Source organism: Acidimicrobiia bacterium (assembly GCA_035651955.1).
GTDB lineage: Bacteria > Actinomycetota > Acidimicrobiia > IMCC26256 > JAMXLJ01 > JAMXLJ01.
Genome location: DASRES010000005.1, coordinates 1 through 54,592 on the forward strand (window position 1 = coordinate 1; position 54,592 = coordinate 54,592).

Annotated in this window: 60 protein-coding genes and 1 tRNA gene; 25 read left to right on the top strand and 36 right to left on the bottom strand. The window is 71.2% G+C overall.

Annotated features, from left to right (window positions below):
- The coding region (locus tag VFC33_01535) for a hypothetical protein (GenBank protein ID HZR11907.1) at window positions 1-737 on the bottom strand (737 nt) is incomplete at its 3' end.
- 362 nt (window positions 738-1,099) lie between these two features.
- Here VFC33_01535 and VFC33_01540 point away from each other — a divergent pair.
- Together VFC33_01540 and VFC33_01545 are read left to right on the top strand one after the other, a co-directional pair.
- Window positions 1,100-1,175: transfer RNA gene (locus VFC33_01540), tRNA-Lys, on the top strand.
- Between the two features lie 283 nt (window positions 1,176-1,458).
- Window positions 1,459-1,665 (top strand): DUF1918 domain-containing protein, encoded by a 207-nt coding sequence (locus VFC33_01545; protein ID HZR11908.1) that lies wholly within the window; start codon window positions 1,459-1,461, stop codon window positions 1,663-1,665.
- A gap of 57 nt (window positions 1,666-1,722) precedes the next feature.
- Here VFC33_01545 and VFC33_01550 read toward each other — a convergent pair whose 3' ends face one another.
- The 3 genes from VFC33_01550 to VFC33_01560 all read right to left on the bottom strand — a co-directional run bounded on the left by VFC33_01550 (window position 1,723) and on the right by VFC33_01560 (window position 4,504).
- Window positions 1,723-3,369 carry a CocE/NonD family hydrolase gene (locus tag VFC33_01550; GenBank protein HZR11909.1) on the bottom strand — a complete coding sequence of 549 codons (1,647 nt, stop codon included), beginning with the start codon at window positions 3,367-3,369 and terminating at the stop codon, window positions 1,723-1,725.
- Window positions 3,370-3,426: 57 nt separating this feature from the next.
- Complete coding sequence (locus VFC33_01555) at window positions 3,427-3,912, bottom strand: hypothetical protein (GenBank protein ID HZR11910.1); 486 nt, start codon at window positions 3,910-3,912, stop codon at window positions 3,427-3,429.
- Between the two features lie 265 nt (window positions 3,913-4,177).
- Window positions 4,178-4,504: a hypothetical protein gene (locus VFC33_01560; protein HZR11911.1), complete on the bottom strand. Its 327-nt coding sequence runs from the start codon at window positions 4,502-4,504 to the stop codon at window positions 4,178-4,180.
- A gap of 13 nt (window positions 4,505-4,517) precedes the next feature.
- On the opposite strand from VFC33_01560, the gene VFC33_01565 reads away from it, so the two are divergent.
- Window positions 4,518-4,790, top strand: coding sequence for a hypothetical protein (locus VFC33_01565; protein HZR11912.1), 273 nt, complete (start codon window positions 4,518-4,520; stop codon window positions 4,788-4,790).
- Window positions 4,791-4,878: 88 nt separating this feature from the next.
- Complete coding sequence (locus VFC33_01570; protein ID HZR11913.1) at window positions 4,879-5,604, top strand: methyltransferase domain-containing protein; 726 nt, start codon at window positions 4,879-4,881, stop codon at window positions 5,602-5,604.
- On the opposite strand, the gene VFC33_01575 is transcribed toward VFC33_01570, so the two are convergent.
- Complete coding sequence (locus VFC33_01575) at window positions 5,567-6,088, bottom strand: DinB family protein (protein ID HZR11914.1); 522 nt, start codon at window positions 6,086-6,088, stop codon at window positions 5,567-5,569. The genes VFC33_01570 and VFC33_01575 overlap by 38 nt on opposite strands.
- A gap of 87 nt (window positions 6,089-6,175) precedes the next feature.
- Here VFC33_01575 and VFC33_01580 point away from each other — a divergent pair, with 87 nt between their 5' ends.
- From VFC33_01580 to VFC33_01605, 6 genes are read left to right on the top strand one after another with little or no spacing between them, the layout of a single operon-like run.
- Window positions 6,176-7,408, top strand: coding sequence for a phytanoyl-CoA dioxygenase family protein (locus VFC33_01580; GenBank protein HZR11915.1), 1,233 nt, complete (start codon window positions 6,176-6,178; stop codon window positions 7,406-7,408).
- On the top strand, window positions 7,405-8,286 hold the full coding sequence (locus VFC33_01585) for a hydroxymethylglutaryl-CoA lyase (GenBank protein ID HZR11916.1): 882 nt from the start codon (window positions 7,405-7,407) through the stop codon (window positions 8,284-8,286). Before VFC33_01580 ends, VFC33_01585 begins: the two co-directional genes overlap by 4 nt.
- A complete protein-coding gene (locus VFC33_01590) occupies window positions 8,283-10,250 on the top strand; it encodes an acetoacetate--CoA ligase (GenBank protein ID HZR11917.1) in 1,968 nt (655 codons plus the stop codon). Before VFC33_01585 ends, VFC33_01590 begins: the two co-directional genes overlap by 4 nt.
- Window positions 10,247-11,023, top strand: a complete 777-nt coding sequence (locus VFC33_01595; protein HZR11918.1) for a class II aldolase/adducin family protein — start codon at window positions 10,247-10,249, stop codon at window positions 11,021-11,023. The genes VFC33_01590 and VFC33_01595 overlap by 4 nt, the downstream gene beginning before the upstream one ends.
- Window positions 11,023-12,282, top strand: coding sequence for an amidohydrolase family protein (locus VFC33_01600; protein HZR11919.1), 1,260 nt, complete (start codon window positions 11,023-11,025; stop codon window positions 12,280-12,282). The genes VFC33_01595 and VFC33_01600 overlap by 1 nt, the downstream gene beginning before the upstream one ends.
- A gap of 7 nt (window positions 12,283-12,289) precedes the next feature.
- Complete coding sequence (locus tag VFC33_01605) at window positions 12,290-13,855, top strand: class I adenylate-forming enzyme family protein (GenBank protein ID HZR11920.1); 1,566 nt, start codon at window positions 12,290-12,292, stop codon at window positions 13,853-13,855.
- Here VFC33_01605 and VFC33_01610 read toward each other — a convergent pair.
- The 12 genes from VFC33_01610 to VFC33_01665 all read right to left on the bottom strand — a co-directional run bounded on the left by VFC33_01610 (window position 13,849) and on the right by VFC33_01665 (window position 23,398).
- Window positions 13,849-14,418 (bottom strand): hypothetical protein, encoded by a 570-nt coding sequence (locus VFC33_01610; GenBank protein ID HZR11921.1) that lies wholly within the window; start codon window positions 14,416-14,418, stop codon window positions 13,849-13,851. The genes VFC33_01605 and VFC33_01610 overlap by 7 nt on opposite strands.
- Window positions 14,419-14,528: 110 nt before the next feature.
- On the bottom strand, window positions 14,529-14,876 hold the full coding sequence (locus VFC33_01615; GenBank protein ID HZR11922.1) for a helix-turn-helix domain-containing protein: 348 nt from the start codon (window positions 14,874-14,876) through the stop codon (window positions 14,529-14,531).
- 82 nt (window positions 14,877-14,958) lie between these two features.
- Entirely contained in the window at window positions 14,959-15,228 is a 270-nt protein-coding gene (locus VFC33_01620) for a hypothetical protein (protein ID HZR11923.1), read from the bottom strand.
- Window positions 15,229-15,469: 241 nt separating this feature from the next.
- Entirely contained in the window at window positions 15,470-15,979 is a 510-nt protein-coding gene (locus VFC33_01625) for a MarR family winged helix-turn-helix transcriptional regulator (protein HZR11924.1), read from the bottom strand.
- Window positions 15,976-16,233, bottom strand: a complete 258-nt coding sequence (locus VFC33_01630; GenBank protein HZR11925.1) for a hypothetical protein — start codon at window positions 16,231-16,233, stop codon at window positions 15,976-15,978. The genes VFC33_01625 and VFC33_01630 overlap by 4 nt, the downstream gene beginning before the upstream one ends.
- On the bottom strand, window positions 16,230-17,288 hold the full coding sequence (locus tag VFC33_01635; protein ID HZR11926.1) for a hypothetical protein: 1,059 nt from the start codon (window positions 17,286-17,288) through the stop codon (window positions 16,230-16,232). Before VFC33_01635 ends, VFC33_01630 begins: the two co-directional genes overlap by 4 nt.
- On the bottom strand, window positions 17,285-17,830 hold the full coding sequence (locus VFC33_01640) for a hypothetical protein (GenBank protein HZR11927.1): 546 nt from the start codon (window positions 17,828-17,830) through the stop codon (window positions 17,285-17,287). The genes VFC33_01635 and VFC33_01640 overlap by 4 nt, the downstream gene beginning before the upstream one ends.
- 81 nt (window positions 17,831-17,911) lie before the next feature.
- On the bottom strand, window positions 17,912-18,532 hold the full coding sequence (locus VFC33_01645; protein HZR11928.1) for a TetR family transcriptional regulator: 621 nt from the start codon (window positions 18,530-18,532) through the stop codon (window positions 17,912-17,914).
- 6 nt (window positions 18,533-18,538) lie between these two features.
- Window positions 18,539-19,741: an LLM class flavin-dependent oxidoreductase gene (locus VFC33_01650; protein HZR11929.1), complete on the bottom strand. Its 1,203-nt coding sequence runs from the start codon at window positions 19,739-19,741 to the stop codon at window positions 18,539-18,541.
- Window positions 19,742-19,912: 171 nt separating this feature from the next.
- The gene (locus VFC33_01655) at window positions 19,913-21,349 is read right to left on the bottom strand and encodes an aldehyde dehydrogenase (GenBank protein ID HZR11930.1); all 1,437 of its coding nucleotides are present in this window, start codon (window positions 21,347-21,349) and stop codon (window positions 19,913-19,915) included.
- A 124-nt stretch (window positions 21,350-21,473) separates the two neighbouring features.
- Window positions 21,474-22,508: a TIGR03617 family F420-dependent LLM class oxidoreductase gene (locus VFC33_01660; protein HZR11931.1), complete on the bottom strand. Its 1,035-nt coding sequence runs from the start codon at window positions 22,506-22,508 to the stop codon at window positions 21,474-21,476.
- Window positions 22,505-23,398 carry an SDR family oxidoreductase gene (locus VFC33_01665; protein ID HZR11932.1) on the bottom strand — a complete coding sequence of 298 codons (894 nt, stop codon included), beginning with the start codon at window positions 23,396-23,398 and terminating at the stop codon, window positions 22,505-22,507. The genes VFC33_01660 and VFC33_01665 overlap by 4 nt, the downstream gene beginning before the upstream one ends.
- A 29-nt stretch (window positions 23,399-23,427) precedes the next feature.
- Here VFC33_01665 and VFC33_01670 point away from each other — a divergent pair, with 29 nt between their 5' ends.
- The 7 genes from VFC33_01670 to VFC33_01700 all read left to right on the top strand — a co-directional run bounded on the left by VFC33_01670 (window position 23,428) and on the right by VFC33_01700 (window position 29,760).
- The gene (locus VFC33_01670) at window positions 23,428-23,880 is read left to right on the top strand and encodes a MarR family transcriptional regulator (protein HZR11933.1); all 453 of its coding nucleotides are present in this window, start codon (window positions 23,428-23,430) and stop codon (window positions 23,878-23,880) included.
- A 20-nt stretch (window positions 23,881-23,900) separates the two neighbouring features.
- Entirely contained in the window at window positions 23,901-25,358 is a 1,458-nt protein-coding gene (locus tag VFC33_01675; protein ID HZR11934.1) for an OB-fold domain-containing protein, read from the top strand.
- Entirely contained in the window at window positions 25,355-26,533 is a 1,179-nt protein-coding gene (locus tag VFC33_01680) for a lipid-transfer protein (protein HZR11935.1), read from the top strand. The genes VFC33_01675 and VFC33_01680 overlap by 4 nt, the downstream gene beginning before the upstream one ends.
- The gene (locus tag VFC33_01685) at window positions 26,530-27,039 is read left to right on the top strand and encodes a nuclear transport factor 2 family protein (protein HZR11936.1); all 510 of its coding nucleotides are present in this window, start codon (window positions 26,530-26,532) and stop codon (window positions 27,037-27,039) included. Before VFC33_01680 ends, VFC33_01685 begins: the two co-directional genes overlap by 4 nt.
- 86 nt (window positions 27,040-27,125) lie before the next feature.
- Window positions 27,126-27,926 carry an SDR family oxidoreductase gene (locus tag VFC33_01690; protein HZR11937.1) on the top strand — a complete coding sequence of 267 codons (801 nt, stop codon included), beginning with the start codon at window positions 27,126-27,128 and terminating at the stop codon, window positions 27,924-27,926.
- A gap of 65 nt (window positions 27,927-27,991) precedes the next feature.
- Window positions 27,992-28,972 (top strand): LLM class flavin-dependent oxidoreductase, encoded by a 981-nt coding sequence (locus VFC33_01695; GenBank protein HZR11938.1) that lies wholly within the window; start codon window positions 27,992-27,994, stop codon window positions 28,970-28,972.
- Complete coding sequence (locus VFC33_01700; GenBank protein ID HZR11939.1) at window positions 28,969-29,760, top strand: SDR family oxidoreductase; 792 nt, start codon at window positions 28,969-28,971, stop codon at window positions 29,758-29,760. The genes VFC33_01695 and VFC33_01700 overlap by 4 nt, the downstream gene beginning before the upstream one ends.
- A gap of 57 nt (window positions 29,761-29,817) precedes the next feature.
- On the opposite strand, the gene VFC33_01705 is transcribed toward VFC33_01700, so the two are convergent.
- A complete protein-coding gene (locus tag VFC33_01705) occupies window positions 29,818-31,170 on the bottom strand; it encodes an ABC transporter substrate-binding protein (protein HZR11940.1) in 1,353 nt (450 codons plus the stop codon).
- Window positions 31,171-31,420: 250 nt separating this feature from the next.
- On the opposite strand from VFC33_01705, the gene VFC33_01710 reads away from it, so the two are divergent.
- The 8 genes from VFC33_01710 to VFC33_01745 all read left to right on the top strand — a co-directional run bounded on the left by VFC33_01710 (window position 31,421) and on the right by VFC33_01745 (window position 38,127).
- A complete protein-coding gene (locus VFC33_01710; protein ID HZR11941.1) occupies window positions 31,421-33,733 on the top strand; it encodes a chemotaxis protein CheA in 2,313 nt (770 codons plus the stop codon).
- Window positions 33,730-34,200, top strand: coding sequence for a chemotaxis protein CheW (locus tag VFC33_01715; protein ID HZR11942.1), 471 nt, complete (start codon window positions 33,730-33,732; stop codon window positions 34,198-34,200). Before VFC33_01710 ends, VFC33_01715 begins: the two co-directional genes overlap by 4 nt.
- A gap of 85 nt (window positions 34,201-34,285) precedes the next feature.
- Window positions 34,286-34,660 carry a response regulator gene (locus VFC33_01720; protein HZR11943.1) on the top strand — a complete coding sequence of 125 codons (375 nt, stop codon included), beginning with the start codon at window positions 34,286-34,288 and terminating at the stop codon, window positions 34,658-34,660.
- A gap of 12 nt (window positions 34,661-34,672) precedes the next feature.
- Window positions 34,673-35,764 carry a chemotaxis response regulator protein-glutamate methylesterase gene (locus VFC33_01725; protein HZR11944.1) on the top strand — a complete coding sequence of 364 codons (1,092 nt, stop codon included), beginning with the start codon at window positions 34,673-34,675 and terminating at the stop codon, window positions 35,762-35,764.
- 2 nt (window positions 35,765-35,766) lie between these two features.
- On the top strand, window positions 35,767-36,588 hold the full coding sequence (locus tag VFC33_01730; GenBank protein ID HZR11945.1) for a protein-glutamate O-methyltransferase: 822 nt from the start codon (window positions 35,767-35,769) through the stop codon (window positions 36,586-36,588).
- 106 nt (window positions 36,589-36,694) lie between these two features.
- Window positions 36,695-37,159, top strand: a complete 465-nt coding sequence (locus VFC33_01735; GenBank protein ID HZR11946.1) for a chemotaxis protein CheX — start codon at window positions 36,695-36,697, stop codon at window positions 37,157-37,159.
- A gap of 49 nt (window positions 37,160-37,208) precedes the next feature.
- On the top strand, window positions 37,209-37,565 hold the full coding sequence (locus VFC33_01740; protein ID HZR11947.1) for a response regulator: 357 nt from the start codon (window positions 37,209-37,211) through the stop codon (window positions 37,563-37,565).
- A gap of 73 nt (window positions 37,566-37,638) precedes the next feature.
- Complete coding sequence (locus tag VFC33_01745) at window positions 37,639-38,127, top strand: hypothetical protein (GenBank protein ID HZR11948.1); 489 nt, start codon at window positions 37,639-37,641, stop codon at window positions 38,125-38,127.
- A 125-nt stretch (window positions 38,128-38,252) separates the two neighbouring features.
- On the opposite strand, the gene VFC33_01750 is transcribed toward VFC33_01745, so the two are convergent.
- The 18 genes from VFC33_01750 to VFC33_01835 form a co-directional block, all read right to left on the bottom strand.
- On the bottom strand, window positions 38,253-38,798 hold the full coding sequence (locus tag VFC33_01750; protein HZR11949.1) for a GNAT family N-acetyltransferase: 546 nt from the start codon (window positions 38,796-38,798) through the stop codon (window positions 38,253-38,255).
- Between the two features lie 76 nt (window positions 38,799-38,874).
- On the bottom strand, window positions 38,875-39,213 hold the full coding sequence (locus tag VFC33_01755; protein HZR11950.1) for a hypothetical protein: 339 nt from the start codon (window positions 39,211-39,213) through the stop codon (window positions 38,875-38,877).
- A 19-nt stretch (window positions 39,214-39,232) separates the two neighbouring features.
- Window positions 39,233-40,456 carry a hypothetical protein gene (locus VFC33_01760; protein HZR11951.1) on the bottom strand — a complete coding sequence of 408 codons (1,224 nt, stop codon included), beginning with the start codon at window positions 40,454-40,456 and terminating at the stop codon, window positions 39,233-39,235.
- Window positions 40,434-42,488, bottom strand: coding sequence for a flagellar biosynthesis protein FlhA (flhA, locus tag VFC33_01765; GenBank protein ID HZR11952.1), 2,055 nt, complete (start codon window positions 42,486-42,488; stop codon window positions 40,434-40,436). Before flhA ends, VFC33_01760 begins: the two co-directional genes overlap by 23 nt.
- Before the next feature lie 180 nt (window positions 42,489-42,668).
- Window positions 42,669-43,763, bottom strand: coding sequence for an EscU/YscU/HrcU family type III secretion system export apparatus switch protein (locus tag VFC33_01770; protein ID HZR11953.1), 1,095 nt, complete (start codon window positions 43,761-43,763; stop codon window positions 42,669-42,671).
- A 6-nt stretch (window positions 43,764-43,769) separates the two neighbouring features.
- Window positions 43,770-44,522 (bottom strand): flagellar biosynthetic protein FliR, encoded by a 753-nt coding sequence (locus VFC33_01775; protein ID HZR11954.1) that lies wholly within the window; start codon window positions 44,520-44,522, stop codon window positions 43,770-43,772.
- A 7-nt stretch (window positions 44,523-44,529) separates the two neighbouring features.
- Entirely contained in the window at window positions 44,530-44,802 is a 273-nt protein-coding gene (locus tag VFC33_01780; GenBank protein ID HZR11955.1) for a flagellar biosynthetic protein FliQ, read from the bottom strand.
- Between the two features lie 30 nt (window positions 44,803-44,832).
- A complete protein-coding gene (gene fliP, locus VFC33_01785; GenBank protein HZR11956.1) occupies window positions 44,833-45,840 on the bottom strand; it encodes a flagellar type III secretion system pore protein FliP in 1,008 nt (335 codons plus the stop codon).
- A 22-nt stretch (window positions 45,841-45,862) separates the two neighbouring features.
- Window positions 45,863-46,264 (bottom strand): flagellar biosynthetic protein FliO, encoded by a 402-nt coding sequence (locus tag VFC33_01790; GenBank protein ID HZR11957.1) that lies wholly within the window; start codon window positions 46,262-46,264, stop codon window positions 45,863-45,865.
- On the bottom strand, window positions 46,264-47,103 hold the full coding sequence (gene fliN / locus VFC33_01795; GenBank protein ID HZR11958.1) for a flagellar motor switch protein FliN: 840 nt from the start codon (window positions 47,101-47,103) through the stop codon (window positions 46,264-46,266). Before fliN ends, VFC33_01790 begins: the two co-directional genes overlap by 1 nt.
- Window positions 47,100-48,041 (bottom strand): flagellar motor switch protein FliM, encoded by a 942-nt coding sequence (gene fliM, locus VFC33_01800; GenBank protein HZR11959.1) that lies wholly within the window; start codon window positions 48,039-48,041, stop codon window positions 47,100-47,102. The genes fliN and fliM overlap by 4 nt, the downstream gene beginning before the upstream one ends.
- Before the next feature lie 119 nt (window positions 48,042-48,160).
- On the bottom strand, window positions 48,161-48,775 hold the full coding sequence (locus VFC33_01805; GenBank protein ID HZR11960.1) for a flagellar basal body-associated FliL family protein: 615 nt from the start codon (window positions 48,773-48,775) through the stop codon (window positions 48,161-48,163).
- 21 nt (window positions 48,776-48,796) lie between these two features.
- Window positions 48,797-49,636: a flagellar motor protein MotB gene (locus VFC33_01810; GenBank protein ID HZR11961.1), complete on the bottom strand. Its 840-nt coding sequence runs from the start codon at window positions 49,634-49,636 to the stop codon at window positions 48,797-48,799.
- 1 nt (window position 49,637) lies between these two features.
- Window positions 49,638-50,417: a flagellar motor protein gene (locus VFC33_01815; protein HZR11962.1), complete on the bottom strand. Its 780-nt coding sequence runs from the start codon at window positions 50,415-50,417 to the stop codon at window positions 49,638-49,640.
- Between the two features lies 1 nt (window position 50,418).
- Window positions 50,419-50,676 (bottom strand): flagellar FlbD family protein, encoded by a 258-nt coding sequence (locus VFC33_01820; GenBank protein ID HZR11963.1) that lies wholly within the window; start codon window positions 50,674-50,676, stop codon window positions 50,419-50,421.
- A gap of 352 nt (window positions 50,677-51,028) precedes the next feature.
- Window positions 51,029-52,522 (bottom strand): flagellar hook-basal body complex protein, encoded by a 1,494-nt coding sequence (locus VFC33_01825; protein HZR11964.1) that lies wholly within the window; start codon window positions 52,520-52,522, stop codon window positions 51,029-51,031.
- Window positions 52,523-52,608: 86 nt separating this feature from the next.
- Window positions 52,609-53,064, bottom strand: a complete 456-nt coding sequence (locus VFC33_01830) for a flagellar hook capping FlgD N-terminal domain-containing protein (protein ID HZR11965.1) — start codon at window positions 53,062-53,064, stop codon at window positions 52,609-52,611.
- Window positions 53,061-54,506 carry a flagellar hook-length control protein FliK gene (locus VFC33_01835; protein HZR11966.1) on the bottom strand — a complete coding sequence of 482 codons (1,446 nt, stop codon included), beginning with the start codon at window positions 54,504-54,506 and terminating at the stop codon, window positions 53,061-53,063. Before VFC33_01835 ends, VFC33_01830 begins: the two co-directional genes overlap by 4 nt.
- Window positions 54,507-54,592 lie beyond the last annotated feature (86 nt).

The window sequence follows — 54,592 nt, forward strand, 5'->3', positions numbered from 1 at the left end:
CGCGCTTCTCGCTCGAGCACGATCTCGCAGTGGGCGGCGAGATCAGGATCGGTGCTCAGTCGGTGGAGACGCTGTGCCCAAGGCTCAGGACGATCCGCGGTCCAGACGGCGAGCGCGCGCCGAAGCTGCGCCGCCGGGACCTCGTCTCCGGGGTCCAGGCCGATGCGGCGGAAGAACGCGTCGAGATGTCGCAGGTCCGCCATCTTGAACAGCGCGTGCTGCACCGCAAGGCCGACGTATCGGTGGTGTCCCGGGTCGCGAACCTCGATGGAACCTCGTCGCCCGTTCAGCTCGACGTTCGCCCATGCAGAAAGGTCCCGCCACAGCCACTCGATGTGGTCTGTGAACGAACCAGGAGGGCCCTCGTCCCGATCGTCATGATCGATGAGGCGCCGGAGGGGGACGTAGTAGTTGTGCGCTGCAAATCTTGCGTGCTCTCCCATGCGGAAGGCAGCGAGCACCGTCAACGCCAGGAATGGGATTGCCGGGTGATCGCCACCACGGTCGTGCTTCCAGCGTCGAACGCGGCTGCTCACGCGCTCGACCGCCCAGGCGGAACCGATGACAGACCGAACGGCAAGCGCAAGCGATGCGACCGCCTCGGTCTCCTCGAAGCCCGATGCCTCGGCGAGCGCAGCGTCGTCGACTGCGAAGAGGATCTCCTCGCCATCGTGTGCCGAGTCGAAGAAGAAGCGCCCGAGTCGCTCGGTCCACTGCTCGTAGGAGAGATCGCTCATGGAAGGCGTCCTCGCCGAAGATCGCCACCCGCCCAGTCGAGTTCGAATCGCGCGCCAACCATCTCCCGAACTCGCTCGTCGCCGCGGCATGCCGAGCGCCAGCGCTCGCCCTCGTCGCCTCGGAGCTCGTCAGCTCCCAGAAAGGTATCGGCGCGGCAGCTGTGACCTGAACCACGAAGCTGAGCGCCAGGTCAGGGCACACGAAGACCGAGGCGGCTGGCGCCGCAGTGCCTCGCGGCGACGTCGTGCGCCAGGTCGATAGCCTCGGCGGCAGATCTCCGCACCGTCCGTGCCGTGCGGGTACCCGCGACTTTCACCGACACTTTCGCGGGACTTTTCACGGACACAATCGCGGAAGTCCCGGGTCGCTAGCTCAACTGGCAGAGCGTCGGGCTTTTAACCCGCAGGTTCAGGGTTCGAGTCCCTGGCGACCCACCACACGCGTGCACACAGAGCCCGCACGCGGCGCTCCGTCGAGGCAAGCGCCTTCGATCCCGGAAGAGCCGCGCGGGCCGGTCGTCGGCTTCGTCCGCGCTGGGTGACGACACCGGTCCTCGACGGTCCGATGATGCGCCTGCGGCCGTGTGTTCAGTGCGCTTCACCGAAGGGCGGCGAGATGGTGACCGAGATCGCCGGGACGTGACCTTTCGAAGGGTCGAAACGTTCCGGGTGGCGTAACAATGGGGCGAGTCCCGATGTCGTCTGCGATGGAGGGAACGCCATGGTCCGAGTAGGTGACCGGATCAGGGTCGAGAGCCGCCACGTGGGGCAGGGAGCGCGCGAGGGCGTCGTGGTCGAGACGCACGACCCGCTGATCAAGGTCCACTGGATGACCGGCGAGGAGACCGAGTTCGTGCCGTCGGCCGGCTCGATGACCGTCGTGTCGTCGCCGAACCCCCCGACCCGCGAGATGCGACGCCCGTCGTAACGCAGACACTGCCTCGGTAGCCACGGACGCGCGCGAGCGTGAGCCCGGGCGCGCTGGTCACGCGCGCTCGACGGGCAGCACGATCACCGACGGGTGCTCCGGATCGTGGTGCACCGCCTGGTGCGCGACGCGCATCCGCGTCGCGGTGGCGAGCGGCTCTCCGGTGCCGAGGTTGCGTGCGAACCGGGGATGCGCGCCGCTCGACACCTGGAGCCGGATCCGGTGACCGGCACGGAACGCGTGCGCGGTCGGCCAGAGGTCGACGCGCACCGCCCACGGGCCGCTTGCCGGTCGCGGCCAGTGCTCCGGCGAGACGCGCGCGATGCCGTCGCAGACGTTGAACGAGCGGCCCTTCTCGTCGACGTCGCACAGCCGCACGAAGACGTCGAAGTGCTCCAGGTCCGACGACACGTGGATCGCCGCCACGATCTCGCCGATCACGGTGACGCCGCGCGTCAACACGTCGCTCGTGTACAGCAGGACGTCGCGCCGGCACTCGGTCGTGCGCTGATCTCGGCGCCCGCCCGAGCGGCGCATCAACGTGCCACCGACGATCGGGGTCGGGTCGGCCGGGTCGTACGTGTACGTGTCGGGCGCGCTGTCGTCGGGCTCCCGCCGGTCGAGACGACCGTGCGCGTGGAGACACCAACGCTCTGGTTCGCACTCCGGTGGCGGCCAGGACACGAAGTCGCGCCAGCGGTTCGCGCCCATCACGTACAGCCGGACGGGCGTTGCGTCGGTCGATCCGCTCCCGGCGTCTCCGTCGCTGCGCACGTGGCGGTCGAGCCACTGCAGCGACTCGCGCAGCTGGACCTTGAACGCACCGGGCGCGATGTGCGTCCACGGACCGACGACGAGACGCGGGCGGTGTCCCGCGTCGACCAGCGTGTGATGGTCGGTGATCGTGTCCGGCAGGAAGATGTCGTACCAGCCACCGGTCTGGAGGACGGGCGCCTCCACATGCGCGACCCGCGACGAGTGGTCGGCGCGATCCCAGAACGGATCGTCACACGACGCGTGGTCGACGACGTCGCGCCAGAACGGCAGGCGTCGCCCGACCACCAACGTGTCGAGCTCCGCGACCGGCAGGTGGTCGATCACCCGGTCGATGCGCCGCACCCGACGCTCCAGGATGACGTCGGCGAACCCGAACCGGGTGTGCTCCTGCTCGCTCACCATCGTCGTCCAGTCGAGCGCGTCGTGGAGCGAGAACGTCCCGCCCCGGTACCAGTGCCGCGCGAGGTTCGAGTACGTGATGTGCGTGCAGAGGGCGCGCAGCGGTGGTTCAGCCGCGTCGCCGACGGCCCACTGAACCGCACCGAGGTAGCTCGGTCCGTTCATCGCGAGGCGGCCGTCGAACCACGGCTGCGCCCCGATCCACCGAATGGTCGCGAGGCCGTCGGCGCGCTCGTTGAAGTTCGGCTCGAACGATCCTCCCGAGCCGTACGTGCCCCGGCAGCTCTGCAGCACGACCCGGTAGCCGCGCTCGGCGAACGCGCGCCCGAGGAACAGGCCGATCGGGCCGGCACGTCCGTACGGGGTGCGCACCAGGACGGTGGGATGCGATCCGGATCCGGCCGGCGTGTAGACGTCCGCGAGGAGCGTGCAGCCGTCGTCCATCGGTATCGGCACGCCGCGCTCGACCGTGACTCGCGTGTCGCTCGCGCGCGGCAGTGACATGACGCGCGCGAGCAATCTGCTCATCACGGCGACGTACCGTACCGACCTGCGTGGCGCGCCGCCCTGTGCACCTCGCGTCGGCTAGCCGCTCGCGAGCATGATCGTTCCGTGCGCGACCAACCGCACGGTGCGGATCGCGGGGTCGAGCGTCTGCGTCGTGGTCGAGCTCACCGTCGACGAGCCCGTCGCACCGGCGAACTCACCGGTTCCGCTCGTGATCGTGTTCTGGACGGTGGACGTGTTCGTCCCGGTGTCGGTGCCCGCGCCCTGCTGGGTCAGCGTCCCGCCCTTGTACACGGTCACGGTGGTGACGGTGAACGAGGTCGGCCCGGTCTGGGTCCCTTCACCGAGGAACGTCCCGCGCCCGAAGAGGTTCGAGTGGACGGTCCCGCCGACGATGAACGTGGACCCGCCGAGCTGCGGGATCCAGTCCGTCCCCGAGCCGACCGCGGTGGTGTTCCGTGCTCCCGTCTGACTCGGGCTCGAGCCGGACGCGACGGGGCTGGCGAAGAACGTGACGAGCGCTGCGACGACGACGACGCAGAGAACCGCGGCGAGCTTGCGCATCTGACGACCTCCCGTTGTCGAGACCTTCGCCACGAATCGCGTCGTGGGATTCGGTCAACCGGTTCGGCGGTCGCCCCGCCGCGTGCGTGCGGCCGAGGAGCCGGGAGATCGAGTGGGTGTGCGGTGTCGGAGTCGGTGGCCTCGGGTGTCCCGCGAGGCGCTCGCGGCAGCGTCGACCCTACGCCTGCTCGCGGTGGCGTCAAGCCGTCGGCTACGCCGACGGCAGGCCGGTCAGGTCAACCGCGCATCGTCACGAGCTGTGCGCCTACCGACCGGCCATCGCGGTGCCGAGCGGCGAGACGACGTGCCAGCCCGGGATGCTGACGCCGTTCGTGTCGCCGGGCGCCGTGTCGCCCGAGAAGTAGTAGAGCAGGTGGCCGTTGTAGGTGACCTGCCCGCTCGACGCCTTGCCCGCCTTCGACGCGTCGAGGCCCGCGGCGACGGTCGGCGTGCCCGACGACGTGAGCGGCGGCCACGCCTTCGCGCATGCACCCGTGCACGCGGACGTCGTGCCCTGGTCCCGGTCGAACACGTACAGGCTGTGACCGTCCGGACCGACGAGCACGAGGCCGCCGTTGTTCGGCAGCTTCACGAACGAGATCGTCGTGGCGAAGTGGCTGCCGGGAGGCGGCGCCGACGCGAGCGGGTTCCCGGACGCGCTCGTCGCGGAGGCCGCCGGGGCCGCGGTCGACGCGGAGGTGCTCGAGGAGCTCGACGTCGACCTCGACTTCGACGACTTCCCGGAGCTCGACCCGCAGGCGGCGAGCACGACGGCGAGGACTGCGGCGGCCAGGACGGTACGCGACGTGGTTCTCATGGACGCGCCTCCTTCGGTGTCGCCGGGGCATACGTACACGACGCTCCTCGGGATTGCGTGATCATGACGCACACGCTCGCTCCGGGGCGCTGAAGGGACGATGAGCGGCGCGTGCGCCACGGTCGCCTGCCGATCCGCGAACATGTCACGTGCCCGAGCCCGACCAGCCGCACGACGGGAGTGAGCACACGCGCGCCGTGTTCAGCGCGATCTACGAGACCGACCATTGGAAGGGCGGCTCGGGCGAGGGGTCGCCGCCCGACGCGACGGCGCCGTACCGCGAGTTCGTCCAGCGGCTGCTCACGGCGCGGGACGTGCGGACGGTCGTCGACGTCGGTTGCGGTGACTGGCAGTCGTCGCGCCTGATCGACTGGCGGGGCGTCCGCTACACGGGTGTCGACGTCGTCCCCGAGGTGGTCGACGCCGACCGTGAGCGCTTCGGTGGGCCGGACGTGGCGTTCGCGTGCGCCGACGTCGCGACCGAGCCTGCGCCGCGCGCGGATCTCCTGCTGTGCAAGGACGTCCTCCAGCACTGGCCGAACGCGGTCATCCGGCGTTTCGTCGCCCGTGAACGACGCCGGCACCGCTACCTCGTGCTGACGAACGACGTGTGGAGCGTCCACTGGCCCGACGACGAACGGAACGCGGACGTGCCGATGGGGCACTGGCGCACGATCGACCTCGAGCAGCCGCCGTTCGCGATCCGTGCGGACGTCCGTCTCGACTTTCTCGTCGGGACCGAGTGGCGGAAGCGCGTCCTCGTCGTGACGAATCCGCTCCATCGCCTCCGTGCGTCGCTGACGCGCGGCTCCGCCCTCGCGATCGCGCGCGAGTCCGTCAGCCCATCGTCTTCGCGCCGTCGAGCGACTCCCTGATGATGTCGGCGTGACCGGCGTGCTGCGCGGTCTCCGCCACGATGTGGACGATCGCGCGCCGAGCCGTCCGGCGCGCGCCCGGTGGGAACCACGGCGCCTCGGGCAGCGGGTGCGACACGTCGAGTGACGGCAGCGTCCGGACCACCTGTTCCGTCTGCCGCCCGACCTCTCGATACGCGTCGACCAGGCCGGCGATCGTCTCGCCGTCCTCCATCCGGAAGCTCGCGGCGTGCGCGGCGAACGCCTCGGGAGTCATGCCACCGATCGCGTCCGGGCCGCGCTCGATGAACTCCACCCACTGCCGCTCCACCTTCGCCACGTGCTTCACGAGCCCGCCGAGCGTCAGCTCGCTGACCGTCGTGCGCGTCCGGGCCTGGTCGTCGTCGATCCCCTCGACCGTCCTCAGGAACAGGTCCCGGTGCGCCGTGAGCGCCTCGATCAGGTCGGCCCGCTCTTGCTCGATCCCGTCGGATTCGCTGGCCATGGTCCTCCTCGGCCGTCGCAGTCGTGCTTGCCTCGCCGCCGGCGGGCTATTACAGCAGTGCTGCAGACACCGCCGAAGGGGAGACGGATGAGATCACTCGACGTCCGGACCCGGACCGCCGCCGACACCCGCGACGTCACGCCCGACGCGTTCTTCGACGACGAGCTGCCCGCGCTCGTCGACGCGCACGCGCACCTCGCCCTTCCCGGTGCACACGAGCTCGGTGTCACGTCGTTCGCGATCGTCACGCCGTCGGGCGCATGGACGCTCGCGCTCGACGAGGCGCACGACACGATCCGCGTCACCCGGGGTGACACCGGCGACGCCGCCACCGAGCTCGACCACGACGAGGTCGCGCGGCTCGTCGACGACCGGCTCACGCCGATGACGCTGGTCGCGTCGGCGCGCGTCCGCATGCGGCGCGGGAGCCTCGAGCAGTTCCTCGACTGGTGGGTCGTGCTCCGTTCGCTGATCGACGGCCGGCCCGCGCACACGCGGGGCTCGGTGGAGCTGCGCGACCGCGACGGATCGCCGCTCGACGTGACCCGGTCGTTCACGCCCGAGGACGACGACGACGCCATCGCGCACTTCCTCACCGAGACGGGCTTCCTGCATCTGGAGGGCTGGTTCGGCCTCGACGAGATGGAGGCGATCAGCCGCGACATGGACGCTGCCTTCGCGCACTACGCACCGGACGACGGCCGGTCGTGGTGGGCCGAGACCGCCGACGGCACGGCGCGCGCCGTGAGGTTGCAGCGCTTCGAGGAGCACAGCCCGACGTTCGCCGCGCTGATCCGCGACGACCGCTTCCTGCGCATCGGGCGTCTCACGGGCGACGCCTACGTGCCGCCTGCCGGCGGCGAGGCGCTCGAGAAGCCGATCGGCGTCGTGAAGGGCATCTCGGATCTGCCGTGGCACAAGGACTGCTCGCTCGGCATGCACTCGTACAACTGCTGCGGCCTGACCGTCGGCGTCTCCGTGACGGGGGCGGACGAGCAGAGCGGCGCGCTCGCTGTCGTGCCGGGGTCGCACCGCGCGCTCGTGCAGCCCTCCTTCTACCGTTCGCTGTGGGGGCTGCCGCCGCGCGACCTGCCGACGCGCACGGGTGACCTCACGGTCCACTGCTCGTGCACGATGCACATGAGCCACCCGCCCGTGACGAAGGAGCGGCGCGTGCTCTACACCGGGTTCTCGCTCGCGCCGCGCGGCGACTCGCTCGCGGAGGACCGCGCCGTCGCGTCGGCCGTCCGCGAGAACGCCTACAAGAAGGTGTCCCAGGCACCCAGCCCCGTCGCGGCGGGGAGGAGTCCCGGAACGTGACGGAGCACGTCGCGATCCGCGACTGCGGCCCCCGTGACGGGCTGCAGCCGCTCGACCCGCTCGCACCGTCCGAACGGGCCGCGCTCGTGCACGACCTCTTCGCCACCGGACTCGCGGACGTCGAGATCGCCGCGTTCGTGTCGCCGAAGGCGGTCCCCGCGATGGCCGGTGCCGCGGAGGTCGTCGCGTTGGTTGACCCGCCGCCGGGCGCGCGCTGCTGGGCGCTGGTGCCGAACGAGCGGGGCGCGCAACTCGCGCTCGACGCGGGCGTCACGCACCTCACGGTGACCGCGTCGGCATCCGAGGAGTACAGCCGGCGCAACGTCCGCATGTCCGTCGACGAGTCGATCGCGCAGGCGGGGAAGATCCGCGCGCTCGCGCGCGACGCGATCGTCGACGCCGTCGTCTCGTACTCGTTCGGCTCACCGTTCGACGACGTCACGCCTCGCGTGGTCGAGGACGTGTGCACGCGCCTGCGCGACCACGGCGTCGACCGGCTCACGCTCGCGGACACGAGCGGGGTCGCGACCCCGCGGCGCATCGAGGAGGTGCTCGGGTTCACGGGCACGGACGTCGGCTTGCACCTGCACGACACGCGCGCGACCGCGTTGACGAACGCGTTCGCGGCGCTGAACCTCGGGATCCGTCGCTTCGACACGTCGCTCGGGGGGCTCGGCGGGTCACCGTTCGCGCCGGCCGCGGGCGGGAACCTCGCGACCGAGGACCTCGTCCTGCTGCTGGACGACCTCGGCGTCTCCACCGGCATCGACCTCGCCGCGCTGCTCGGGGCGAGCGAGCGGCTCGCCCGGCGGCTGGGCCGCGCGCTCCCGAGCCGCGTCGCGGCGGCGGGCGCGCTGCCCGCGTTCGGAGCGCGATGACCACGCGCGGCGAGATCGTCTGGCGGCCTCCGCCCGACGCGCTCGACCGAACTCGCGTCGGCGCGTTCCTGCGCTGGTTGCGCGACGAGCGCGGTCGCGACGTCGCGGACTATGCCGCGCTCTGGCAGTGGTCGGTGGACGACCTCGAAGGCTTCTGGGACGCGTTCACGACGTGGGCCGGCGTCGCGTGGTCGACCCCGCCGGCCGCCGTCCTCGCGGGGGGAAACCGCACCATGCCCGGTGCCCGCTGGTTCACCGGCGCGACGCTCAATTACGGGCAGCTGGCGCTCGCGCACGCCGAGCGCGACCCCGACGGCGTCGCGGTGATCGCGCGCTCGCAGACCCGCGATCGCACGGAGACCACGTGGAACGAGCTCGCCCGCGACGTCGCGCGCTGCCGGGCCGCGCTCGAGCGGCTCGGCGTGCGCGCCGGCGACCGCGTCGTCGCGTACGCGCCGAACATCGCCGAGACCCTCGTCGCGTTCCTCGCGGCCGCGTCACTCGGTGCCACGTGGTCGTCGTGCCCACCCGAGTTCGGGACGCGCTCCGTCGTCGACCGGCTCTCGCAGATCGAGCCCGTCGTACTGTTCGCCGTCGACGGCTACCGCTACGGCGAGCGCGTCGTCGACCGCAGGGCGGAGGTCGACGCCGTCCGTGCCGCGCTCCCGTCGCTGCGGCACACGGTCAGCATCCGGTACCTCGGAACCGGTGACGACGAGTGGACGCCGTTCCTCGCCAGCGGCGACGGCGCGCCGCTCACGTTCGACGCCGTCCCGGCCGAGCACCCGCTCTACGTCCTGTACTCGTCAGGGACGACAGGGCTCCCGAAGGCGATCGTGCACGCGCACGGCGGCATCGCGGTCGAGCACACGAAGACCCTCGCGCTGCACCACGACCTCGGTGCCGGCAGCCGGTTCAGCTGGTTCACGACGACCGGCTGGATGATGTGGAACTACGTCGTGTCCGGGTTGCTCGTCGGCGCGACGATCGTGCTCTTCGACGGTGATCCGAGCGCGCCCGACCTGTCGACGTTGTGGCGGCTCGCGGCAGAGGAGCGGCTCGACGTCCTCGGCGTCAGCGCGCCGTTCCTGATGGCGTGCCGAAAGGCGGGTGTGCGGCCGCGCGACGTCGGCGACCTCAGTGGCATGCGCCAGGTCGGCTCGACCGGCGCGCCGCTGCCGCCCGACGGGTTCCGTTGGGTGCGCGACGCGGTGGGCGAGCACGTGCAGGTCGCGTCGATGAGCGGCGGCACGGACGTGTGCACGGCGTTCGTCGGCATGGTCCCGATCCTCCCCGTCCGCGCGGGCGAGATCTCGTGCCGTCTCCTCGGTTGCGACGTGCGCGCGTTCGACGAGTCGGGGACCGAGTGCCCGCCCGGTGTACAGGGCGAGCTCGTCATCACGTCGCCGATGCCGTCGATGCCGGTCGGGTTCTGGAACGACCCGAGCGGCGAGCGGTACCGCAGCGCGTACTTCGCCGACTACCCGGGCGTGTGGCGCCACGGCGACTGGATCACGTTCCTCGACGACGGCGCGTGCGTCATCAGCGGCCGATCGGACGCGACCCTCAACCGTGGCGGCGTGCGCCTCGGGACGAGCGACTTCTACGCGGTCGTCGAGTCGCTCCCCGACGTCGCCGACAGCCTCGTCGTCCACCTCGACGACGCCGGCGACGGCACCGGCGAGCTCGTGCTGTTCGTCGCGCTCGCGCCCGGCGCGACGCTCGACGACGACCTGCGCGCGCGCATCGCGAAGGCGCTGCGCACCGACCTCTCGCCTCGGCACGTCCCCGATCGCATCGAACAGGCACCGGGCGTGCCGCGCACGCTGTCCGGCAAGAAGCTCGAGGTGCCGGTGAAGCGCATCCTGACCGGAACCCCCATCGCGACCGCGGCGTCGAGCGGCTCGCTCGCCAACCCCGAGGTGCTCGACTACTACGCGTCCCTCGTACGGGTACGGCGATGACGGACACCGCGCCGCGCGCGCGTGGGGGTGCGGCCGCGTGGACGCCTCGTGTGACGCCGCCCGTCGGCGTCGACCTCGACGTCCGCCAGAAGCTCGCGTGCGCGTTCCGCATCCTCGCCCGCACCGGGTTCAGCGAGAACATCGCCGGCCACATCACGTGCGCGGACTCGGAGACGGGCGGCATGTGGGTCAACCCGTGGGGCCTGTGGTGGGACGAGGTGCGCGCGTCGGACGTCTGCCTCGTGAGCACCGAGGGCCGGGTGCTCGAGGGCAAGTGGGACGTCACGCCCGCGATCCACATCCACACCGAGCTGCACCGCCGGCGTGCCGACGCGCGTGTCGTCGTGCACAACCATCCCTACTACGCGACCGTCCTCGCCGCAGTCGGCGTGCTGCCGGACACGCTCCACCAGACGGCGTGCATGCTCGACGGCGACCTGCGCTTCGTGCGCGAGTACACGGGCGAGATCGATTCCGGCGCGCTCGGTGCCGAGCTCGCGGAACGCATCGGCGACGCATCCGTCGTCCTGCTCGCGAACCACGGCGTGATCGTCACGGCACCGACGGTCGAGGAGGCGACGTATCGCGCGGTGAGCTTCGAGCGCGCGTGCCGGCTGATGTACGACACGTTGGCGCTGGAGCGCCCGTACACGACGGTCGACGCCGAGATCCGTCCCGCGATGAAGGCGTCGCTGTTGGAGCGGGGCACGGACGTGTTCTGGGCCGGCGCGGTGCGCATGCTGCTGCGCGAGCAGCCGGAGGTCCTGGAGTGATGGTCGACATCGACGACCTGCAACGCATGGAGTTCACCACCGGCGGCAAGGCCCGCACCGGTGGCGCAACGTTCCTCCCCGAACCGCCGCGTCAGCCGCGGCGGTTCACGGTCGTCTCCGCCGACGACCACATCGTCGAACCGCCCGACACGTTCGCCGGGCGCGTGCCCGCGCGCTTCGCCGAGCGCGCGCCGCACGTCGTCGAGGAGGACGACGGCACCGAGGTGTGGATCTACGACGGGCAGCGGTTCCCGAACGTCGGCTTCAACGCGGTGGTCGGCCGGCCCGTGAGCGAGTACAGCTTCGAACCGGCGCGCTTCGACGAGATGAGGCGCGGCGCGTGGGACATCGACGCGCGCATCGCGGACATGGACGTGAACGGGATCTACGCGTCGGTGAACTTCCCGTCGTTCCTGCCCGGATTCGCGGGGCAACGCCTCCAGCTCTCGACGAACGACCGCGACCTCGCGCTCGCCGCGGTGCGCGCGTGGAACGACTGGCACATCGAGGCGTGGGCGGGCCCCCACCCCGACCGCATCATCCCGTGCCAGATCCCGTTCCTGCTCGATCCGGAGATCGGCGCCGCGGAGATCCGCCGCAACGCCGAGCGCGGCTTCAAGGCCGTCAGCTTCACCGAGTCGCCCGCGACGCTCGGCCTGCCGTCGCTGCACACCGGCCACTGGGACCCGATCATGCGCGCGTGCGCGGAGAGCGGCACGGTCGTGAACCTGCACATCGGCTCGTCGGGCACGTCGCCGTCCACGTCCGACGACGCGCCTCCCGACGTGATCGGCGTGCTCTTCTTCGGCTACGCGATGTTCGCCGCGGTCGACTGGCTCTACTCCCTGATCCCCGTCCGCTACCCGTCGATCCGCATCTGCATGTCGGAAGGCGGCATCGGCTGGGTCGCGGGGCTGCTCGACCGGCTCGACCACATGCTGAGCTACCACGAGATGTACGGGACGTGGACCGGCATCGAGCTCACGCCGGCCGAGGTGTTGCAGCGCAACTTCTGGTTCTGCGCGATCGAGGACCAGTCGTCGTTCGCGCAGCGCGACCGGATCGGCGTCGGCAACATCCTCGTCGAGGCGGACTACCCGCACTGCGACTCGACATGGCCGCACACCCAGCAGAAGCTCGCCGAGCAGCTCGCTGGTCTTCCTGAGGACGACGTGCGCCGCATCACGTGGCAGAACGCGTCCGAGCTCTACCGCCATCCGATCCCGGCCGCGGTGCAGGCCGACCCGGACGCGTTCTGACGAACACATGGACGAGACGCTGACGGATCTCGTCCGCGCGCATGCGCGGGCGCGGCCCGAGGCTGCCGCCTTCGTCACGCCCGACGCCCGGTGCTCGTGGCGCGAGTACCGGGAGCGGGCGGCGGGGTTGGCCGGTGCGTACGTCGCGTGCGGGTTCGAGCGTGGTTCGCGTGTCGCGGTCCTGCTGCCCGACGGCGCGGCCGTGCACGTCGCGTTCCTGGCCGGTGAGCAGGCCGGGATCGTGACGGTCGGCATCGGCGCGCGCGCCGGCGAGCGGGAGATCGCGCATCTCGTCGAACGTACGGGCGCGGTCGCGGTCGTGACGCACGAGACGTATCGCGAGACGCCGGCCGTCGACCTCGTCGACCGACTCCGACGCGTGACCGGCCGCGACCTGCACCACGTCGTCGTGGACGACCGCGGCGTCGCGTCGTGCGCACGGGACACGGAGCCGCTCACCGACGCCGACATCGACGCCCGCCGCGTCCGCCCCGACGACATGTTCCTGCTGAACTCGACGTCCGGGACGACGGGCCTGCCCAAGTGCGTGATCCAGACCCAGCGCAGGTGGCGCTACTTCCACGGGCTCGCGGTCGACGCCGGCGCGCTGACCCCGAACGACGTGTTCCTCTCCGCGATCCCCGCGCCGTTCGGCTTCGGGCTGTGGACCGCGCACTTCACGCCGACGATCCTCGGCGCGCCGGTGGTCCTCATGCCGCGCTTCTCGCCCGATCTCGCGCTGCAACTCGCGGAGCGCGAGCGGGTCACCGTCCTCGCCTGCGTCAGCACCCAGTTCGTCATGATGCTCGAGTCGCCCGCGATCGAGCGCGTGGACCTCTCGTCGCTGCGCGTCCTGTTCACGGGCGGCGAGGCGGTTCCCGAGGCGCGCGCAGCCGCGTTCGAGGACGCGACCGGCGCGCGCGTGCTCCAGTTCTACGGCTCGAACGAGACGGGCGCGCTCAGCCGCACGACGCTCGGCGACGACCGCGTGCACCGGCTCACGACCGCCGGTCGCGTCATCCCGGAGATGCACGTGCGCGTCCTCGACGCGGACGGCCGCGACGTTCCGGCCGGCGAACCGGGCCAGCCGTGCTGTCGCGGTCCGGCGACCAGCCCCGGGTACTACGACGATCCCGCCGGGAACGCCGAGCTGTTCACGCACGACGGGTGGATGCGCATGGGCGACGTCGCCACCGTCGACGCCGACGGGTACCTGCGGGTCGTGGGCCGCACGTCCGACTTCGTGATCCGCGGCGGCAAGAACATCAGCGCGAAGGTCGTGGAGGACGAGGTCTCGTCACATCCGGCCGTCGCGCTCGCCGCCGCCGTCGCGATGCCGGATCCCGTGTTCGGCGAGCGGGTGTGCGCGTTCGTCGAGCTGCGTCCGGGAACGTCGCTCACGCTCGACGAGCTCGTCGCGCACCTCCGCGCGCGCGGCACGTCGCCGGAGAATCTCCCCGAGCGGCTCGAGGTGCTGGACTGGCTTCCGCGCGCGTCGGGCGGGAAGATCGCGAAGGGCGAGCTGCGGGAGCGCGCACGCGCCCTCCCGCAGCCCGGGTCCTCCGATCAGTAGCCGCTGTACCCGCTGCCGCTGCTGTTGCTCGAGCTCGACGAGCTCGCGGTCGTCGGCGTCGTCGCGGCGCCGCTCGCACCCGCCGACACCGGGGCGGACGTCTTCACGACCCGCCAGATGCCGCCGAAGCTGTTGAGGCCGTCGCCGTTCGCGTCGCCGGGCGCCGCGTCACCCGAGAACCGGTACAGCGGGAGACCGTTGTCGGTGACGAGCGTTGCGCCGTTGCCCGACGTGGTCCCGATGCCGGTCACACCGGTGTCCCCGGTCGCGTGCCCGCCGTTCGGCGCGAACAGGGGCGGCCACGCGGCCGCGCACGCACCCGTGCACGGGACGGGCATTCCGCCGTTCGTGAACGTGTAGAGCGTCATCCCCTTCGAGTCGACGAGGATGTTGCCGAACTTCGCGTTCGCCGCGACCTGGACGGTCGGTCCGGTCGCGCTCGCGGCGGGACGGCTCGACGACGGCTGCTTCGTTGCACCCGTCGAGCTTCCCGACGAGCCGCACGCCGCGAATGCGACTGCACCGACGATCGCGACGGCGGCGGGTATCAGTCGTGCCTTCATGGTTTCGCCTCTCGTTGCGCACCCGCGCCGTTGCGGGTGTCGTCGTGGACTACGAGAGACGACGCGCGAAGGATCGTGTGCCGCTCGACACGGCCGGCCGCGTGGCCGAGTCAGGCGGAGGTGAGCTTGTAGTTGGCGAGCGCCTCGACGCGCTCGACGAAGTCGGGGCTGTGGCGCAGACGGGCCCCGATGTCGTCGTAGCCGGCGCCCCGATCGCGCCAACGCAGGACGCGTCGCTCGAGCGGGCGCAGCGAGCCCGCCCGTCCGGCCTGCGCGTCGCGACCGGGAAGGCGGCTCAACGTGATGAAGCGCTCGACCGCGGCAGGGCTGCGGCGGAGGCGCCGGGCGATGTCGTCGGTGCTCATGCCCTCGTCGACCATGCGCAGGATGCGGCGCTCGAGGGGCCGCAGCTTCGAAGTCTCGCTCACGATGCTCTCGCTCACGATGCCCTCGCTCACGATGCCTCCCCGCGCGCCGGCGGCCGTGACGACGTGCAGCCTACCGGCGCGGCGGCCCTGTGGTGACGCCTGTCGCCTTCGTTCAGTCGACCGGCAGCGTCGCCAGGAGTGCCCGCTTCTGCTCGTCGAAGTCGTCGAAGTCGATCGAGCCCTCCTCGAAGCGGCGGTGCAGCTCGTCGACCCGGGCCAGGACGCTCGGCACGTCCACGTCGCGCACCACGTTGGCCGGTGCCGGCTCGGGCGTCTCGTCGGCGTGCGCCGAGGACTGCCGGCGCTCGCGCTTCGCCGCGGCCTTCGCCTGCTTGTCGCGCTCGCGCTGGCGCTTCTCGAACGTGGGCCTCTTCGTCGCCATGGCTGCTCCCCGACGTCGGCGGACAACGGTGGGCACTGCGGCCGGAGCGCGGTCGACCGCCCGGATCCGGTGGGTCGCGCCCAGATCGGTGGCTCGTGCACGGGGCGGCACGCTCACCCCGGAGGCCGGGCGCCTCGGAGGCCGGCGCCGCGCCCGGACGCACCAACCGGGCCGCAGCAGAACCGCCCCCAGCATAGGGGCTGGCGGGTGCTCCGGCGGCGTCGCGACGCGTTCTTCCCGGTCAGACGGGCGGGGACGGCGGCGGTGCGAGGCGGGTCGCGAGGTCCTCGAGGGCGGCCGCGAGCAGCGCCGCCTCGCCGTCGGAGACGTGCCGCGAGAAGTGCTCCGCGACCGCCGCGGCGTAGACGGCATCCGCCCGCCGGTACCGGGCACGGCCCAGCCGGGTGACCACGAGCAGCGTCGCACGGCGGTCGTCGGGGTCGGCGCGCCGTTCGACGAGCCCGTCCGCCTCCATGCGCTGGACCAGGCGGCTGACGCCGGGCTGGCTGTAGCGGACGCGCATGCACCGGTGGAGCTCGCCGAGGCGGAGCCGGCCGGGCGGGTCGGCGCGCTCGAGGTACGCGAGCGCCGAGAAGGTGGCCGAGTCCAGTGGCGTCTCGTCCTCGAGCCGCGCGACGACGTCGCGCAGCACCGTCTGGTACACGGTGACGAGCGCGCTCCAGGTCCGCCGCGCCTCGTCGGCCGACGTGGCCGGGATCGCGGGCGCGTGGTTCTCCGGACGTGCGGTCAAGCGTCGCGTCGAGGGTCGTCGATGACGAGCTCGAACTCGTCGTGCACGCGACGGCGCAGCGAGTCGTCGATCACGTCGCGCAGCATGTCGGGCGGCAGCACGCACTCCTCGCAGCTCGCGCCCTCGAGCACGAGCCGGAGCCGGATGCGAGCCGTCTTCGGATCGGCGTCCAGCAGGAGGAGGTCCGCGCCGTCGGCCCGCAGCAGCGCGCCCACCTCGTCGACCGCGGCCGCGACGTCGCGGTCGTCCATCATGCCCGCACCACCGCGACGCTCTGCATCTCGCTCTCGCCGAAGCTCGGCAACGCGATCGCGTGCAGGCTGCCGAGGCCGCCGCACACGATCGGGACGATCTGGTCGGGCCGTTCGACGAGGTGCACGCGACCGTCGTCGCGCACGCGCTCTTTCTTGCGCAGGATCTCCTGGTTCGGCGCGGGCCACAGCTCGACCGGCTGCCACGCGTGCTCCCACAGGAACGCCTGCATCTCCTCGACGTCGGGGAACGGCGCCGCGAAGCGCTCCGCCCACATGGGGTTGATCGCGAGGACGACCTGACCGTTCTCGGCATGGCCGAGGTACATGTTGCTGAGCGGGAAGGCGATGCTCTTCGCGAGCAGGTACAGCAGGTCGCGCGGATCGTCGTTGTTGATGTCGGCGAGCGGGAACGTGCCCTTCCCGCCGTGGACTGTCATGACGTCGTCCGTCTCGTCGAACCCGCGCCGCCGCGCGAGCGACGGCCACGGCGACCGCTCCTCCCACTCGCCGAAGCACATCCCGAAGCGCGCCGGCTGCCCGAAGACGCTGCGCGAGGTGTCACCCGCGCGCTGGCCGCCGATGTTCCGGAGGCACAGCGACACCGCGCGCCCGATCGTCATCGATCCCCGTCCGGCCGCACCTCCCATGCATCCGGCGCGGTAGTCGATGCCGACGTCGTCACGCGACGGGCCGTTGACGATCAGCATCGGGAACACGCTCGACGTCGTCGTCGTCAGGCCGAACGCGTTCCACTCGGGGACCGTGATCGCATCGAGCGCCGCGATCACGTACGGGAACGCGGCCGGCGTGCACCCCGCCATCGCGGCGTTGATCGCGACGAGCTCGACGGTCGCGACGCCGTAGCGCGGCGGGAGGGCGCACAGCACGTGCTCCGGCGGGTACGGCGTCGTCACGAGCAGCGACTCGATCACGTCGTCGGTCGGCGGCAGCAGCGGGACGCCGTCGCCCCAGCGCTCCTCGAGCGAGAGCTCGTAGAGCGCGCGGGGGTCGGCGTCGAGCTCGATCGTCTCGGCGGTGAGCGACCCGGCCGTCACGGTCGGACGCCCAGCAGCTTGAGCGCCGTCGGGTAGTAGGTGTCCGCGATCTCGCGCAGCTCGTGCTCGGGTCGCGCCTCGAGCGGGTACGGCAGGACGAGGATCTTGAGGTCGCCGTGCCCGAGATGACGGGCCATGTTGTGGCCGTGCGTCGCGAACTCCTCGGCCACGACCGCGATCGACGGCTTGCGGTGCTTCTCGACGATGACGGCGTCCGCAATCGCGAACGACGTGCACGACCCGCACGTGCCGAGCCCGACGATCGCGCAGTCGACGTCCTCTGCGAGCTGCTCGATGTGGCTGCGATCCTGCGACGCGGTGTCGCCGACCTGGGCGCTGGTCTCGACGGTGACGGGATGGGCCCCGTCACGCCGGAGGTAGTCGGCCCAGATGTCCGCGATGAGCTGCCACGACCGCCACGCCAGGTCGGTGCGCAACCCGACGCGGAGCCCCTCGAGCGGCCCGTCGACCGTGAACGTGGGCGCGCTGACGTCTTCGCCGGCCGCCGCGGTCGGCCTGCGGATCGTGATCGTCTCCGTCATGCTTTCGAGCGTACCGATCCATGCGTACGCATACAACTGCCCGCCGTGGTTCTGTGAAGCGAAACGGCAACTCCGTGGCCGTCAGGCTTCACGGAAGCTGGGGGCTTCGAGAGCGCCGACGATCATGTCGGTCAGGTTGGCGACGAAGGCGTCGTCGTCGAGCTCGGGGGAGCGGCGCCGGTCGATGAGACGGGCCCGCTCGGCCATGGCCGCCATCATGAGCATGATCACGTTGACGACGCGGTCGCGCCGCACCGCCGGATCCCGGCTGTTGGCGCGCGACTCGAGCACCTCGAGGATGCGCTGCAGGTTCGACGGCGTCAGCGGGTCGTCCATTCGCCACGCGGGGAACCGCGACGCGAGCTGGGCGACGATCCGCAGGTAGTCGCGGCCGTCGGCGCGGCGCAGCTCGCCCGACAGCGGGACGAGCAGCGCCCGCACGAGTGCGGCCGTCGCCATCGCCTCGATCGGCTCGTCGACCAGCGCACCGCGGGCGACGTCGAGCGGGTCGCCGTGCCGGCGGAGGATCTCGACGACGATGCCGTCGCGCGAGCCGAAGTGGTAGTTCAGCGCGGAGACGTTGCGCTGCCCGGCCGCCTCGGTGATGTCGCGCAGCGTCGCCTGGTAGACGCCGTGACGTGCGAACTGCCGCTCCGCCTCGCGCAGCAGACGCGCGCGCGTCTGCGTCGCGTCACGCGGCACGCCCGGTTACTTGATCAGCGCGTTCGACGGCAGCACCTCGACCGAGATGTCGGGCACCGACCCCGCGACCTCCGGGTACTTCCGCTTGGCGGTCTTGCGGTAGTGCGTCGTGGAGTGAACCGGGTCCTTGTCGAACTCGGGGATCACCTTCGTGCCGAACAGCTCGAGCATCTCGAGGACGTCCTCGTGGGCCATGCCGTCGTTCGGGAGCCCGAACACGACCTGGTCGCAGCCGACGGACTGGTACTTGTCGACCTGCTCGCAGACCTCGTCGGGCGTCCCGCACAGCAGCCAGCCCCCCGCGATGAGCTCGTCGAGCATCTCGTCGGTCGCGGGCGGGTCGAGCGGCGGCTGCGGCCACACCGGCGCGTACTCCGGCTTCGGCATCGTGTCGTGGTAGAGGCACACGAGCGAGTACAGGTAGCCGCGGCCACGCGTCTTCGCGATGGTGCGCGCCTTCTCGCGGTCGCTCAGGCAGACGACGGCGTTCGTCATCATCACGTTGTCGTTCTTGAACTGGCCGACGGGGTCGGTGCAGTCGACGATCGCCTGCTTGTAGGCCTCGATCCGGCCCTTGAGCGCGTAGATCGGCTCGAAGTTGAACGCGATCGCGCCGATGCCGAGCTCACCGGCCTTGGCGAACGTGCCCGGGTTGCCGCACGCGACCCAGATCGGCGGGTGGCCGATGCCGTACGGCTTCGGCAGCACGTTGTGCGGATACGGGACCGTGAAGTGCTCGCCGCTGAACGTGTAGTCGCGCTGCTCCCACATGCGCGGGATCTCGCGGATCACCTCGTCCCACTCGGACTTCGTCGAGTCCTTGTCGAGGATGTTGAACGTCGCGATCTCGTGACTGCCCGCGCCGCGACCCGTTCCCCACTCGAAGCGGTTGCCGGTGACGTGGTCGAGGAACGCGGCCCGCTCCGCGTTGCGGACGGGGTGGTTGACGCGCGGCGAGAGGTTGTTGATGCCCGTCGAGAGGTGGATGCGGTCGGTGCGCGCCGCGATGTAGCCCATCATCACCTCGGGCGAGGAGAGATGGCTGTACTCGGTGAGCGAGTGGTGCTCGCCGAACCACGCGTACTTCCAGTTGTGCTTGTCCGCGTGGATCACGTACTCCATCTCGCGCAGGATCATCGTGTGCTCGCAGTTCGTGTCCCGCGACGCGGGACCCGGCAGGTAGCCGTTCAGGAACACACCGAACTCCATGGGATGACCTCCGGGCGCGAGACGTCGGCGAGCGACGGACGGTGAGGGTTCTAATGTCGCGCATTAGGTCGCGCGGCGTCAAGCGCGAGCGCGACCTACCACCGCCCGCTTCTGTGAAGCGTCAGACACACATCCTGTGCATGACGATTCACAGAACGGTCTCGGTCAGGCTCAGCCGAGGACGATCGTCTGGATCTCGAGGTACTCCTCGAGGCCCTCGGGGCCGATCTCACGGCCGATCCCGGAGGACTTGAACCCGCCGAACGGGTTCTTCAGGTCGATCGTCATGCCGGAGTTCACCGCGTACGTGCCCGTGCGGACGCGCTTCGCCACCCCGACGCCGCGGTCCCGATCAGCGGTCCACACCGAGCCCGACAGGCCGTAGTCGCTGTCGTTCGCGATGCGCACGGCGTCGTCGTCGTCGTCGAAGGGGATGACGGACAGCACCGGCCCGAAGATCTCCTCCTGCGCGATCTTCATGCCGTTGTCGACGTCCGCGAAGACGGTCGGCTCGACGTACCAGCCCCGGTCGAGGTCCTTCGGACGGCCCCCGCCGACGACCACGCGTGCGCCCTCCTTGCGGCCGGCGTCGAGGTAGCCCTCCACGCGGTCGCGCTGGCGCTCCGCGACGAGCGGGCCCACTGCGGTGTCGGCCTGGGTCGGGTCGCCGACCTTCTGGTCGCGCACCGCCTGCGCGAGCGCGTCGACGACCTCGCCGTACCGGCTGCGCGGGGCGAGGATGCGGGTCTGCGCCACGCACGCCTGCCCGTTGTTCATCAGCGCGGCGGGGAGCACCCCGGGGATGGCCGTCGACAGGTCGGCGTCGTCGAGGATCAGCGACGCGGACTTGCCACCGAGCTCGAGCGTGCAGCGCTTGAGCTGCTCGCCGCAGATCGCGCCCACCTTGCGGCCCGCCGCGGTGCTGCCGGTGAACGACACCTTGTCGATGCCGGGGTGGCGGACGAGGTACTCGCCGACCTCGCGCCCCGCAGCGACGATGTTCACGACGCCGGGCGGCAGGCCGATCTCCTGGAGGATGTCGGCGAGCGTGTAGCTGTCGAGCGGCGTCTCGGGCGCAGGCTTCAGGACCATCGTCGAGCCGGACGCGAGGCACGCGCCGAGCTTCATCGCGGTGATGAACTGCGGGACGTTCCACGGGATGATGCCGGCCGCCACGCCGACGGGTGCCTTGTGGACGATGCAGCTGCCCATCATCCCGGGGCGCTCCTCGTCGAAGGCGTACGACTCGGCGATGTCCGCGAAGCCGTCGAGGACCATCGTCGCCGCGAACACCTGGCCCATCAGCGAGAACGACGCCGGTGACCCGTTCTCGTTCGTGATCGTCTCGGCGAGCTCCTGCGAGCGGGCCTGGATGCCCTGCGACAGCGCGCGGATCATGTCGGCGCGCTCTTTCGGGCTCGTCTGCGGCCACGGGCCCTCGTCGAACGCCTGCCGGGCCGCGGCGACCGCGCGGTCCATGTCGGCCTCGGTGCCCTCGGGGACGACGGCGATCACCTCTTCCGTCGCGGGCGAGACGACCTCGATCGTCCTGCTGCTCGCGGGCGCCACCCACTCGCCACCGATGAAGAGCACGTCGCGCTTGTCCACGAGGAACCTCCGAGGTCCGGTATTGGAACGCGTTCCAGCGTCGCCGGACCGGCGCGCGGAGTCAAGGCAGGTACGGACGAAGTCGGGCCGTGCGCGGAGCGCGGGACGGCCCGGCCCGAGGGAGTCAAGGAGGCGCGCCGCGCAGCGCGCCGACGACCTGGGCGAACGCGGTGTCGTGCGCGGGATCGGGCGGCGGCGAGACCAGGACGGCATCACAGCGCGCGCCGAAGCGCGCGGTGAGGAGCGCCGGAAGATCGTCGAAGGTCGCGGTCGGCACGAGCGTGGCGAGGATGTCGTCGGTGACGACGGTGTGCAGCGAGTCCCACCGGTCGGCGCGGATCATCGCCTGCAGCCGGCCCGCGAGGTCCTCCCAGCCGTACAGCTCCAAGGTCCGCCGGTAGGCGGGTGTCGAGTACAGGAACGCGAACAGCCGCCGCTGGCGCTCACGCTCGGCGTCGACGTCTGCGCGCGTCGCGCCCGTCACGACCGGCGTCCCGCATACGAGCTCGAAGCCCGCGCCGAGGTCGCGTCCGACCCGTCCCGCGCCGTCACGCAGGTTCGGGATGCAGATCGTGTCGAGGTAGCGCGGGTTCGAGTTCGTCGGATGCGTGATGAACCCGTCGGCTCGCTCGCCCGCGAGCCGGCACATGCCGGCGTTCACGCCGCCGAGGTAGACGCGCGGCGCGGACGTCGTGGCGTCCGGTCCCGGATTGAAGTACGGCTGCAACCGGGTCACGCGGTAGTGGTCACCTTCGACGCGCGGCGCGTCACCGGTGCGGAACGAGCTGAAGAGCGCGCGCAACACGTCGAGGTACTCGCGCATCCGCGCAACCGGTTCGGACCACGGCATGCCGTAGCGGTCCTCGATGTTCTGACGGATCTGCGTACCGAGCCCGAGGTCGAACCGGCCGCCCGAGAAGCGGGCGAGGTCCCACGCTGCGTACGCGACGAGCGTCGGACTGCGGACGAAGGCGAGCGTGACGCTCGTCCGCACGGTGATCCGCTCGGTGTGCTCGACCGCGAGCAGCGCGACCGCGAGCGAGTCGTGCACCGTCTCCGCGACGTGGAGCCCGTCGTAGCCGAGTCGTTCGACACGGCGCGCGTAGTGCGCGACGTCGGAGAGCGGCATGCGCGGGTCCATGCCCGCGTAGACCTTCACATGTCCTGTTCTGGCGGCCCGCCTGGGAGCGGCCCGCGCCGTTCTGGCGGCCAGCCCGGGAGGAGCCCTCGCTTCGCGACCTCTCGCTGTGCGAGGACGAGCTGCCCGCGGAGCGCGTCGGCGTCGGGGCTCGTCACCAGCCAGCGGATGCCACGTCCGATGACGGCCGGTGTCGCGGGCACGAAGTGCTGCGCATATTGCGCGCCGCGGCCCGCGGCCTCCATCCGCTCGGTCAGCACGAAGCCGGGGTCGACGCTGAAGATGCGCAAGCCGTCGTCGCCGTGCTCCACGTGCAGGAGCGGTGCGACGCGCGCGAAGGCGGCCTTGCTCATCGCGTAGGCGAGGCTCCACCCGCCCTCGCCGAGCTTGGCGGGCGGATCGGTGTAGCCGGCTCCGGACACCATGTTCACGATCGTCCCGCCGCCGCGCTCGAGCATCCCGGGGAGCACCATCCGGATCAGCGTGACCTGCGCGAAGACGTTGCCCTCGAGGACGGTCCGCAATTGGTCCTCGGTGACGTCGGCGAACAGCGAGAGCACTCCCGGACCCTGGTAGATCGCGTTGTTGACGAGGACGTCGACGCGTCCGAACCGGTCGAGGACGGCCGACACCGCGGCCGTGAGCGCCGAGCGGTCGAGCAGGTCCATGGGGACGGCGAGACCGGCGCCGCCCGCGCGCTCGATCGACGCGACCGTCGTGTCGAGGCCGCCGGGAACGACGACGCTCGGGTCGTCCTCGAGGTGCGCGGCGCCGTCGGTCATCGTCCGCGCCGACACCGCGACGTCGTAGCCGGCCTCGGCGAGCTCGATCGCGGTGGCGCGCCCGATCCCGCGGCTCGCGCCGGTCACGAACGCGACCGGCCGCTCGCCTCCGTCACGTTCTTGTTGCATACCGAATACAACTTTCTTAGGATCTCGCCGTGACCCCGGACGCCGACCTCGCCCGCATCGAGCACGCACTGGGCGAGCTCATCCGGCTGTCGGGATCGCGCCGTGTCCACGATGGTCGCATGCGCGCCGTCGGCCTGTCGCTCTCGCGCACGGAGCTTCGGTTCCTCGGCCGGCTCGACGACGGCGGTGCGTCGTCGGTGTCGAGCCTCGCGGACGCGCTCGACGTCAGCCAGCCGACCGCGAGCCGCTCGCTGCGCACCCTCGAGGACGAGGGATACGTGACGCGGCGACCGCACAGCGGCGACGGGCGGGTCGCGATCTACGCGATCACGTCGAAGGGTCGCAAGGAGCGCAAGCGGCTCCTCGAGTACATGCACACGCAACTCGCGGACGCGCTCGACGGGCTGCCGGCGCGCCGTCGGCGCGACATCGCTGCCGCGCTGGGTGAGCTCGTCGACCGTCTGTCGGCACGACCGGAGTGACGAGAGGGAGGAACGACGGCGTGACCGCAACGACCAACCCGCCGGCGTCGCTCGACGAGCGGTTGCACGCGCTCGTCGGTCGGAGCGCGCCGTTCAACGCGGCGCGCGACCCGGTGAACGAGGCGATGATCCGCCACTGGTGCGACATCGTCGACGAGCGGAATCCCGTCTACACCGACGCGGAGGTCGCGTCGCGCTCGGCGTTCGGCGGGATCGTCGCGCCGCCCGCGATGCTCGACGTGTGGGACAAGCCCGGCCTCCACCTGCGCCGTGACCCCGACAACCCGCAGAGCGCGGCGCTCACCGTGCTCGAGGAGCACGGGTTCACCTCGACGGTCGCGGTGAACTCCGAGCTCGAGATCGCGCGCTACCTGCGGCCGGGTGAGATGGTGCACTCGACGCTCACGCTGGAGGACGTGTCGCCGGAGAAGCAGACCGGTCTCGGCGTCGGGCACTTCGTGACGAGCCGCCTCACGTACCTCGTGGGTGACGAGACGGTCGGGTCGGTGCTGTTCCGCGTGTTGAAGTTCCGGCCCGGGACGGGGAAGCAGGCCGCGGCGCCGGCGGAGGGCGCGCGGCGCGCGCCGGATCCCGATCCGTCGCGCCGCCCGCGACCCGCGATCAACCGTGACAACGAGTACTTCTGGAACGGCGCGCGCGAGCACGAGCTGCGGATCCAGCGCTGCCGCGCGTGCGGCGAGCTCTTCTTCCCGCCCACGCCGCGCTGTTGGAGCTGCGGCAGCTTCGACCTCGGCTACGTCGTCGCATCCGGGCGCGCCACGCTCTACAGCTACGCGGTGCCGCACTACCCGCAGGTCGACGGGTTCCGGTACCCGGTGCTCGTCGGGCTCGTCGAGCTCGAGGAGGGCACCCGGCTCGTGTCGAACGTCGTCGGCTGCACACGCGAGCAGCTGCGCGTGGGCATGCCGCTCGAGCTGTGCTGGCTGGACAGCCACCCGGCGCAGGTCGAGGGTGCGACCGACGCGCGCGGCGCGGTGTCGTTGCCGCAGTTCCGTCCCGCGCGACCGGCACGTCGCGAGACGACGTTGCGCGCGTCCGAGGTGTCGGCGGGCGACGAGCTGCCGCTGTGCCCGATCCCGTTGACGACGACGCTGATCGTCGGCGGCGCGCTCGCGACGCTCGACTACTTCGACGCGCACCACGACCGCGACATGGCCGTCCGGCGCGGGTCGAAGGACGTGTTCATGAACATCCACACGACGCTCGGGCTGTGCGAGCGGTACGTGACGGACTGGGTCGGGCCCGAGGCCGTGTGGCGCGCGCTGCGCGTGCGCCTCGGTGCGCCGAACTACCCGTACGACACGATGACGATGACGGGGTCCGTCGCCGCCGTCGACGCGGCGACGGGTGAGGTCACCGTCGGGTTCCGGGGCACGAACTCGCTGGGTGACCACGTGTCCGGTACCGCGGAGCTGGTCGTGCCGGGTGGGTCCGGATACGCGGAGGCATTGCGGTGACTGCGCACGCGTTTGCCCGGAAGACCGCGATCGTCGGGATCGGCGCGACCGAGTTCTCCAAGGACTCCGGTCGCAGCGAGCTGCAGCTCGCGCTCGAAGCGTGCGTCGCCGCCCTCGACGACGCCGGTGTCGACGCGCGCGACGTGAACGGGCTGTCGACGTTCACGATGGAGACGAACCCCGAGAACGACGTCATGCGCAGCCTCGGCATCCGTGAGCTGACGCACTTCAGCCGCATCCACTTCGGGGGCGGCGCGCCGTGCGGCACGGTCCAGTACGCCGCGATGGCCGTCAACGAGGGCGTCGCCGACTACGTGCTCTGCTACCGCGCGTTCAACGAGCGCAGCGGGCGACGGTTCGGCGCGGGCGTGCAGGACCGGCCCGCGGGCGCGACCGCCGAGGAGGCCCAGTTCGCGTGGACGTCGCCGTACGGGTTGCTCACACCGGCGTCGTGGGTCGCGATGTTCGCGACGCGGATCATGCACGAGTACGGCGTGACGAGCGAGGACTTCGGCCGGGTCGCGGTCGCGGACCGCAAGCACGCGGCGAAGAACCCGGCCGCGCACTTCTACGGCGCGCCGATCACCTTGCAGGACCACCAGGAGAGCCGGTGGATCGTCGAGCCGCTGCACCTGCTCGACTGTTGCCAGGAGACCGACGGCGGGCAGGCGTTGCTGGTGACGTCGCTGGAGCGGGCGCGTCACCTGCGGCAGGCGCCGGTCGTCATCGAGGCCGCCGCACAGGGCATGGCCGACGACCAGCAGATGATGCGGTCGTTCTTCCGGGACTCGATCGTGGGCCTGCCCGAGATGGGCGTGTGTGCGCGCCAGCTCTGGGAGACGTCGGGGCTCGGGCCCGACGACGTCCAGACCGCCGTGATCTACGACCACTTCACGCCGTTCGTGCTGCCGCAGCTCGAGGAGTTCGGGTTCTGCGAGCGCGGTGAGGCGAAGGACTTCATCGCGGACGGCAACATCGAGCTCGGCGGCCGGCTGCCGATCAACACGCACGGCGGCCAGCTGGGCGAGGCGTACCTGCACGGGATGAACGGCGTCGCCGAGGGCGTGCGCCAGGTGCGGGGCACCTCCGTCAACCAGGTCGACGACGTCGAGCACGTGCTCGTGACCGCGGGCACCGGCGTGCCGACGAGCGCGCTGCTGCTCGGGCGCGCGTGAACCCCGTCGATCGGCTGCTCGCGCACGAGGAGATCCGGCAGCTCGCGTCGCGCTACGCCGTCGCGGTCGACTCGCGTGACCTCGACGCGCTCGTGGCGCTGTTCGTCGACGACGTGCAGGTCGGTCGCTCGGCGCGCGGTCGCGACGCGTTGCGGGCGTCGTTCGACGCGTCGTTGCGCGCGATCGGTGTGTCGATCCTGAACGTCGGCACGCACGTGATCGAGCTCACCGACGACGACCACGCGACCGGCACGGTGTACTGCCACGGTGAGATCCAGGACGGCGACCGCTGGATCCACCAGGCGATCGTCTACCGCGACACCTACGAGCGCCGCGACGGGAGGTGGCTGTTCGTGCGCCGGGTCCACGAGCTGTTCTACGGCGCGGAGGTGGGCGTGAACCCGCTCGGCCTCCCGCCCGCGCACTGGCCCGAGCACCACGACGGCCGAGGCACCCTCCCGCACGGTTGGGAGACCTGGCAGAACTTCTGGAGGAACCCGCAATGAGCGTTCGAGGAGGCGGCGAGCGGAGCAGCCCGAAGGGTGCGCAGCGAGCTCGCAGGAGCGGCGAGCTTCGCGAGCGCGACCAGAGGATGACCGGACGGTTGGAAGGTCGCGTCGCGGTGGTGACGGGCGCGGGGGACGGCATCGGGCACGGGATCGCACGCCGGTTCGCGGCCGAGGGGGCGAAGGTGCTCGTCGCGGAGATCGACGGGCCGAAGGGCGCGTCGGTCGCGGAGGAGCTCCAACGCGACTTCGGCGCGGACGCGCGCAGCATCGACACCGACGTCGCGAACAAGGACGACGTGCTCGCGATGATCGAGTGCGCGCGCGACACGTGGGGCGGTGTCGACGTGCTCGTGAACAACGCGTGGGGCGGCGGCCGGTTGAGCCGCGTCGAGCACAAGACCGACGAGCTGTTCGACCACGGGTTCCACGTCGGGTTCTACGGCCCGTTCTGGGCGATGCAGGCCGCGTTCCCGCTCATGAAGGAGAAGGGGTACGGGCGCATCGTCAACCTCTGCTCGCTGAACGGTGTGAACGCGCACATGGGCACCGCCGAGTACAACAGCGCGAAAGAGGCACTGCGCGCGCTGACCCGTACCGCGGCGCGCGAGTGGGCGCCGTACGGGATCGTCGCGAACGTGATCTGCCCGGGCGCGAAGACGGCCGCGTCGCGCGCGGTGTTCCAGCAGCATCCCGAGCTGGAGGCCGCGGCCGACGCCGCGAACCCGATGGGTCGCCTCGGCGACCCCGAGCGCGACATCGCGCCCGTCGCCCTGTTCCTCGCGAGCGAGGACGCTCGCTATCTCACGGGCAACACCCTGTTCGTCGACGGCGGCTCGCACATCAACGGCGCCGCGTGGGCGCCCGAGCTGCCCGACCACCCGTGACCGCTCACCCGCCCCGTTCCGTGAAGCGTGACGGACACCCGGCGTCCGTCAGCCTTCCCAGAAGCGTGGTCGGGATCTACGTCGACCTTCGCAACCCGGCGCCGTGGCGGCGGCCGTGGGCGGGACACTACGAGCGCACGCTCGAGCTGATCTCGGAGGCCGAGGCGCTCGGCGCCGGCTCGGTGTGGCTCAGCGAGCACCACGGCTTCGACGACGGGTACCTCCCGCAGCCCCTCACGTTCGCGGCCGCCGTTGCGGCGCGCACGCGCGAGATCCGCATCGGCACGGCCGTCGTGCTCGCGCCGTTGCGCGACGCGCGGCACGTCGCCGAGGAGGCCGCGGTCGTGGACGTCGTCTCGGACGGGCGGCTCGAGCTCGGGCTCGGCGCGGGCTACAGCGTCCCGGAGTTCGACGCGTTCGGCGCGCCGTTCGCGCAGCGGTACACGCGGACCGACCAGATGATCGTCGACGTGCGCGACGCGCTCGATCACGACGGCGTCACGCCACCGCCCGTCCAGCGGCCCTTCCCGCTCTGGCTCGGCTACCAGGGCCCGAAGGGCGCGCGCCGCGCCGGCCGGCTGGGTGTCGGGTTGCTCCGTCTCGACCGCGCGCTGCTCGAGCCGTACGTCGAAGGCCTGCGCGAGGGCGGTCACGATCCCGCGACCGCGCGCGTCGCGGGCGTGGTCGACGTCGTCGTCGCCGACGACCCCGACGCGGCACGCGAGCGGATCCTCCCGCACTACGCGCACCAGCTGAACACCTACCGGCGCGCCGCAGTCGCGGGAACCGGCCGTCCCCCGCCGAAGGACGTCACCGTGGAGAAGCTGCGGGCGGGTGCCGACGCACGCGGCGTGATGCCCGGCCTCGCCGTCGTCGATCCCGACACCGCGCTCGACGTGCTCCGGGAGCGCATCGAGGGGCTGCCCGTGCACCACGTCTACTGCTGGGCGAGCATCGCCGGGATGGACGACGACCTCGTCGACCGGCACTTGGAGCTGCTGCTCACACGGGTCGCGCCCGCGCTCGCACGGGAGACGACGTCGTGAGCGACCGCTCGCTGGCCGGGCGGGTGGCGATCGTCTCGGGGGCCGGCGAGGGCATCGGGCGCTCGTGCGCGCTTGCGTTCGCGCGCGACGGCGCCGACGTCGCGCTCGGCGCCCGTCGGACGGAGCAGCTCGAGCGCGTCGCGCACGAGGTCGAGGTGCTCGGCCGGCGCGCGCTCGCGGTCCCGACCGACATCGCGGACGAGGCCCAGTGCGCGCGCCTGGTCGATCGGACCGTCGAGGAGCTCGGGCGTGTCGACGCAGTCGTGAACGTCGCCGCGCTGAGCGACGACCACACGGAGGTCGTCGACACCGACTGGGACGTCTTCCGCCGCGTGTTCGAGGTCAACGTGCTCGGGACCCTGGCCGTGAGTCGCGCCGCGGCCCGTCACATGGCGGCGCGCGACGGTGGCGGTGCGATCGTCCAGATCAGCAGCACCGCGATGCGCTCCGTGCCCGCGAAGCAGGCGCCGTACGCGTCGACGAAGCAGGCGCTCGTCGCGGCGTCACAGGTGATGGCGCGCGAGGTCGGACGCGACGGCGTGCGGGTGAACGTGGTCGTCCCCGGCTACGTGACGGGTCCCCATCTCGACGGGCTGTTCGCGCGCATCGCGGAGCATCGGGGCTGGACGACCGACCAGGTCGTCGCCGAGGCGGAGGGGCTCACGGCGCTCGGGCGCATCCCGTCGCCCGACGACGTCGCGGAAGCGGTTCTGTTCCTCGCGTCGGATCGCGCCGCGGGGATCACGGGCGCGGTCCTCGACGTCAACGCCGGCCTCTGGATCGGCTGACCGGTACGAAGATGCCGCACTGAGTCGCGGAAAGCGGGACTCAGTGCCGCATCTTTGCTAGGGGACGTTGACGATGTTCTTCGGGTCGCAGTTGAAGATGTCGCGGGTCGGGTGCGTCATCTGCTCGTCGACGTGGAACCCGCTCGGGGTCGCGCGGACGAACACGAAGCACGGCGACGCCGTCTGACTCGAGTTCCCCGGGTGCGTCGGCGCGTGCAGACCGCCGGCGGTCCACCCGGTCACCGCACCGGCCTTGTCCATCACGCACGCGCGCGTGAGGTTCGATCCGCACTCCTTGACGGACTTCGCCCACAGCAGCCACGCCGACCACGAGTTGATGCCGAGCGCCTTGGGCTGCGCGCCGTTGGCGTACTGGGCGAGGATGTCGATGTACTGCTTCGTCGCCGGGTGCGTGCTCGCGAGCTCGAACGGCACGGCGTTCGTGACGATCAGCACGTTGCCCTGGAGCGCGGTGCCCGCGTTCTTGACGAGCTTCGGGTCGTACATGTTCGCCCCGTAGATCCCGTACTTCGGCACGTACCGCAGCTCCGCGAGCGCGCGGTACAGCGCGGCGAGGTTGTCGGGAGCGTTCTCGAACATGAACACCTGCACACCCTTGCTCTGCAGGTTCTGCGCGTACGTGCGGTAGTCGTCGACGAGGATCGGGGCCTCGTCGTAGTAGACGGACGTGTACCCGAGCGCTTTCGCCGCGGCGCGGTCACGGTCGCCGGCGTCCTTCACGGACTGGAGCTGGCTGCTGAGCTGCCCGAGGTGGCGCGCCGCCTCCGGGTCGGCCTGCTTCACGATGCGCAGCGCGCCGCCCACCGCGCTCTGGTGACCCGACGCCGGGATCGGCTGGATCGTGAGCGGTGCGCCGGCGGCCTGGGTCGACACGTCGTACGCGGGGATCTCGGGGAGCTTGCACTTCAGGCGCTGGTCGACACCGGCCGAGTCGAACGCCTCGCCGTTGCCGACGAGCATGAAGTCGGACGCGCACGCCTGGATCATGCGCGCCGCGACCTCCGTGAGCTTCGAGTCCCACCTGTCGAGCTCGATCTTGCGCCCGTTGATCCCGCCCGACGCGTTGCACCAGCCGACGAACGCGTCCGCGGTGTCGAACAGCTCCTGGTCGAGACCGGGCTGCACCTGCGCTCCGGGATCGGCCATCGTGCCGACGCGGATCGTCGTGTCGCTCACGCCCTGGTCGGTCGCGCCCTTCGCGCTGCCGGGCCCGCACACCTGACCGGCATCGCCGAACACGCCGCTCGGGGTCGGTGCCGTCAGCCCGCTCCCGCGTGCCGTCGAGCTCGTCGACCCGGAGCCGTTCGCCTTGCTGCTGCCCGAGCGGCTGCACCCCGCGGTGCACAGCGCCACCACGACGACCGGCACCCACCAGCGCGCGTTCCTCACGACCGCACCCCCGTCGCCGCCGTTCGGATCCCGAGACCGCGACGCGATGTTGCACCGCCCGCGCCCCGCCGTCACGTGCGCCCGGCGGCGGCCATGTGACGGACGTCCCGGCCACGGAGCGTGGTGCCGATTCCCGCTCAAGTCGAGCCACCAGAGGACGACGAAGGTGACAGCGGCGGGCCCGTCCGCTCGCCGTGGCCGCTCGCGGCCCGGTTCAGGTTCGGGGCCGAGACGTCGAAACGAGGAGTCGATGGACGACGAGATGCGCGAGGTCATCGAGGAGTTCCTCGTGGAGAGCCACGAGAACCTGGACCGCATGGACCAGGAGTTCGTCGCGCTCGAGCGGGACCCCGACGACCGCGACGTCCTCGCCAGCGTCTTCCGCACGATCCACACGATCAAGGGCACGTCGGGCTTCCTCGGGTTCACGAAGCTCGAGGCGCTCACCCACGTCGGCGAGAACCTGCTCAGCCGGCTCCGCGACGGCGAGCTGCGCCTGAGCGCGGAGAGCACGACCGCGCTGCTCGCGATGGTCGACGCGGTCCGGGCGATGCTGGCGAGCATCGAGGCCGACGGCCATGACGGCGAGTTCGAGTACGAGGCGATCATCGACCTGCTCACCGAGCTCAACGCCGTCGCCGCCGTCCCCGCCGCGCCCGAGCCGGAGCCCCACCCCGAGCCGGAGCCGGACCCGCCGCTGCTCGGCGAGGTCCTCGTCGAGGCGGGCACGACGTCCGAGGAGCGGGTCGTCGAAGCGGTCGTCGAGCAGGACGAGGGCGATCCCCGGCGCGTCGGCGAGATCCTCGTCGAGAAGGGTGCGGTCGAGCCGGGCCAGGTGCTCGAGGCGCTGCACGCGCAGGCCGAGAAGGCCGGGTCGAGCATCGCCGACACGAGCATCCGCGTCGACGTCGCGCTCCTCGACAAGCTCATGAACCTCGTCGGTGAGCTCGTCCTCGCGCGCAACCAGGTCCTGCAGTACGCGACGACCATGAACGACTCCGCGTTCCTCGCGAACTCGCAGCGGCTCAACCTCATCACCACGGAGCTGCAGGAAGGCGTCATGAAGACGCGCATGCAGCCCATCGGCAACGTGTGGAACAAGCTCCCGCGCGTCGTGCGCGACCTCGCGCAGACGTGCGGCAAGCAGGTGCGCCTCGAGATGGAGGGCCGCGACACCGAGCTCGACAAGACGGTGCTCGAGGCGATCAAGGACCCGCTGACGCACCTCGTGCGCAACTCGGTCGACCACGGCATCGAGACCGCGGAGGAGCGCATCGCCGCGGGCAAGCCCGCGGAGGGCACGCTGCTGCTGCGCGCGTTCCACGAGAGCGGCCTCGTCAACATCGAGATCACCGACGACGGGTCGGGCATCGACGTCGAGAAGGTGCGCGCGAAGGCCGTCGAGCGCGGCGTCGTCGCCGTGGACCAGGCCGCGCGCATGGGCGACCGCGAGGTGATGAACCTCATCTTCCAGCCCGGGTTCTCGACGGCCGAGAAGGTCACGAACGTCTCGGGTCGCGGCGTCGGCATGGACGTCGTGAAGACGAACATCGAGAAGATCGGCGGCACGGTCGACGTCCAGAGCCGCGTCGGCGAGGGCACGACCCTGCGGATCAAGATCCCGCTGACGCTCGCGATCATCCCCGCGCTCGTCGTCTGCAACGGGGACGCCCGCTACGCGATCCCGCAGGTCAGCCTGCTCGAGCTCGTGCGCCTCGAGGCCGAGCAGGCCCGCACGAGCATCGAGCGCATCCAGGGCTCCCCCGTGTACCGGTTGCGCGGGAAGCTCCTTCCACTCGTGTACCTGCGCGACGCGCTCGACGACCGCGACGCCGAGATCGACGAGAACGCGGCGGTGAACATCGTCGTGCTCCAGGCGGACGAGCAGCAGTTCGGGCTCGTCGTCGAGCGTGTCGAGGACACCGCGGAGATCGTCGTCAAGCCGCTCGGCAAGCAGCTCAAGGGCATCCCGATCTTCGCCGGCGCGACGATCATGGGTGACGGCCGCGTCGCGCTGATCCTCGACGTGATGGGCATCGCGCAACGCGCCAAGGTCCTGACGGAGCTGCACGACAAGTCGCGCGCCGGCGCGGAGGCCGAGGCGGCGCGGCGCAAGGACGGCCAGACGATGCTGCTCGTCGACGCCGCGCACGGCCGGCGCGTCGCCGTGCCGCTCGGCGCGGTCGCGCGGCTCGAGCAGTTCGAGGCGTCGAAGCTGGAGTGGGCCGGCAGCCAGCGCGTCGTGCAGTACACGGGTGAGCTGCTCCCCGTCGTGTCGGTCGGTGGTCTCCTCGGCTACGGCGAGCCGGAGCCGGGTGACCTCCTCGAGGTCGTCGTCGTGTGGCAGGGCGACCGCCAGGTCGGTCTGCACGTCGCCGCGATCCTCGACATCGTCGATGACGTCGAGCTGGGTCGCGCGACGTCCACGAACCCCGGCATCGTCGGCTCGGTCGTCATCGACGACCGCGTCACCGACGTGCTCGACATGCGTGCGGTCGTCGCCGCGGTCGATCCCGCGCTGCTGAACGACAGCCGGTTCGAGAGCTACGAGAGGGTGTCATGAGCAGCAACGAGCGGCAGTTCTGCACGTTCACGCTGGGCGACGGGTTCTTCGGCGTCGAGGTGGAGAAGGTCCAGGAGGTGCTGCGGTACCAGGACATGACGTCCGTGCCGCTCGCGCCGGCCGAGGTGACCGGCCTCATCAACCTGCGCGGCCAGATCGTCACCGCGGTCGAGCTGCGCCGGCGACTGTCGCTGCCGGAGCGCCCGGCCGACCAGCGGCCGATGAACATCGTGGTACGCCTCGACGACGGCGCGGTGAGCCTGCTCGTCGACCAGATCGGTGACGTGCTGCTCGTCGATCCGGACACGTTCGAGGCGCCGCCGGAGACGATCGACGCGACGACGCGCGCGCTGTTGATCGGCGTGTGCAAGCTCGAGGGTCGGCTGCTGCTCGTCCTCGACGTCGACAAGGTGCTCGAGGTCGACATCTCGACCGACGAATCGCGCGAGCCCGCATTCGCGGGCTGACGCAACCGGGGACAGGGGCGGCCGGCCCGGTCCGGGGGGCCGGCCGTTCGTCCACGGGGCGTCGAGCAGGGCGAAGGGAACTCAGATGCGAGCGTTGATCGTCGACGACAGCAAGGCGATGCGCACGATCCTCCGCAAGATCGTCGTCGAGTGCGGCTTCGAGGACGTGACCGAGGCGGAGAACGGCGTCCAGGCGCTGGTGCAGCTGCGCAAGAACGGCGCGCCCGACCTCGTGCTCGTCGACTGGAACATGCCCGAGATGACCGGCATCGAGTTCGTCACGCGCGTGCGCAAGGACGACACGTTCGACGCGTCGATGCTCATGATGGTCACGACGGAGACCGAACCGGCGCGCATCACCGAAGCGCTCGTCGCCGGCGCGGACGAGTACGTGATGAAGCCGTTCACCGCCGACGCGCTGCGCGAGAAGATCGACCTCATGCGCGCGTCGCGCCCATAACGGCGGCGCAGCATGAAGACGGTGCGGGTTCTCGTCGTCGACGACTCGGTGGTCATCCGGCGGATGCTCACGGAGATCCTGTCGAGCGACCCCGCGATCGAGGTCGTCGGGACCGCGAGCAACGGCCGGCTCGCGATCGCGCGGCTCACGCAGCTGCAGCCCGACGTCGTCGTCATGGACGTCGAGATGCCGGAGATGACGGGGCTCGAGGCGCTTCCGGAGATCCGCGCTTCACACCCGCGGCTGCCCGTCATCATGTTCTCGACGCTGACCACGCGCGGCGGCGCGGCGACGCTCGACGCGCTGGCGCTCGGAGCCGCGGACTACGTCGCGAAGCCCGCCAACCTCGGGTCGGTCCAGGCCTCGATCGAGGCGATCCGGTCGCAGCTCGTGCCGAAGGTCAAGACGCTGGGCGGCGTGGCGGCATCACCGACGACGGTCGCAGCACCGCGCGGCGTTCCGCGGTCACGGCCGCGTCTCGCGAGCGCGCGCGTCGACGTCGTCGCGATCGGCGTGTCGACCGGCGGGCCGAAGGCCCTGGCCGAGGTGCTGCCCGCGCTCCCCGCGTCGCTGCCCGTCCCCGTCGTCGTCGTGCAGCACATGCCGCCGATCTTCACGAAGCTGCTCGCCGACCGGCTCGACGGGAGCTGTGCAGTGCACGTGCGCGAGGCCGCCGACGGTGACGCTCTCGAGCCGGGCCACGTGTACGTCGCGCCGGGCGACTTCCACATGGTCGTCGCCCGCGGTGCGGGCGCGGCGCGGATCGCGCTGAACCAGGAGCCGCCCGAGAACTCGTGCCGTCCCGCCGTCGACGTGCTGTTCCGGTCGTGCGCCGCGGTGTACGGCGCGCACGCGCTCGCCGCGGTGCTGACGGGAATGGGTCGGGACGGCTGCCGCGGTGCCGAGGTGATCCACGACGCGGGCGGGCACGTCCTCGCGCAGGACGAGGCGACGAGCGTCGTGTGGGGCATGCCCGGGGTCGTCACGCGCGCCGGTCTCGCGGACCGCGTCGTCGCCCTCGACCGCGTCGCTCCCGAGATCGTCGACCGCGTCAACGTCGGTCGTGTCCCAACCCCTCTCTCGTTCTCGAAGGCGGCTCGGTAGCGATGCCCATCACGGCGGCGGAGTTCGACTACATCCGGGACCTCGTCCGGGCCCGTTCGGCGATCGTGCTCGAGCCGGGCAAGGAGTACCTCGTCGAGTCGCGCCTTGCGCCGCTCGCGCGGGCCGAGGGCTACGACTCGATCGCGGGTCTCGTCGGCCAGCTGCGCAAGCCGGGCTCGCAGCAGCTGCAGAACCAGGTCGTCGAGGCCATGACGACGAACGAGACGTCGTTCTTCCGCGACGTGCACCCCTTCGAGGCGTTGCGCGAGCACCTGCTGCCCGAGCTGATCGAGCGTCGCGCCGGCGAGCGCGCGCTCCGCATCTGGAGCGCGGCGTGCTCGAGCGGGCAGGAGGCGTACTCGATCGCCATCACCATCCGCGAGCACTTCCCCGAGCTCGCGGCGTGGGACGTGCGCATCCTCGGCACGGACCTGTCGACCGAGATGCTCGAACGCGCCCGTGAGGGCAAGTACGCGCAGATCGAGGCGAACCGTGGTCTGCCGTCGAAGATGCTGGTGAAGTACTTCGAGCACAAGGGCGCCGGCTGGCAGGTCAAGCCCGAGCTGCGCGCCATGCTCGAGGTCAAGGCGATGAACCTCGTCGAGCCGTGGGGTCCGGTGCCGCGCATGGACCTCGTGTTCCTGCGCAACGTCCTCATCTACTTCGACGTCCCGACGAAGCGCGCCGTGCTCGAGCGTGTGCGAGGCGTGCTCCGTCCCGACGGCTACCTGTTCCTCGGTGCGGCCGAGACGACGATGAACATCCACGAGCGCTTCGAGCGTGTCCCGTTCGAACGCATGGCGTGCTACCGCTCGCTGCCGTAGCGGATCGCCCTCATGCCGAGCGCTTCCCCGCCGATCAGCGTGTGTCGCATCGCGCCGCGCGCGCTCTTCACGCGCGCAGACGCGCTACGAATGACAAGGAGAACCGATGCAACTGAGCGAGACCGACCTGCGCGAGGTCGTCGAGAGCGTGTGGAGCTCGATGCTCGGCCTGGAGCTCGCCCCCGCGGCGCGTGGGTACGACCGCGAGCCCGAGGTGCGCAACCTCACCGGCACCGTGCAGATCACCGGCGAGTGGACGGGCGCCGTCATGGTCGACCTGCCCGAACAGCTCGCCCGGGACGCGGCCGCCGCGATGTTCGGCATGGAGCCGGACGACCTCGGCGAGGAAGAGGTGCTCGACGCGCTGGGCGAGGTCGCCAACATGATCGGCGGCAACGTCAAGGGCCTCATCGACGGCGACTGCAAGCTGTCGTTGCCGACCATCGCCGAGGGCGCAGACTTCCGCGTCGCGGTCCCGGGGAGCAGCACGCACACGCTGCTGGTCTTCGACTGCGATGGCAAGCCCTTCCAGGTGAAGCTGCTCGTCCGCGAGGACCGCGCGGCCGCGTAGCGACGATCACGGAACCGAACGAAGCAGCGATACGAAAGGCACCCCAACGATGCGGATCCTCGTCGTCGACGACAGCAAGGCGATGCGCATGATCGTGAAGCGCCACGTCGGCCAGGCGCTGCCCGACGCGGAGTTCGTGGAGGCCGAGAACGGCGCGCAGGCGCTCGAGCTCGTGCGGGCGGACACGCCCGATGTCGTGCTGTGCGACTGGAACATGCCGGAGATGACGGGGATCCAGTTCCTGCGCGCGCTGCGCGACGAGGGCCGTCAGGTGCCGTTCGGGTTCGTGACGTCAGAGACGCAGCCGCAGATGCGCGAGCAGGCGATCGAGGCGGGCGCGATGTTCTGCCTGTCGAAGCCGTTCACGGCCGAGGCGTTCCAGGACATCCTCGCCTCGATCGCGTGACGCCGGGCGTTCGCGCCGTACACCGGACGGGTACACAGGAGCACTCGACAGCACGGAAGGCAGGTCCACGGCGATGCCCACCAAGTTCCCCATGCCGATCCAGGAGGCCGTCCGTGACCTCCTCATGGATCTGCTCGGGCGCGGCATCGCGGTGACCAAGGGCGAGCCGATGGACCTCGAGCCCGACGGCGTCGCCGCGGTCGCGGACTTCGTGACGGATACCGGCGTCGTCGGCGTCGTGTGCATCGCGGACCTACCGCTCGCCGCCGCGCTCGGCGCCGCGCTCACGATGATGCCGAGCCCGGTCGTGCAGGACTCGGTGCGCAAGAACCGCTTCGACGAGGAGATGCTCCTCGAGAACTTCACCGAGGTCGTGAACATCATGACCCGGTTGTTCAACAGCGCGGACACGCCGCACGTCAAGCTCGCCGAGGTCCGCACGCTCCCGGGCGAGCTGCCCGAGAACGTCGAGAAGCTCGTCGCGCAGCCGTCCGCCCGTCGCAACTTCGACGTCACCGTCGAGGGCTACGGCGACGGCAAGCTCGCGCTCATCGTGCGGTAGCGCGCCAACGTTCGTGCGTCGCTGGACCGCGCATGGCGCGGCTTGACGACGCATGAACGGTGGCACGACACGTTTCTGCGTCGCTCGTTGTCGCATGACGACGTTTGGCGACGCATGAACGAGGGTCAGCCGGCGCGGTTCCTGCCCCAGACCATCTCGCGGCCGCTCTCGCCGGGCGCGTCGGGTGCGCGCGGCACGATGGCGACGAGCTCGAAGCCGGCCGCACGCGCCACGCCCGCGCTGGCGGCGTTGTCGACGTCGCAGTGGATCTCGACGTGGTCGATGCCCGGGATCGCGAGCGCGGCATCCGCGAGAGCGCGAGCGGTGGCGCTGGCGATCCCTCGACGCGTCCAGCCCGCGTGGACCCAGTAGCCGATGTGCAGCGTGCGCGGGTCGCCGCGGGCATGGAGCCCGGACCCGCCGACGACGGCGCGCTCGGCGGGATCGAGCATCAGGTACCCGAAGTCACGTCCGGCGTCGAAGCTCTCGATGACACCGCGGAGGAACGTCGCGATCGACTCGTGGGTGACCGGCGCCTGCGCCCACGGCATCCACGGGCGCAGGTGGTCCAGGCTCTCGTTCACGGCCGTGACGACGGCGTCGACGTCGTCGAGCGTGTGGCGGCGCAGGACGCAGCTCGGCGTGACGATCCGGGCCGGCGGTGCGCGCACGCGCCCATGTTCGCCGAACACCCCGTCATGTGCGACGACGCGCGAGCGCGTGACCGGTCCCGCGGGACCGGCTGAGTCACTCCACCGGTGAGGGCTGGTGCTCGGCGAGCGTGACGGGCGCGGTGGGCGCCGGCGTCTCGGCGGCGCGAGCCGCGCGTTCGCGATCGAGCTGCTGGAGGCGCTCGGCGAGCGCCTCGGCGTCGCGCTGCGCCTCGGCCATCGCGTTCTGGCGGTGGTACGACAGCAACAACGCGTTGAACGCGCCGATCGCGACGTACGAGACGACGAGCGCGGCGAGGTACCAGAGTGCCGCGTCCGGGAGCTGCACGTTGCCGTTGAGCACGGCGAGCAACGTCGGCGTCCACAGCACCAGCGACGCGACGAGCGTCGTCGCGAACCGGGTCTCGGGCTTCACGGTCGCGCTCCCGCCACCGTCACGCCGCGAGGCGCGTCGCGAGGAGCTGGGCCCACCGCTCCGGCGTCGCGCGGCGCCCGTCGATGCGCGCGACCGGGATGCCGGTGTGGAGGATCGCCGCCGGTGAGACCGTCGCACGGATGTTCTCGAGCGCGATCGCGTCGAGCGCGCCGAGCTTGTCCGCCCACGCGGTGACGTCCTCGGGCTTGCGGGTCGCGTCGACGACGCCCCAGGCGAGCGTCGGCTCGATCGCGTCGAGCATGCCCCGCGTCCACCGCGCGTCGTCGGTCGCCTCGGTGTTGTCCACGGCGACCAGGGTCAGCCGGCCGCGACGCCACCATGCACGCCGGCGCTGCGCGGCCGAGTGCGCATCGGCGAGATGCAGCCACGGCGGCAGCCGGTCGTCGTTCGCCTGCGACGCGACGACGACCTCGTCGGGATCGACGGAGAGCTCGGCCGCGAGCTCCCGCGCGACGCGGACGCTCTCACCGTGGCGGCCGACGATCGCGACGACCGAGCCGGGTGCGGTCGGGATGTCGGGCGCGGCGGGCAGCGCCTGGAGGCGCCGTGCGAGCGCGTCCTGGATGTCGCGCGCGGACTCGGGCCGGGGCACCAGCGCGGGCGGCAGGCCGAGCCGCACGAGCGGCGACCGCTCGCCCGCCACGCGCGCCGGGAGCGCCGGCGCAGGAGCGGCAGCAGGCGCGGATGGCGTCTCGCGCTCGCGCGCCTCACGGGCCTCGACGTCCTCGAGGCTCGGCCACTCGTGCGTCCGCGGGGCCTGTGCCGCGAGCGCGACGGGCTCCGGCTCCGCGTACGCGCCGCGCGCGTCACCGTTGGTGCGGCGCAGCACCGTGGGGCGTGCCGCGACCGCAGGCGGGTCGTCGGGATCGGGATCGTCGTCCTCGATCGTCTCGCGCGCGAGCCGGTCGAGGATCTCGGCGAACGACGCGGTCTCGGTCGACACCGCGGGACCTTCGGCGTCGCCGCCCGCCGGCTCGTCGTCGACCGGACGGTCGGCGTGCGCCATGCGGATCGTCGGCGCCTCGACCGGTGCCGCAGCGGTGCCGCGCGTCACGCCGGGCTCCGCGACGATCTCGTACGTCTCGCGCGCGAAGAAGCCGCCGAGGCCGCCCTTGCGCACCCTGTTGGCCTCGACGATCTGCGCGTCGGGACCGACCTCCTTGTGGACCTGGTCGAGGAGCGCCTCGACGTCGGTCCCCTCAAACCGTCGCCGGCTGGGCAAGGTTCACCACCCCTTGGGTCTCGAGCTGCAGCTGCGGGCCGAGCTCCGCGTACGACAGCACCGGCAGTCGTGGTGCCGCGGTGTGGACGATCCGCCGCAACGGCGAGCGGATGCGCGCCGCGCACACGAGCACCGGCTGATGGCCGGCCTGCTCCGCCTTCTCCGCCTCGGCCGCGACGGACAGCGACAGCTGCTCCGCGGTCTGCGGGTCGAGGGCGAGGAAGCTTCCCGCGTCGCCGACGCGCAGCGTCTCGAGCAGCGCGTGCTCGGTGAGCGGCTCGAACGAGATGACGGGCAGCTTCCCGTCGGGCGCGTACGACGCGGAGATCGCGGGCCCGAGGGCCTGGCGCACCGCCTCGACGAGCGCCTCGACGTCCTTCGTCGAGCGCGCACGCTCCGACACGACCTCGCAGATGCGCACGAGATCGCGGATCGCGACGCCCTCGTCGAGCAGCTCCTGCAGGACGCGCTGCATCTCGCCGAGCGTGACGTTCGCGGCGTTGAGGTCGTCGGCGACGACGGGGTCGCTCGCGCGGACCATGTCCATCAGCGTCTTCACGTCCTGCCGGCTGAGCAGGCGGCCGGCGTAGCGGCGCGCGATCTCGGCGAGGTGCGTCGTTACGACGGACGCGCGGTCGACGACCGTCGCGCCCGCCATCTCGGCCTGGTGACGGAACTCCATCGGCAGCCACACCGCGGGCAGGCCGAACACCGGCTCACGCGTGCGCGTCCCGGGCAACGCCGACAGGTCGTCGCCGATGACGAGCACCGTTCCGGGCGGCGCCTCGCCGCGCGCGAGCTCGACACCGTGCACCTTGATCGCGTACGTGTGCGACGGGAGGTCGAGGTTGTCGCGCGTCCGCACGAGCGGCATCACGAACCCGAGCTCCTTCGCGATCTTGCGGCGAAGCGCCTTCACGCGGTCCAGCAGGTCACCGTCGCGCGCGGGGTCGACGAGGTCGACGAGGTCCACCGCAAGCTCGAGCTCGAGCGGTTCGACGCGCATGTCGATCGCGAGCGCCTCCGGCGAATCGGGCGCGGGCTCGGGCGGCCCGGCCTCGAGCGCGGGCACCTCGTCGGCGAGAGCCGGGCGGGCGTCCGTCTTCACGCGGCTCGCGATCAACAGGACGATCGCGCCGATGACGAGGAACGGCACCTTGGGGAGCCCCGGCACCATCGCGATGAGGCACACGACCGCGCCGGCGATCTGCAGCACGCGCTTGTGCATCGTGAACTGGCGCAGCAGGTCCGTACCGAGGTCGTCCTCGGTCGCGGCGCGGGTCACGATCAGACCGGCGGACATGGAGACGAGGAGCGCGGGGATCTGCGAGACGAGACCCTCGCCGATCGTGAGCAGGCTGTACGTGTTGATCGCCTGCGTGATGTCCATGTGCTTCTGCACGATGCCGACGGCGAGACCGCCGACCAGGTTGATGAGGACGATGACGATCGCCGCGATCGCGTCGCCCTTCACGAACTTCGACGCGCCGTCCATCGCGCCGTAGAAGTCGGCCTCCTCGGCGACCTCCTTGCGACGCTGCTTCGCCTGCTCCTCGGTGATGATCCCGGCGTTGAGGTCGGCGTCGATCGCCATCTGCTTGCCGGGCATCGCGTCGAGCGTGAAGCGCGCGCCGACCTCGGCGACGCGCCCCGCACCGTTCGTGATCACGACGAACTGGATCACGATGAGGATGAGGAAGATGACGAGACCGACGATGACCGAGCCGCCGACCACGAAGTGGCCGAAGCTCTCGATGACACTGCCCGCCGCGCCGTGCAGGAGGATCAGGCGCGTCGCGGCGATGTTGAGCGCGAGACGGGCGAGCGTCGCGATCAGCAGGTAGGACGGGAAGATCGAGAAGTCGAGCGCCCGCCGCACGAACATGCTCGACAGCAGCGTGAGCAGACCCGCGGTGATGTTGCAGACGAGCAGGAAGTCGAGCAGCGCCGGCGGCAGCGGCACCACCATCATGACCACGACGCCCACGATGGCGAACGGGATCGCCACCTGGCCGATGCGGTTGGGCTTCACGGGACCTCGCGGATCGCTGGCCCGTCCGTGGTGGGTCGACGCGGTCGGCCGTCCTGGTCCGACCGGTGTCTCATCGACCGCTGCCCGGTCGAGTTGAGGCGGGCCCCGTCACACCGCCCATGTGCCGCGTTGGGTCACTTTGTCGGCGCAGCGCCGACAACACGACCCAACGGGGTGAGGTCAGAGGGCTGCGCCGGCCGCGACGTTGGGACGGTGGACGCCGCCGCGGACGCCCCGGCGCTTGAGGCCGAAGACGAACGCCAGGACCCGGGCGACCGCCTCGAACAGCTCGGCCGGGATGTGGGTGTCGAGGTCGCACGCCCGGAACAGCGTCCGGGTGAGCGGCGGGTCCTCGACGATGGGCACGTCGTGCTTCTCGGCCTCGGTCCGGATCCCGAGCGCGATCGCGCCCGCGCCCTTGGCGACGACCTTCGGCGCGCCCTTGTCGGGCTCGTAGCGCAGCGCGACCGCGTAGTGGGTCGGGTTCACGAGCACGACGTCCGAGTGCGCGACCGCGGAGATCATGCGGTTGCGCGACACCGCCATCTGCTTCGAGCGGATCGCCTGGCGCAGCATCGGGTCGCCCTCGGACTGGCGGAACTCGTCCTTGACCTCCTGCTTGGTCATGCGCAGCTCGCCCGCGATCCGGCGGCGCTGGACCATGTAGTCGGCCGCCGCGATCACGAGACCGGCGACCGCGGTGTCGCGCACGAACGTCAGCGCGCCGTCGCCCGCGATCTTCAACAGCGCGCTCAACGAGCCCGACTGGTCGACGAGCTGGTGGGCCGTCGAGCTGAGGACGGGCCACCCGACCGCCGCGAGCACCGCGAACTTCAGGAACGTCTTCGCCGTCTCCCACGCGGTGCGCGCCGACAGCATGTTCTTCAGGCCCTTGAACGGGTTGAGCCGCTTCACGTCCGGCTTGAGCCGCTTGGCGGAGGGCTTCAGCCCGACCTGGGCGAGGTTCAGCACGACGCCCGCGCCCATCAGCCCGAGCGCCAGCGGTGCGACGACCGTGAGCGCGGCCTTCATCCCGTCGCCCAGGACGCGCGTGGCGGCACCCGTGTCCGGACGCTGGATGACGCCGGCGATCTCGCTCCACAGCGCGGTGAGCTGCTCGTTGCCGGTGCGGATCGTCGCCTGCAGCAGCGTCGAGGTGACGAGGACGCTGGCCCACGCGGCGAGCTCGGGCGTCTTGGCGATCTGCCCCTTCTCGCGCGCCTCCTTCTTCCGCTTGGCGGTGGGCGCCTCGGTCTTGGAGCTCTTGTCGGGCACGAGCGATCAGTGCGCGGTCGTGCCGGAGAGGACGTGGCCGACGAGGTTGCTCATCGCCGGCGCGACGAGCGGGATGGCCGCGCCGACGAGCATCAGGGCGACGATGATCCGGAACCCGAACGCGAAGTTCATGATGTTCATCTGCGGCGCCGCCCGTGCGAGCAGGCCCAGCGCGACCTCCGCGAGGAACAGCACCCCGAGCACCGGGGCTGCGACCTCGATCGCGGCGACGAGGAACAGGCTGACGTCGTGGGTGAGCAGACGGCTGAAGTCGCCGAGCTGCAGCCCGCTCGTCGGCACCGCCTGGAACGACGTCAGGAAGCCCTTGACGAGCAGCAGGTGCGCGTCGGTGACGAACAGCAGCGTCGTCGCGAGCAGCTGGTAGAAGCGTCCGAACACGGCGACGTTCGCCGCGCTCAACGGGTCGTAGATCTGCGCGATCGAGAAGCCCGCGAACATGTCGACGAGCGAGCCGGCGGCCTGCACCGCGGCGAACAGCAGCATCGTCACGAAGCCGAGCCCGAGGCCGACGAGGACCTGCGTCAGCAGCGCCCCGATGAACCCGCCCGTGTCGAGCGGTACCGACGCGCTCGTCACACCTGGCGCGGCCGCGAGCGCGAGCGCCGCGGCGAACCCGAACTTCACCCGACCCGGGATGCCCCGCGTGCTGAACGGCGGTGCCACGAACACCCACGCAGTCGCGCGCACGAGCCCGAGCACGAACGCGGTGACCTGGACGGGGTCGATCGTGAACGTCACGGTGACGTCAACCGCTGATGAGCTGGGGCAGCTGGTGGAAGAGCTGGATCGTGAACGTGACGAGCTCGTGCAGCATCCAGCTCCCGGAGACGACGAGCACGATCGCGACGCCGGCGAGCTTCGGCACGAACGTCAGCGTGACCTCCTGCACCTGCGTCGCCGACTGGATCAACGAGATGAACAGACCGAGGCCCATCGTGACGAGCAGGATCGGCGCGAGCAGCTTCACGCTCAGCTCGATCGCCTGCAGCGCGATGTGCAGGACGGCGCTGTCGGTCATCGGGTACCTCCGGGCATCACGGCGCGCGCGTCAGTGGAAGCTCGTGATGAGCGACTTCACGATGAGCGCCCATCCGTCCACCATCACGAACAGCAGCAACTTGAACGGCAACGACACGAGGACGGGCGGGAGCATGAACATGCCCATCGACATCAGCGAGGAGCTCACGACGAGGTCGATCACGAGGAACGGGATGAAGATGACGAACCCGATGATGAACGCCGTCTTCAGCTCGCTGAGCACGAACGCGGGCACGAGCGTCGCCATGCTCACGTCCTTCGGCGTCGCGGGCTTCTTCTCCTTGCTCGCGCTGATGAAGAGGTTCAGCTCGCTCTTGTGCGTCTGCTTGAGCATGAACGTCTTCAGCGGAGCGGTCGCCTTGTCGTAGGCGACCTTCTGCGAGATCTCACCCTTGAGGAACGGCTGCAACGCGTCCTTGTTCATCGTGGACAGCGTCGGGAACATCACGAACAGGCTGAGGAACAGCGCGAGGCCGATCACCACCTGGTTGGGCGGGACGGTCTGCAGCCCGAGCGCGTTGCGGGTGAGCGACAGCACGATCACGATGCGCGTGAAGCTCGTCAGCATGAGGATCAGCGCGGGCGCGACCGCGAGCAGGCTCAGCAGGAGGATGATGACGACGCTCTGACCCGGCTTGCTGCTCGTGCCGTTCGCGTTCGTGCCGTTGCTGTTGCCGGTCAGGTTGCCGAGGTCGATCGTGATCGACCCCTTGTTGCTGCCCGAGTTGCTGCTGGAGTTGCTGCTCGAGTCGCTGCCCGGCGTGGGCGTCGGCGGTGTGGGCGGCGCCGGGACCGTGGGCGGCGTGATGTCCGCAGGACGCGACGCGGTCAGACCGGCGACGACCACCTTTCGCACGTCCTCGTGACGCGCGGGCTGCACGCCGTCGTGTCCACCGCGGTTCGCGACGACGAGCACGCCGCCGACCGCGAGCAGCACGACCGCGAGCACGATCGCGACGACGAGACGACGGAACGACCGCTCGACGCTCAGTTCGGGAATGGGACTCGAGACCGGCATGACCCCGACGGGGACGGGCCGCTCAACGACGACGGACGGTTCGCTCCCGCATCGTGTCGAGCAGCGTCTTCCATGCCGTGCCGGGGGCCTGGGGCCCGCCGGCGAGCGCCGTCCTGGGCGCTTCCTGTTCCTCGGTCTCCTCGGCCTCGACCGCGTCCGCGTCCAGCTCTCCGAGCAGGTTCACGGCGCTCTCCGTCACGCCGACCACGAGGTGCTTGCCGGGCACGCGCACGATGGCGATCGCGGCGTTCCGGCTCAGCCCGCGGCGCGCGACGACGTCGACGAGGACGCGCTTGCCGGGCCGACCGCCACTGGCCAGCCCGACGCCGCGCCGGCGCAGCACCGCGCCGGCGAAGACCATGATCCCGATGACGACCGCCAGCGAGACGAAGAGTCGGAGGAGCAGCGAGACGGTCGAGCCCATCAACGCTTGCCGTCGACGCCGACGATCTCCGAGATGCGAATCCCGAACTCCTCGTCGACGACGACGACTTCCCCCCTTGCGATGAGCGTGCCGTTGACCAGCACGTCGACCGGCGAGCCCGCCGCGCGGTCGAGCTCGATCACGGCACCGGGCGTGATCGAGAGCAGGTCGCGCACCGGCATGCGCGTGCGGCCGAGCTCGACGGTGACGCCGAGCTCGACGTCGCTGAGCAGCTCGAGCGCGTGGCCGCCGACCGCGGCGATCGCCCCGTTCGAGGCCGCGGCACCGCCGTCGAGCGGCGCGAACTCGTGACGGACGACATCGTCGCCCTCACCGACGATCTGCAGGTTCGGCCCGGTCGCCTCGCCGGGCGCGGGCGCGTCGGGCCCGATGCGCACGACCAGCGTCGCGAGGCGCTCGCTCCCCTCGAGCAGCGCGACGAGCGCGACATCGTTGCCCTCGGCTCCGGCGAGCGTCTCGGGCGGGATCTCGACGAGCGCGGCGGCCGAGACGGACACGCCACTCGCCTGCTCGAGCGTCGCGAGCGCGGCCCGCATCGCCGGCTCGACGAGCGCGATCACGTCGCCGCCCGGGTTCACGCGGTCGAGCTCGGCCGCGAGACGGGGCGAGACACCGAGCGCGATGTAGCCGGGCTCCGGGCCGTCGAGCACGACGGCGACGACGCGCGCGTCGGGCGTCGGGAGCAGCTCGTCGTTCGTCGACGCGCGCTGCGGCTGGCCGACGCTGAACAGGATGTCGCCGTCGAGCGCCTGCTCGAGCACGCTGGCGGCGTCGATCGCAGCTTGGTTGTCACGCGAGATCGCGGTGATGACGCTCATTCGTCGGTGTCCTCGAGTGTGTTGACGACGAGGCAGGCGAGCCGCTTGCCCTTCCGGCCGCTCACCGCCGCGAAGCACGGCACGTCGCCGACGGTGACCACGAGGGGCTCGCTCACCGCGTGGTGCAGCGGCACCACGTCGCCGACCTGGAGGTCGACGATGTCGGCCGAGGTGAGGCTCACGGGACGGAACTTCACGTGCACGTCGACGGGCACGCCGCGCATCGACTCCTGCAGCTGCTGCACGTAGACGTGCGGGTCGGTCGCGTCGCGGCCGGAGAACATCGACTGCGTCTCGAACGACTCGAGCACCGGCTGCAGCGAGTCGAACGGGATGCACAGCGTCATGCCGGCGCGCTGCTCGGCGATCTTCACCTCGAACGACATGACGATCGACATGTCGGTCGGTGCGGCGATCTGCGCGAACTGCGGGTTCGACTCGAGCTGCACGATCCGCGACTCGATCCGCACCAGCGACTCGAACGCGTAGTCGAGCTCGCGCAGCGCACGCTCGAGGACGCCGCGCATGAGGCTCGCCTCGATCTCCGTGAGCGGACGCGGCTTGATGCCCGCGTCGCCCGTCCCGCCGAGCATCCGGTCGACGGCGGCGAGCGCGGTCGGCAGCTCCATCGTGAGGATCGAGGCGCCCGGCAGCGGGTTGAGCGAGAGGATCACGATGTGCGACGGGTTCGGGAGCGACCCGATGTACTCGTCGTAGGTGAGCTGGTCGACGGCGTTGAACGTCACCGTCGACACCGCGCGCAGTGTCGTCGCGAGGACCGTCGAGAACTGGCGCGCGAACGTCTCGCTGACGATCTGCAGCGCGCGCACGTGGTCGCGACTGAACTTGTTCGGGCGGCGGAAGTCGTACGGCTGCGGCGGACCGCCGTGGCGGCCGGCCGACCTCGACGAATTGACCACAGGGGTGGTTGACGCCACGGATGCACCATCGGCACCCCCGCGGCCGACCTGAGGGAAGTCCGAGCCGCCCGCGTTGGTACACAAGTCGCGCCTCTGACCGCGAGTTGTGTACCAACCGGTGGGGGAGCGCGGGACCGCTACTGCATCACGAATTCCGTGAAGTAGACGCCGAGGACCTTGTTCTCGTAGGCGGCCGCGACCTGCTGGGACAGCTGGGTCTGGATCTCGTCGCGGTTCTTGACCGAGATGAGGTCGTTGTAGCCCTTGCTGCCGAGCAGCTTGATGGCGAGGTCGAGGGCCTTGGCGCCGCCGTCGTCGGTGGTGAACGTCTTCAGGTCCGTGGTCGCGGCGAGCTGCAGCCCGAGGCCGACCTTCAGGTAGCGGCCGTCGGCCAGGTTGATCGTCGTCGAGTCGAGCTTCAGCACCGAGCCCGGCGGCGGCGGCGCCGGGATGCAGACCGTCGTCGTCGTGGTCGCCACCCCGGCGGCACCGGCCGCGGCGGGTGCCGCGGGCGCGGCGGTGGTCGGGGGCGCGGTGGCGACCGTCGCCGCTGCGGGGACGGCGCCCGCGACGCCGGCCGTCGCGCCGGCCGCGGCCGTGCCCGGCGCGGCGCACGCGGCCTTGCTCTTCGGGGCCAGGATCGTGAACTTCGCGCCGGCGGCCGCGACGAGCACCACGGCGACGATCACGATCAGCTTCTTCTTGCTCTTCTTGCCGCCGGCCTCGGCGGCGTCGTCCTTCTTCTTGGCCATGGCTCGCAGCTCCGTGTCGGGTCAGGGCGTGGTGACGGGGGTGTCCGTCGTCGCGGCCGAGACGTTCGGTGCGACGACGACGATCTCGACGCGCCGGTTGACGGCCCGGCTCGCGTCGTCGGTGTTGGGGACGAGGGGACGCTGGTCGGCGTAGCCCGCGGCCGACAGCCGGGCCGGGTTCAGGCCCTTCACGTCGACGAGGTACCGCAGCACGGTCGTGGCGCGGGCGGTCGACAGCTCCCAGTTCGACGGGAAGGCGGGCGTCGCGATCGGCCGGTCGTCGGTGTGGCCCTCGACCGAGAGCGGCTCGGGCAGGGTGGCGAGCGCGGGCGCGAGCTGGTCGAGGACGCGCTGGCCCTCGGGGCGCAGCGCGGCCGAGCCGCTGTCGAAGAGCACGCCGTCGGTGACGATGTTGATGACGAGGCCGCGCGGGTCGAGACGGAACTTGACCGAGTTGCCGAGGCCCGCGGCCTGGAGGCGCTGCTCGATCTCGCTCTGCGTCTCGAGGAGCGTCTTGCGCTGCTCGGCGGCGGCTTTCTGCGCGTCCTGCTGTGACTGCAGGGCCTGTGCGGCTGCGTCGCGCTGGCTCGCGCTCATGCCGTCGAAGAAGCCGTTGCCACCCTGGATCGGTGTCGAGCCGCCCGCGGGCAGCACCGCGGACGCCTCCGTCCCGCCGCCGCCGAGCGCCTTGTTCAGCGAGTGGGCGAACTTCTGGAACTTGGCGAGGTCGATGCTCGACATCGCGAAGAGCACGATGAACAGCGCGGCGAGCAGGGTGATCATGTCGGCGTACGACACGAGCCACCGCTCGTGGTTCTCGTGCTCCTCCTCTTCCTCGTGCTTGCGACGACGGCCGGCCATGTCACGCCGCCCGTTCGGCCTCGAGCGCCTCGCGCTCCTTGTCGGGCAGGAACGAGAGCAGCTTCTGCTCGATCACGCGGGGGTTCGACCCGGCTTGGATCGACAGGATCCCCTCGAGCACGAGCTCCATGTGCTGGGCCTCGGCCTCCGCGATCCGCTTGAGCTTGTTGGACAGCGGCAGGTAGATCGCGTTCGCGAAGAGGACGCCGTAGAACGTCGCGACGAACGCGCCGGCGATGCCCTCACCCGCGGACGCGGGGTCGGACAGGTTGCCGAGCACGTGCATCAGGCCCATGACCGCGCCGACGATGCCGAGCGTGGGCGAGAAACCGCCCATGTCCGCGAAGAACTTCGCGGGCACCTTGCTGTGCGCCTTCTTCGACGCGACCTCGGCCTCGAGGATCTCGCGCAGCTCCTCCGGGTCGGTGCCGTCGACCGCGAGCATGATCCCCTTCTTGAGGAAGGGGTCCTCGATCGTCTTCGCGCCCTCCTCGAGCGCGAGGAGACCTTCCTTGCGGGCACGTTCGGCGAACTCGACGACGAGCTCGATGGAGCCCGCGGCCGACTCGACCTTGCCCGTGAAGGCCTGCTTCAGCCCGCCGACGATCGACGAGATGTCGGCCTTCGTGTAACCCGCGAGCGCGACGAGGAAGCTCGGGATCACGACGATCATGAACGCGGGGATGCCGATCAGCGCCCCGGGCTGCGCGCCCTCCATGATCCCGCCGACGAGGACGAGGAGGATGCCGCCGACGACGCCGACGAGGGTCAGCGGGTCCACGTCAGTCCTCCGGGTCGAGCGTCGGCACCACGCGCAGCGCTGGCACGGGCGGCGCGGGCGTCTCGGCGGCCTGGACGAGAGCGACGATCGACGCGCGGTAGTCGCGCACGCGGGCCACGACCTCGGCCACGCCCTCCTCGACGACGTACTTCGTGCCGTCGACGAGCGTGATCACCGTGTCGGGGGTCCCCTCGACACGTTCGATGAGGTCGCAATTGAGCGCGAACGGCGGCCCGTTCAGCCTCGTCAGCGTGATCATCGTTCTCCGTCCCTGGAAACGCCTGCGGCCCGGTCCGTGGCCGTGTCTGAACCATCGGCCCGCGACGGCGGGAGATGAGGAGTCCCAAACCGGACGGTGCGGACGAAGCCGGGCCGTGCCCGGAGGGCGGGACGGCCCGGCCCGAGGGAGCCATGGACCAGTGCGGACGGAGCCGGGCCGTGCCCGGAGGGCGGGACGGCCCGGCCCGAGGGAGCCATGGACAAGTGCGGACGGAGCCGGGCCGTGCCCGGAGGGCGGGACGGCCCGGCCCGAGGGAGCCATGGACATCGACAGGCCGGACACGCGTTGACGCGTGCCCGGCCCGTCCGTTGATCAGGAGGTCGTCAGGTGCTTACTGCTTCAGGTTGACGAGGTCCTGGAGCATCTGGTCCGAGGTCGTGATGACCTTGGCGTTCGCCTGGAAGCCGCGCTGGGCGACGATCAGCTCGGTGAACTCCTGGGCGAGGTCCACGTTGCTCATCTCGAGCGTGCCCGACGACAGCGTCCCCCGGCCGCCCGAGCCGGCCGTGCCGACCTGGGGCAGGCCGGAGTCGCTCGACTGGCGGTACATGGAGTCGCCGGCCTTCTCGAGACCCGCCGGGTTGGTGAAGCTCGCGAGCGCGATCTGCCCGAGGGCCTGGCTCCGGCCGTTCGAGAACACGCCCGTGACGACACCGTCGTTCGAGATCGAGAACGACTGCAGCGAGCCGATCGCCGAGCCGTCCTGCGACAGCGCCGCGAAGCTGTTCGAGCCGGCGAACTGGACCAGCGCGTCCGGCGCACCGGCCGTGCCGACGCCGATCGCGACGGGCGCGGTGAAGTTCGTGCCCATCGCTGCGTTCATCGCCGCGGTGAACGTGATTGGGGGCAGCGCGATGTTCGCGTTCTTCGGCATGCCGGTGTTCGGGTCGAACACGAGCGACGGCAGCGTGCCGTAGAGGTTGACGGGCGGGTTCGCCGGGTTGGCGTCGGGCGCGGTCGCCGACACGTCCCACACGTTGCCGTCCGTCGCGATCGCGGTCTGCACACCGGTCGCGGTGGCGGTCGCCGCGTTCGACAGCGTGACCGTCGTGCCGTTCGTGACCGACGCGATCGTCGTGCCGGCCGGGATGCCCGCACCGGTGATCGCCTTGCCGACGTCCGCTGCGGTGAAGTTCGCCGTCGCGGACGTGAGCGTCGTGCTGCCGTTCGTCGTCGAGCCGTCGAGGACCGTGCGGTTGGCCGCCTTCGTCAGCGTCAACGTGATCTTCACGGCCTTGCCCTGCGCGTCGTACACGGTGATGCCGGTGTTCAGCGCGGTGCCCGTCGTGGCGTCGGCCGGCAGGTTGCCGCCGAGCGTCATGTTCTGGGTCTCGGTCGGCGGGAGCGTCTGGCCGAGCGGCATGCGGATGTCGGTCGTCGGCGCGTTCGTCGCGATCGCCCCGTTGTTGGCGAGCCAGCCCTGCACGATGCTGCCGTCGGGCGTCGTGAGCGCGCCGTTCGCGTCGAACGAGAACGCGCCGAGCCGCGTGAACAGCATCTGCGCGCCGTTGCGCACCTCGAAGAACCCGTCGCCCTGGATCGACAGGTCGGTGGAACGACCGGTGAGCTGCGACGCGCCCTGCGCGAAGTTCGTCGTGATCGAACCGACCTTCACGCCGAGGCCGACCTGCGCGGGGTTCGTGCCGCCGAGGCCGTTCTGCGGCGCGCCCGCGCCGGTGAGCAGCTGGCTGAGCAGGTCCTGGAACACGACGCTGCTCGACTTGTAGCCGGCCGTGTTGACGTTCGCGATGTCGTTGCCGATCACGTCCATCAACGTCTGGCTGGCACGGAGTCCGGACACGCCGGAGAACATGGAACGAAGCATTTGGGGGAGTGCTCCTTGCTCGTGGTGGGGTGAGAGAGAGAGGGGGTCGGGCGGTCGTGCGCGGGGTGCGCCGGCCGCGGGGCGGGCTACGTCTTGTTCACCTCCGTGACCGAGGACATCGGGATGTCGCTCCCGGTGCTCAGCGTGAGCGACGGCGGATTCGCGTTCGTCGGGTCGAACTTCACGGCGGTGACGGTGGCCGAGGTCGACGTGCCGTTGTCGTTGTACGTGACCGTCTTGCCGACGAGCGCGCTCGCCATGACCATCTGGTTCGCGTTCGTCTGCTGCTGCACGGTCGTGGTCAGGTTCTGCAGCTGCTCGAGCACGCTGAACTGCGCGGACTGCGACATGAACTGCGTCGGGTCGGTCGGCTCGAGCGGGTTCTGGTACTGGAGCTCGGCGACGAGCAGCTTCAGGAACGTGTCCTTGCCGAACTGGTCGGGCCGGTTGATCTGGGGCGGCTGGTTCGTGCCCGCGTACGGGTTCGTCGTGAGCGACGGGTCGATCGCGGTCATGTCGTGGTCCTCCTCGTTCCTCGTCACACGCGCACGTCGACGAGCGCGTCGCTCGACGTGGGCGCGTAGGCGGGTCCTGTCGTCGCGACGTCCGTGACGTCGTCGGTGCCGGAGCGGCTCGTCGTGCCGTCGCGATTCGCCGCGTTCGCGGTGTCGCGCTCCGCCGCGTCGGCACTGCCGTGCCTCGCGGCGTCACCGTTGCTGACGACCACGCCGCCCGTGCGCAGGCCGGCCGACTGCAGCCCGTCGCGCAGGTCGTGCAGCGCGTCGCGCAGGAGCGCGCTCGTCGACGCGTGGTCGGCCTGCAGGTGCAGGTTGACCTCCCCGCGCTCGAGCCGTACCTCGACCTGGACGCGACCGAGGTCGGCCGGGTGGAGATCGACGGTGATGCGGTACGACCCGTCGGGCTGGTCGCGCAACGGCTCGACGACCGAGACGAGCTGCGCGACCGGTGTCGTCACCACCGGGTTGGGCGGTGCCGCGGGCGCGGGTGGTGCGGCGACCTGGGTCGGGTTCGCGGTCGGCTGCGGCGTCGCGATCGCAGGTGTCTGCGCGACGGTCGGGTTCGACGGTTGCGCGGCGTGCGACGGCGCGGGCGCGGGTGCTGTGCTGCTGTCGTGGCCCGAGGCCGTCGACGTCGCAGTCGCCGTGGCCGTGGCGGTGGTGGCCGACGACGGGCGCGCGCCGGGAGCATCGTCGTGGGTGCCGTCGTGCGGTCCGCCGTCCGACGTCGTGGGTGACACCGGTTGCGCAGTGGCCGCGGCCGCTGTCGTGCTCGTGGCCGTGGTCGGGGTGGGTGCGGCCGTGGTGGTCCCGCGTGCGCTCGCCGGGCTCGGCCCGGCCTGCGGCGTAGGGTCGTCGTCCGGCGCGACCGTGCTCGCGTCCGTGGCGGCGCCGTTCGCCGTTCCGATGTGGCCGGAGGCGGGGTCCGCGGTCGCGGCTCCGATCGGCGCGGCGGTGGGCGCCGCCGGGGGCGCGACGTCGTCGCGCGGCAGCGTCGCGGGGGCGGGCTGCGTCGCCGCCGACGTGACCGGGGTGGGCGCGGCCGGGTCGCCCGCAGCGAGGTTCGCGTCGACGCGTGTCGTCGCGGCCGCTGTCGCGGCGTTCGGCGAACCCGGCGCGTCGGCTCCCACCCGGTCGGGTGCGGCCACCGGTGTGACCGACGCTGCGACCGGTGCGTCCGTCTGCTGCTCGTTCGTTGCCGGCAGGGGCGCCGGAGCAGAGTTCGGGTCGTTGCCGCCTGGCGCGGTCGCCGCGTGCGTGCTCGCGCCGGGGGTCGCGCCGGCGGCCCCTCTCGCCGGCGGCGGGGACGTCGGCGTCGCCGGCTGCGACGACTGCGGCGTGAGGCCGGCGAGCACCGCGAGGAACTGCGCGCCCGCGCTCGGGCCGGCACCGTTCATGGTGTCGTCGTCGCCGCGGCTGACGCGCGTCGTGGGTGTCGTCGGCGCGTCCGCCGTCGTGATCCTCATCGTCATCCTCCGATCGCGGACCCGGCCGACGGCAGGATGCGGCGGATCGCGGTGATGTTCTGCGGGAGCGGCGCGAGCTTCACGAC

Bases quoted from the DNA above. Each gene is read 5' to 3' on its own strand.
- VFC33_01790 (HZR11957.1), bottom strand. From the start codon at position 46,264: ATGGGCTCGACCGTCTCGCTGCTCCTCCGACTCTTCGTCTCGCTGGCG.
- VFC33_01630 (HZR11925.1), bottom strand. From the start codon at position 16,233: ATGATGGACGACCGCGACGTCGCGGCCGCGGTCGACGAGGTGGGCGCG.
- VFC33_01820 (HZR11963.1), bottom strand. From the start codon at position 50,676: ATGATCACGCTGACGAGGCTGAACGGGCCGCCGTTCGCGCTCAATTGC.
- VFC33_01835 (HZR11966.1), bottom strand. From the start codon at position 54,506: ATGAGGATCACGACGGCGGACGCGCCGACGACACCCACGACGCGCGTC.
- VFC33_01575 (HZR11914.1), bottom strand. From the start codon at position 6,088: ATGGCCAGCGAATCCGACGGGATCGAGCAAGAGCGGGCCGACCTGATC.
- VFC33_01610 (HZR11921.1), bottom strand. From the start codon at position 14,418: ATGAAGGCACGACTGATACCCGCCGCCGTCGCGATCGTCGGTGCAGTC.
- VFC33_01600 (HZR11919.1), top strand. From the start codon at position 11,023: ATGGTCGACATCGACGACCTGCAACGCATGGAGTTCACCACCGGCGGC.
- VFC33_01745 (HZR11948.1), top strand. From the start codon at position 37,639: ATGCCCACCAAGTTCCCCATGCCGATCCAGGAGGCCGTCCGTGACCTC.
- VFC33_01735 (HZR11946.1), top strand. From the start codon at position 36,695: ATGCAACTGAGCGAGACCGACCTGCGCGAGGTCGTCGAGAGCGTGTGG.
- VFC33_01805 (HZR11960.1), bottom strand. From the start codon at position 48,775: ATGGCCAAGAAGAAGGACGACGCCGCCGAGGCCGGCGGCAAGAAGAGC.
- VFC33_01590 (HZR11917.1), top strand. From the start codon at position 8,283: ATGACCACGCGCGGCGAGATCGTCTGGCGGCCTCCGCCCGACGCGCTC.
- VFC33_01580 (HZR11915.1), top strand. From the start codon at position 6,176: ATGAGATCACTCGACGTCCGGACCCGGACCGCCGCCGACACCCGCGAC.
- VFC33_01620 (HZR11923.1), bottom strand. From the start codon at position 15,228: ATGGCGACGAAGAGGCCCACGTTCGAGAAGCGCCAGCGCGAGCGCGAC.
- VFC33_01595 (HZR11918.1), top strand. From the start codon at position 10,247: ATGACGGACACCGCGCCGCGCGCGCGTGGGGGTGCGGCCGCGTGGACG.
- VFC33_01740 (HZR11947.1), top strand. From the start codon at position 37,209: ATGCGGATCCTCGTCGTCGACGACAGCAAGGCGATGCGCATGATCGTG.
- VFC33_01605 (HZR11920.1), top strand. From the start codon at position 12,290: ATGGACGAGACGCTGACGGATCTCGTCCGCGCGCATGCGCGGGCGCGG.
- VFC33_01730 (HZR11945.1), top strand. From the start codon at position 35,767: ATGCCCATCACGGCGGCGGAGTTCGACTACATCCGGGACCTCGTCCGG.
- VFC33_01555 (HZR11910.1), bottom strand. From the start codon at position 3,912: ATGCGCAAGCTCGCCGCGGTTCTCTGCGTCGTCGTCGTCGCAGCGCTC.
- VFC33_01710 (HZR11941.1), top strand. From the start codon at position 31,421: ATGGACGACGAGATGCGCGAGGTCATCGAGGAGTTCCTCGTGGAGAGC.
- VFC33_01810 (HZR11961.1), bottom strand. From the start codon at position 49,636: ATGGCCGGCCGTCGTCGCAAGCACGAGGAAGAGGAGGAGCACGAGAAC.
- VFC33_01550 (HZR11909.1), bottom strand. From the start codon at position 3,369: ATGAGCAGATTGCTCGCGCGCGTCATGTCACTGCCGCGCGCGAGCGAC.
- VFC33_01690 (HZR11937.1), top strand. From the start codon at position 27,126: ATGACCGGACGGTTGGAAGGTCGCGTCGCGGTGGTGACGGGCGCGGGG.
- VFC33_01825 (HZR11964.1), bottom strand. From the start codon at position 52,522: ATGCTTCGTTCCATGTTCTCCGGCGTGTCCGGACTCCGTGCCAGCCAG.
- VFC33_01650 (HZR11929.1), bottom strand. From the start codon at position 19,741: ATGGAGTTCGGTGTGTTCCTGAACGGCTACCTGCCGGGTCCCGCGTCG.
- VFC33_01640 (HZR11927.1), bottom strand. From the start codon at position 17,830: ATGACGGAGACGATCACGATCCGCAGGCCGACCGCGGCGGCCGGCGAA.
- VFC33_01665 (HZR11932.1), bottom strand. From the start codon at position 23,398: ATGCAACAAGAACGTGACGGAGGCGAGCGGCCGGTCGCGTTCGTGACC.
- fliP (HZR11956.1), bottom strand. From the start codon at position 45,840: ATGCCGGTCTCGAGTCCCATTCCCGAACTGAGCGTCGAGCGGTCGTTC.
- VFC33_01720 (HZR11943.1), top strand. From the start codon at position 34,286: ATGCGAGCGTTGATCGTCGACGACAGCAAGGCGATGCGCACGATCCTC.
- VFC33_01715 (HZR11942.1), top strand. From the start codon at position 33,730: ATGAGCAGCAACGAGCGGCAGTTCTGCACGTTCACGCTGGGCGACGGG.
- fliN (HZR11958.1), bottom strand. From the start codon at position 47,103: ATGAGCGTCATCACCGCGATCTCGCGTGACAACCAAGCTGCGATCGAC.
- VFC33_01725 (HZR11944.1), top strand. From the start codon at position 34,673: ATGAAGACGGTGCGGGTTCTCGTCGTCGACGACTCGGTGGTCATCCGG.
- VFC33_01545 (HZR11908.1), top strand. From the start codon at position 1,459: ATGGTCCGAGTAGGTGACCGGATCAGGGTCGAGAGCCGCCACGTGGGG.
- VFC33_01780 (HZR11955.1), bottom strand. From the start codon at position 44,802: ATGACCGACAGCGCCGTCCTGCACATCGCGCTGCAGGCGATCGAGCTG.